Origin of the sequence: Burkholderia sp. AU32262 (assembly GCF_020419985.1) — a bacterium.
Lineage (GTDB): Bacteria > Pseudomonadota > Gammaproteobacteria > Burkholderiales > Burkholderiaceae > Burkholderia > Burkholderia semiarida.
The window spans coordinates 277,625-333,013 of the sequence record NZ_JAIZRS010000005.1 but is presented as its reverse complement, the minus strand read 5'-3'; the positions used below and the strand labels follow the sequence as shown (position 1 = coordinate 333,013).

The 55,389-nt window shown below is 67.4% G+C and carries 55 protein-coding genes and 1 tRNA gene (2 of these 56 only partly in view); 31 read left to right on the top strand and 25 right to left on the bottom strand.

Annotation, left to right across the window (positions count from 1 at the left end):
* Both clpA and LGN10_RS08525 read left to right on the top strand, forming a co-directional pair.
* Positions 1–2,088, top strand: partial view of an ATP-dependent Clp protease ATP-binding subunit ClpA gene (gene clpA / locus LGN10_RS08530; RefSeq protein WP_059576869.1) — the 3' portion only. It extends 213 nt beyond the left edge of the window; only the last 2,088 of its 2,301 coding nucleotides appear in the window; the start codon falls outside the window, past its left edge; its stop codon occupies positions 2,086–2,088.
* 103 nt (positions 2,089–2,191) lie between these two features.
* Positions 2,192–3,571, top strand: a complete 1,380-nt coding sequence (locus tag LGN10_RS08525) for an amino acid permease (RefSeq protein ID WP_226222772.1) — start codon at positions 2,192–2,194, stop codon at positions 3,569–3,571.
* A 31-nt stretch (positions 3,572–3,602) separates the two neighbouring features.
* Here LGN10_RS08525 and dut read toward each other — a convergent pair whose 3' ends face one another.
* The 5 genes from dut to LGN10_RS08500 all read right to left on the bottom strand — a co-directional run bounded on the left by dut (position 3,603) and on the right by LGN10_RS08500 (position 9,818).
* Entirely contained in the window at positions 3,603–4,049 is a 447-nt protein-coding gene (dut, locus tag LGN10_RS08520) for a dUTP diphosphatase (RefSeq protein WP_226222771.1), read from the bottom strand.
* Between the two features lie 54 nt (positions 4,050–4,103).
* The gene (gene coaBC, locus LGN10_RS08515; RefSeq protein ID WP_059576862.1) at positions 4,104–5,315 is read right to left on the bottom strand and encodes a bifunctional phosphopantothenoylcysteine decarboxylase/phosphopantothenate--cysteine ligase CoaBC; all 1,212 of its coding nucleotides are present in this window, start codon (positions 5,313–5,315) and stop codon (positions 4,104–4,106) included.
* Positions 5,316–5,382: 67 nt separating this feature from the next.
* A complete protein-coding gene (lspA, locus tag LGN10_RS08510) occupies positions 5,383–5,883 on the bottom strand; it encodes a signal peptidase II (RefSeq protein WP_099316742.1) in 501 nt (166 codons plus the stop codon).
* Positions 5,884–5,885: 2 nt separating this feature from the next.
* On the bottom strand, positions 5,886–8,723 hold the full coding sequence (gene ileS, locus LGN10_RS08505) for an isoleucine--tRNA ligase (protein WP_226222769.1): 2,838 nt from the start codon (positions 8,721–8,723) through the stop codon (positions 5,886–5,888).
* A 102-nt stretch (positions 8,724–8,825) separates the two neighbouring features.
* Positions 8,826–9,818, bottom strand: coding sequence for a bifunctional riboflavin kinase/FAD synthetase (locus LGN10_RS08500; RefSeq protein ID WP_059576853.1), 993 nt, complete (start codon positions 9,816–9,818; stop codon positions 8,826–8,828).
* Between the two features lie 122 nt (positions 9,819–9,940).
* Between LGN10_RS08500 and purN the strand changes: the two genes are divergently transcribed.
* The 6 genes from purN to nadC all read left to right on the top strand — a co-directional run bounded on the left by purN (position 9,941) and on the right by nadC (position 16,954).
* Positions 9,941–10,603 (top strand): phosphoribosylglycinamide formyltransferase, encoded by a 663-nt coding sequence (purN, locus tag LGN10_RS08495; protein WP_059646210.1) that lies wholly within the window; start codon positions 9,941–9,943, stop codon positions 10,601–10,603.
* Positions 10,600–11,865: an RsmB/NOP family class I SAM-dependent RNA methyltransferase gene (locus LGN10_RS08490; protein ID WP_059646213.1), complete on the top strand. Its 1,266-nt coding sequence runs from the start codon at positions 10,600–10,602 to the stop codon at positions 11,863–11,865. The genes purN and LGN10_RS08490 overlap by 4 nt, the downstream gene beginning before the upstream one ends.
* A gap of 18 nt (positions 11,866–11,883) precedes the next feature.
* Positions 11,884–13,266 carry a mechanosensitive ion channel family protein gene (locus tag LGN10_RS08485; protein WP_124861210.1) on the top strand — a complete coding sequence of 461 codons (1,383 nt, stop codon included), beginning with the start codon at positions 11,884–11,886 and terminating at the stop codon, positions 13,264–13,266.
* Between the two features lie 214 nt (positions 13,267–13,480).
* The gene (locus LGN10_RS08480) at positions 13,481–14,677 is read left to right on the top strand and encodes an acyl-CoA desaturase (protein WP_226222767.1); all 1,197 of its coding nucleotides are present in this window, start codon (positions 13,481–13,483) and stop codon (positions 14,675–14,677) included.
* A gap of 262 nt (positions 14,678–14,939) precedes the next feature.
* Positions 14,940–16,076, top strand: a complete 1,137-nt coding sequence (gene nadA / locus LGN10_RS08475) for a quinolinate synthase NadA (RefSeq protein WP_060966978.1) — start codon at positions 14,940–14,942, stop codon at positions 16,074–16,076.
* Positions 16,073–16,954, top strand: coding sequence for a carboxylating nicotinate-nucleotide diphosphorylase (nadC, locus tag LGN10_RS08470; protein ID WP_226222765.1), 882 nt, complete (start codon positions 16,073–16,075; stop codon positions 16,952–16,954). Before nadA ends, nadC begins: the two co-directional genes overlap by 4 nt.
* 95 nt (positions 16,955–17,049) lie before the next feature.
* Here the strand turns inward: nadC and nadB are convergent, their stop codons facing one another.
* From nadB to radC, 4 genes are all read right to left on the bottom strand, one after another.
* Positions 17,050–18,636: an L-aspartate oxidase gene (nadB, locus tag LGN10_RS08465; RefSeq protein WP_124861212.1), complete on the bottom strand. Its 1,587-nt coding sequence runs from the start codon at positions 18,634–18,636 to the stop codon at positions 17,050–17,052.
* A gap of 159 nt (positions 18,637–18,795) precedes the next feature.
* On the bottom strand, positions 18,796–18,963 hold the full coding sequence (gene rpmG, locus LGN10_RS08460) for a 50S ribosomal protein L33 (protein ID WP_006478046.1): 168 nt from the start codon (positions 18,961–18,963) through the stop codon (positions 18,796–18,798).
* A gap of 17 nt (positions 18,964–18,980) precedes the next feature.
* The gene (gene rpmB / locus LGN10_RS08455) at positions 18,981–19,214 is read right to left on the bottom strand and encodes a 50S ribosomal protein L28 (RefSeq protein WP_004186391.1); all 234 of its coding nucleotides are present in this window, start codon (positions 19,212–19,214) and stop codon (positions 18,981–18,983) included.
* Positions 19,215–19,451: 237 nt separating this feature from the next.
* Positions 19,452–20,225 (bottom strand): RadC family protein, encoded by a 774-nt coding sequence (gene radC, locus LGN10_RS08450; protein WP_059646221.1) that lies wholly within the window; start codon positions 20,223–20,225, stop codon positions 19,452–19,454.
* A gap of 135 nt (positions 20,226–20,360) precedes the next feature.
* On the opposite strand from radC, the gene LGN10_RS08445 reads away from it, so the two are divergent.
* From LGN10_RS08445 to LGN10_RS08415, 7 genes are all read left to right on the top strand, one after another.
* Complete coding sequence (locus tag LGN10_RS08445; RefSeq protein WP_006488950.1) at positions 20,361–20,816, top strand: FKBP-type peptidyl-prolyl cis-trans isomerase; 456 nt, start codon at positions 20,361–20,363, stop codon at positions 20,814–20,816.
* 2 nt (positions 20,817–20,818) lie between these two features.
* Entirely contained in the window at positions 20,819–21,799 is a 981-nt protein-coding gene (gene ispH / locus LGN10_RS08440; protein WP_059576830.1) for a 4-hydroxy-3-methylbut-2-enyl diphosphate reductase, read from the top strand.
* A gap of 268 nt (positions 21,800–22,067) precedes the next feature.
* Positions 22,068–22,712 (top strand): amino acid-binding protein, encoded by a 645-nt coding sequence (locus LGN10_RS08435; RefSeq protein WP_226222763.1) that lies wholly within the window; start codon positions 22,068–22,070, stop codon positions 22,710–22,712.
* 211 nt (positions 22,713–22,923) lie between these two features.
* The gene (locus tag LGN10_RS08430) at positions 22,924–23,874 is read left to right on the top strand and encodes a branched-chain amino acid ABC transporter permease (RefSeq protein ID WP_006478051.1); all 951 of its coding nucleotides are present in this window, start codon (positions 22,924–22,926) and stop codon (positions 23,872–23,874) included.
* A 19-nt stretch (positions 23,875–23,893) separates the two neighbouring features.
* Complete coding sequence (locus LGN10_RS08425; RefSeq protein WP_059576825.1) at positions 23,894–25,063, top strand: ABC transporter permease subunit; 1,170 nt, start codon at positions 23,894–23,896, stop codon at positions 25,061–25,063.
* 23 nt (positions 25,064–25,086) lie between these two features.
* Complete coding sequence (locus LGN10_RS08420) at positions 25,087–25,863, top strand: ABC transporter ATP-binding protein (RefSeq protein ID WP_059576822.1); 777 nt, start codon at positions 25,087–25,089, stop codon at positions 25,861–25,863.
* Entirely contained in the window at positions 25,863–26,579 is a 717-nt protein-coding gene (locus tag LGN10_RS08415) for an ABC transporter ATP-binding protein (RefSeq protein WP_059576820.1), read from the top strand. Before LGN10_RS08420 ends, LGN10_RS08415 begins: the two co-directional genes overlap by 1 nt.
* Before the next feature lie 186 nt (positions 26,580–26,765).
* On the opposite strand, the gene LGN10_RS08410 is transcribed toward LGN10_RS08415, so the two are convergent.
* The 3 genes from LGN10_RS08410 to LGN10_RS08400 form a co-directional block, all read right to left on the bottom strand.
* Positions 26,766–27,221 carry a GNAT family acetyltransferase gene (locus LGN10_RS08410; RefSeq protein WP_226222761.1) on the bottom strand — a complete coding sequence of 152 codons (456 nt, stop codon included), beginning with the start codon at positions 27,219–27,221 and terminating at the stop codon, positions 26,766–26,768.
* 13 nt (positions 27,222–27,234) lie between these two features.
* Positions 27,235–28,419: an acetylornithine transaminase gene (locus LGN10_RS08405; protein ID WP_124861218.1), complete on the bottom strand. Its 1,185-nt coding sequence runs from the start codon at positions 28,417–28,419 to the stop codon at positions 27,235–27,237.
* 295 nt (positions 28,420–28,714) lie between these two features.
* Positions 28,715–29,746, bottom strand: coding sequence for a CDP-6-deoxy-delta-3,4-glucoseen reductase (locus tag LGN10_RS08400; protein ID WP_006478058.1), 1,032 nt, complete (start codon positions 29,744–29,746; stop codon positions 28,715–28,717).
* A 108-nt stretch (positions 29,747–29,854) separates the two neighbouring features.
* Here LGN10_RS08400 and LGN10_RS08395 point away from each other — a divergent pair, with 108 nt between their 5' ends.
* Positions 29,855–30,889 (top strand): NAD-dependent epimerase/dehydratase family protein, encoded by a 1,035-nt coding sequence (locus tag LGN10_RS08395; RefSeq protein ID WP_226222751.1) that lies wholly within the window; start codon positions 29,855–29,857, stop codon positions 30,887–30,889.
* Here the strand turns inward: LGN10_RS08395 and LGN10_RS08390 are convergent.
* Positions 30,872–31,060, bottom strand: coding sequence for a hypothetical protein (locus LGN10_RS08390; protein ID WP_226222749.1), 189 nt, complete (start codon positions 31,058–31,060; stop codon positions 30,872–30,874). The two genes, LGN10_RS08395 and LGN10_RS08390, sit on opposite strands and share 18 nt — an antisense overlap.
* 107 nt (positions 31,061–31,167) lie before the next feature.
* Complete coding sequence (locus tag LGN10_RS08385) at positions 31,168–31,884, bottom strand: 16S rRNA pseudouridine(516) synthase (RefSeq protein ID WP_226222747.1); 717 nt, start codon at positions 31,882–31,884, stop codon at positions 31,168–31,170.
* A 114-nt stretch (positions 31,885–31,998) separates the two neighbouring features.
* Here LGN10_RS08385 and copC point away from each other — a divergent pair, with 114 nt between their 5' ends.
* The 4 genes from copC (at position 31,999) to LGN10_RS08365 (ending at position 34,991) form a co-directional block, all read left to right on the top strand.
* On the top strand, positions 31,999–32,373 hold the full coding sequence (copC, locus tag LGN10_RS08380) for a copper homeostasis periplasmic binding protein CopC (RefSeq protein ID WP_226222738.1): 375 nt from the start codon (positions 31,999–32,001) through the stop codon (positions 32,371–32,373).
* Between the two features lie 66 nt (positions 32,374–32,439).
* A complete protein-coding gene (locus LGN10_RS08375) occupies positions 32,440–32,940 on the top strand; it encodes a DinB family protein (protein WP_059576802.1) in 501 nt (166 codons plus the stop codon).
* 179 nt (positions 32,941–33,119) lie between these two features.
* A complete protein-coding gene (locus LGN10_RS08370; protein WP_226222736.1) occupies positions 33,120–33,893 on the top strand; it encodes an SDR family oxidoreductase in 774 nt (257 codons plus the stop codon).
* Between the two features lie 168 nt (positions 33,894–34,061).
* Entirely contained in the window at positions 34,062–34,991 is a 930-nt protein-coding gene (locus LGN10_RS08365; protein WP_226222734.1) for a LysR family transcriptional regulator, read from the top strand.
* A 73-nt stretch (positions 34,992–35,064) separates the two neighbouring features.
* On the opposite strand, the gene LGN10_RS08360 is transcribed toward LGN10_RS08365, so the two are convergent.
* Positions 35,065–35,952, bottom strand: a complete 888-nt coding sequence (locus tag LGN10_RS08360) for a LysR family transcriptional regulator (RefSeq protein ID WP_089465073.1) — start codon at positions 35,950–35,952, stop codon at positions 35,065–35,067.
* A 106-nt stretch (positions 35,953–36,058) separates the two neighbouring features.
* On the opposite strand from LGN10_RS08360, the gene LGN10_RS08355 reads away from it, so the two are divergent.
* Positions 36,059–36,949: an alpha/beta fold hydrolase gene (locus LGN10_RS08355; RefSeq protein ID WP_226222725.1), complete on the top strand. Its 891-nt coding sequence runs from the start codon at positions 36,059–36,061 to the stop codon at positions 36,947–36,949.
* Positions 36,950–36,979: 30 nt separating this feature from the next.
* On the opposite strand, the gene LGN10_RS08350 is transcribed toward LGN10_RS08355, so the two are convergent.
* Both LGN10_RS08350 and LGN10_RS08345 read right to left on the bottom strand, forming a co-directional pair.
* Positions 36,980–37,879: an SDR family oxidoreductase gene (locus tag LGN10_RS08350; RefSeq protein WP_226222723.1), complete on the bottom strand. Its 900-nt coding sequence runs from the start codon at positions 37,877–37,879 to the stop codon at positions 36,980–36,982.
* Between the two features lie 43 nt (positions 37,880–37,922).
* Entirely contained in the window at positions 37,923–38,660 is a 738-nt protein-coding gene (locus LGN10_RS08345; RefSeq protein ID WP_059576789.1) for an SDR family oxidoreductase, read from the bottom strand.
* Between the two features lie 120 nt (positions 38,661–38,780).
* Here LGN10_RS08345 and LGN10_RS08340 point away from each other — a divergent pair, with 120 nt between their 5' ends.
* Positions 38,781–39,683, top strand: a complete 903-nt coding sequence (locus LGN10_RS08340; protein ID WP_226222721.1) for a LysR family transcriptional regulator — start codon at positions 38,781–38,783, stop codon at positions 39,681–39,683.
* Positions 39,684–39,804: 121 nt separating this feature from the next.
* Here LGN10_RS08340 and LGN10_RS08335 read toward each other — a convergent pair.
* The 3 genes from LGN10_RS08335 to LGN10_RS08325 all read right to left on the bottom strand — a co-directional run bounded on the left by LGN10_RS08335 (position 39,805) and on the right by LGN10_RS08325 (position 42,222).
* A tRNA-Leu gene (locus tag LGN10_RS08335) sits at positions 39,805–39,889 on the bottom strand.
* A 92-nt stretch (positions 39,890–39,981) separates the two neighbouring features.
* Positions 39,982–41,157, bottom strand: a complete 1,176-nt coding sequence (locus tag LGN10_RS08330; RefSeq protein WP_226222719.1) for an ABC transporter substrate-binding protein — start codon at positions 41,155–41,157, stop codon at positions 39,982–39,984.
* 123 nt (positions 41,158–41,280) lie between these two features.
* Positions 41,281–42,222, bottom strand: a complete 942-nt coding sequence (locus LGN10_RS08325) for a CysB family HTH-type transcriptional regulator (RefSeq protein WP_027785173.1) — start codon at positions 42,220–42,222, stop codon at positions 41,281–41,283.
* A 214-nt stretch (positions 42,223–42,436) separates the two neighbouring features.
* Here LGN10_RS08325 and LGN10_RS08320 point away from each other — a divergent pair, with 214 nt between their 5' ends.
* From LGN10_RS08320 to cobA, 6 genes are all read left to right on the top strand, one after another.
* Positions 42,437–44,116 carry a nitrite/sulfite reductase gene (locus LGN10_RS08320; protein WP_059576781.1) on the top strand — a complete coding sequence of 560 codons (1,680 nt, stop codon included), beginning with the start codon at positions 42,437–42,439 and terminating at the stop codon, positions 44,114–44,116.
* A gap of 25 nt (positions 44,117–44,141) precedes the next feature.
* Positions 44,142–44,684, top strand: a complete 543-nt coding sequence (locus LGN10_RS08315; RefSeq protein WP_059576779.1) for a DUF934 domain-containing protein — start codon at positions 44,142–44,144, stop codon at positions 44,682–44,684.
* A complete protein-coding gene (locus tag LGN10_RS08310; RefSeq protein ID WP_226222716.1) occupies positions 44,681–45,433 on the top strand; it encodes a phosphoadenylyl-sulfate reductase in 753 nt (250 codons plus the stop codon). The genes LGN10_RS08315 and LGN10_RS08310 overlap by 4 nt, the downstream gene beginning before the upstream one ends.
* Before the next feature lie 75 nt (positions 45,434–45,508).
* Positions 45,509–46,471 (top strand): sulfate adenylyltransferase subunit CysD, encoded by a 963-nt coding sequence (gene cysD / locus LGN10_RS08305; RefSeq protein ID WP_059576774.1) that lies wholly within the window; start codon positions 45,509–45,511, stop codon positions 46,469–46,471.
* 22 nt (positions 46,472–46,493) lie between these two features.
* Positions 46,494–47,810, top strand: a complete 1,317-nt coding sequence (locus LGN10_RS08300) for a sulfate adenylyltransferase subunit 1 (RefSeq protein ID WP_059576771.1) — start codon at positions 46,494–46,496, stop codon at positions 47,808–47,810.
* Between the two features lie 60 nt (positions 47,811–47,870).
* Positions 47,871–48,620 carry a uroporphyrinogen-III C-methyltransferase gene (cobA, locus tag LGN10_RS08295; protein WP_060966772.1) on the top strand — a complete coding sequence of 250 codons (750 nt, stop codon included), beginning with the start codon at positions 47,871–47,873 and terminating at the stop codon, positions 48,618–48,620.
* Positions 48,621–48,698: 78 nt separating this feature from the next.
* Here cobA and LGN10_RS08290 read toward each other — a convergent pair whose 3' ends face one another.
* The 3 genes from LGN10_RS08290 to lptF are packed head-to-tail and all read right to left on the bottom strand — an operon-like array spanning position 48,699 to position 51,356.
* Entirely contained in the window at positions 48,699–49,082 is a 384-nt protein-coding gene (locus LGN10_RS08290; protein ID WP_226222714.1) for a sirohydrochlorin chelatase, read from the bottom strand.
* 27 nt (positions 49,083–49,109) lie between these two features.
* On the bottom strand, positions 49,110–50,258 hold the full coding sequence (lptG, locus tag LGN10_RS08285) for an LPS export ABC transporter permease LptG (RefSeq protein WP_059576762.1): 1,149 nt from the start codon (positions 50,256–50,258) through the stop codon (positions 49,110–49,112).
* Between the two features lie 3 nt (positions 50,259–50,261).
* Positions 50,262–51,356 (bottom strand): LPS export ABC transporter permease LptF, encoded by a 1,095-nt coding sequence (gene lptF / locus LGN10_RS08280; protein WP_226222712.1) that lies wholly within the window; start codon positions 51,354–51,356, stop codon positions 50,262–50,264.
* Between the two features lie 122 nt (positions 51,357–51,478).
* Here lptF and LGN10_RS08275 point away from each other — a divergent pair, with 122 nt between their 5' ends.
* From LGN10_RS08275 to LGN10_RS08265, 3 genes are read left to right on the top strand one after another with little or no spacing between them, the layout of a single operon-like run.
* On the top strand, positions 51,479–52,990 hold the full coding sequence (locus LGN10_RS08275) for a leucyl aminopeptidase (RefSeq protein ID WP_060010213.1): 1,512 nt from the start codon (positions 51,479–51,481) through the stop codon (positions 52,988–52,990).
* A gap of 34 nt (positions 52,991–53,024) precedes the next feature.
* A complete protein-coding gene (locus LGN10_RS08270) occupies positions 53,025–53,441 on the top strand; it encodes a DNA polymerase III subunit chi (protein WP_006484796.1) in 417 nt (138 codons plus the stop codon).
* A 25-nt stretch (positions 53,442–53,466) separates the two neighbouring features.
* Positions 53,467–54,234 (top strand): DUF2486 family protein, encoded by a 768-nt coding sequence (locus LGN10_RS08265; protein WP_226222710.1) that lies wholly within the window; start codon positions 53,467–53,469, stop codon positions 54,232–54,234.
* A gap of 142 nt (positions 54,235–54,376) precedes the next feature.
* Here LGN10_RS08265 and LGN10_RS08260 read toward each other — a convergent pair whose 3' ends face one another.
* Both LGN10_RS08260 and ilvD read right to left on the bottom strand, forming a co-directional pair.
* On the bottom strand, positions 54,377–54,703 hold the full coding sequence (locus LGN10_RS08260; RefSeq protein ID WP_226222708.1) for a c-type cytochrome: 327 nt from the start codon (positions 54,701–54,703) through the stop codon (positions 54,377–54,379).
* A gap of 126 nt (positions 54,704–54,829) precedes the next feature.
* On the bottom strand, positions 54,830–55,389 hold the final stretch of the coding sequence (ilvD, locus tag LGN10_RS08255; protein ID WP_226222706.1) for a dihydroxy-acid dehydratase. The gene runs 1,114 nt beyond the window's last position; the window shows 560 of its 1,674 coding nt (coding positions 1,115–1,674); its start codon lies off the right edge, out of view; it ends in the stop codon at positions 54,830–54,832.

Sequence of the window (55,389 nt, the reverse complement as noted above, 5' to 3'; positions counted from 1 at the left end):
ACCGACGATGTCGATACCCAGCCGACGCTCGGGTTCCAGCGCGTGATCCAGCGCGCGATCATGCACGTCCAGTCGACGTCGAACGGCAAGAAGGAAGTCACCGGCGCGAACGTGCTGGTCGCGATCTTCGGCGAGAAGGATTCGCACGCCGTCTATTACCTGCAGCAGCAGGGCGTCACGCGTCTCGACGTGGTGAACTTCATTTCGCACGGTATCGCGAAGACGAACAGCGGCGAAGCCGCGAAGTCGACCGACGCGAACGCGGAAAGCGAGGACGCGAACGCGCAGAAGGAAACGCCGCTCGCGCAGTTCACGCAGAACCTGAACCAGATGGCGAAGGACGGCCGCATCGATCCGCTGATCGGCCGCGAGCCGGAGGTCGAGCGCGTCGTGCAGGTGCTGTGCCGTCGCCGCAAGAACAACCCGCTGCTCGTCGGCGAAGCCGGCGTCGGCAAGACCGCGATCGCCGAAGGGCTCGCGTATCGGATCACCCGCGGCGAAGTGCCGGACATCCTCGCGAACGCGCAGGTATATTCGCTCGACATGGGCGCGCTGCTCGCGGGCACCAAGTATCGCGGCGATTTCGAGCAGCGTCTGAAGACGGTGCTGAAGGAGTTGAAGGAGCGGCCGCACGCGATCCTCTTCATCGACGAAATCCATACGCTGATCGGCGCGGGCGCCGCGTCGGGCGGCACGCTCGATGCATCGAACCTGCTGAAGCCGGCGTTGTCTTCGGGCACGCTCAAGTGCATCGGCGCGACGACGTTCACCGAGTACCGCGGCATCTTCGAGAAGGATGCGGCGCTGTCGCGGCGCTTCCAGAAGGTCGACGTGACGGAGCCGAGCGTCGAGCAGACGGTCGCGATCCTGCGCGGGCTGAAGTCGCGCTTCGAGGAGCATCACGGCGTCAAGTACTCGTCGGGTGCGCTGTCGGCCGCGGCCGAGCTGTCGGCACGCTTCATCACCGACCGTCACCTGCCGGACAAGGCGATCGACGTGATCGACGAGGCGGGCGCCGCGCAGCGGATCCTGCCGAAGTCGAAGCAGAAGAAGACGATCGGCAAGGGCGAGATCGAGGAAATCATCTCGAAGATCGCGCGCGTGCCGGCGCAGAGCGTGTCGCAGGACGATCGCAGCAAGCTGCAGACGCTCGATCGCGACTTGAAGAGCGTCGTGTTCGGCCAGGATCCGGCGATCGATGCGCTCGCGGCCTCGATCAAGATGGCGCGCGCGGGCCTCGGCAAGATGGACAAGCCGATCGGCGCGTTCCTGTTCTCCGGCCCGACGGGCGTCGGCAAGACCGAAGTGGCGCGCCAGCTCGCGTTCACGCTCGGCATCGAGCTGATCCGCTTCGACATGTCGGAATACATGGAGCGTCACGCGGTGAGCCGGCTGATCGGCGCGCCGCCGGGCTACGTCGGGTTCGACCAGGGCGGCCTGCTGACCGAAGCCGTCACGAAGAAGCCGCATTGCGTGCTGCTGCTCGACGAAATCGAGAAGGCCCATCCGGACATCTTCAACGTGCTGCTGCAGGTGATGGACCACGGCACGCTGACGGACAACAACGGCCGCAAGGCGGATTTCCGCAACGTCATCATCATCATGACGACGAACGCGGGCGCCGAGTCGATGCAGAAGGCGACGATCGGTTTCACGACGCGTCGCGAAACGGGCGACGAGATGACCGACATCAAGCGCCTGTTCACGCCGGAGTTCCGCAACCGCCTGGATGCGATCATCAGCTTCCGCTCGCTCGATGAGGAAATCATCATGCGTGTGGTCGACAAGTTCCTGATCCAGCTCGAGGAACAGCTGCACGAGAAGAAGGTCGACGCGCTCTTCACCGACGCGTTGCGCAAGCATCTCGCGAAGCACGGCTTCGACCCGCTGATGGGCGCGCGGCCGATGCAGCGGCTGATCCAGGACACGATCCGGCGCGCGCTGGCCGACGAACTGCTGTTCGGCAAGCTCGTCAACGGCGGTCACGTGACGGTCGACGTCGACGAAAGCGACAAGGTGCAGTTGTCGTTCGACAAGCTGGCGAATCCGCCGCACAAGCCGAACGAAGAGACGGTCGAAGTCGAGTAAGCGATCATTCGTTGTTCATGCGAACGGCGCGGGAAGTTCTCCGCGCCGTTTCGTTTTATCCGGCGCCGGCGGCGCGATGGTGGTGCAGGGGAGTGGTAACGCAGTGACACAACAACAACGGTCGTTCGACGATATCGTCGCGCGCGAACAAGGGTTGCGCCACGCGCTGACGTCGGGGCAGATGGCGATGATCGCGATCGGCGGCGCGATCGGCACGGGGCTGTTCCTCGGCAGCGGGTTCGCGATCGGGCTCGCCGGCCCGAGCGTGCTGGTTTCCTATGCGATCGGCGCGCTGATCGCGCTGCTGCTGATGGGCGCGCTCGCGGAAATGACCGTCGCGCATCCGACGGCCGGCTCGTTCGGCGCGTATGCCGAGCATTACGTCGGCCCGCTCGCGGGCTTCCTGGTGCGCTATGCGTACTGGTTCGCGGTCGTGTTCGCGATCGGCACCGAGATCAGCGCGATCGCCGTGTTCATGAAGTACTGGTTCCCGGCCGTGCCCGGCTGGTACTGGGTGATCGGCTTCTCCGCGCTGCTGATCGCGGTGAACCTCGCGAGCGTCACGCTGTACGGGACGGTCGAATACGCGTTCTCGTTGCTGAAGATCGCGGCGATCGTCGTGTTCATCGTGCTCGGCGCGTTTCTCGTGTGGTCGGCGCCGGCCGCATCGGGCGTCGGTTTCGCGAACTACACCGCGCATGGCGGCTTCATGCCGAAGGGGCCTTGGGGTACCTGGGTCGCGGTGATCGTCGCGATTTTCAGCTACATGAGCATCGAAGCGGTCGCGATCGCGGCCGGCGAGGCGCGCGATCCGCAGCACGCGGTCACGCGCGCCTTCCGCTCGACCGTGTTCCGGCTCGTGCTGTTCTACCTGCTGACGCTGTCGCTGATGCTGGCGATCGTGCCGTGGACGCAGGCCGGCACCGACGAAAGCCCGTTCGTGAAGGTGATGGCCGCGACGCACGTGCCGTATGCGGCGGGCGTGATCAACTTCGTGCTGCTGATCGCGGCGCTGTCGGCGATGAACAGCCAGCTCTACGTGACGACGCGGATGATGTTCAGCCTGTCGCGCGCGCGCCTCGCGCCGGCGGTATTCGGCCGGCTGGGCGCGAACGGCGTGCCGCGCGCCGCGCTATGGATCTCGACGAGCGGCGTCGCGGTGGCCGCCGTGCTGGTTGCGCTGGCGCCCGACACCGCGTTCACGGTGATGATGGCGATCGCGATGTTCGGCGCGCTGTTCACGTGGCTGATGATCTTCGTCACGCACCTGCGCTTCCGTTCGAAGTATCGGGGCCCTACGCTCGCGTTCCGGATGTGGGGGCACCCGTTCGGCAGCCTGCTCGGCGCGGCGCTCGTCGCGGCGATCCTGCTGACGACCGCTTTCACACGCGAATTCCGGATGACGATGGTGGTCGGCATCGTATTCGTCGTGCTGCTGACGCTGGCTTACGCGCTGCATTACCGGCATCAACACGCGCGCTGACCGCGCGGCCCCGTTTTTCGTGCTGCGTGGCTCAGTGGCGGCCGGTGCTGCCGAAGCCGCCTTCGCCGCGATCGCTCTCGGCGAATTCGTGGACGATGTTGAACTGCGCCTGCACGACCGGCACGATCACGAGCTGCGCGAGCCGTTCGAACGGGTTCGGCACGAATTCGGTCTGGCCGCGGTTCCACGTCGAGACCATCAACTGACCCTGATAGTCGGAGTCGATCAGGCCGACGAGATTGCCGAGCACGATCCCGTGCTTGTGGCCGAGGCCCGAGCGCGGCAGGATCAGCGCCGCATAGCCGGGATCGGCGAGGTGGATCGCGAGGCCCGTCGGCACGAGCGTGGTTTCGCCCGGCTTCAGCGTGACCGGGGCGTCGAGGCACGCGCGCAGGTCGAGGCCGGCGCTGCCGGTGGTCGCGTAGGCGGGCAGGTAGTCGCGCATGCGCGCGTCGAGAATCTTCAGGTCGAGTTTCATGCGGTCGTCGAATCGGTCGGGAAGGGCGCGGCGGCCAGTGCCGCCGCGCGGGGATCAGATCAGGCGATTGTCGGGCAGGCGCTTCGCGATTTCCGCGACGAGCGCATGCGCGAGTTCGTCCTTGGGCGCGCGCGGCAGGCGCGTGAGGCCGGCGGCCTCGAACAGCACGACTTCGTTGTCGTCGCGGCCGAACGTCAGCGGGCCGAGGTTGCCGACGAGCAGCGGCACGTTCTTGCGCTTGCGCTTCTCGTCGCCGTGCACGTCGAGGTCGCCGCTTTCGGCCGCGAAGCCGACGCAGAACGGCGCATCGGGCAGCGCGGCGACCGACGCGAGGATGTCGGGGTTCTCGACGAACGCGAGCGCCGGCATCTTGCGGTCGGCCGTCTTCTTCATCTTGTGCTCGGCCGGCTGGTCGACGCGCCAGTCGGCGACCGCCGCCACCGCGATGAAGATGTCGGCATCGGCGACCGCCTGCATCACCGCGTCGTACATTTGCTGCGCGGTCTGCACGTCCTGGCGGGTCACGCCCCACGGCGTGTCGAGCGCGACCGGCCCGGCGACGAGATGCACGTCGGCGCCCGCCTGCTGCGCGGCGCGCGCGAGCGCGAAGCCCATCTTGCCGCTGGAGCGGTTCGTCAGGCCGCGGACCGGGTCGAGCGGCTCGAACGTCGGCCCGGCCGTGATCAGCACGCGCCGGTGCGCGAGCACTTTCGGCGCGAAGTGCGCGACGATCGCTTCATAGATCGCCTCGGGTTCGAGCATGCGGCCGTCGCCGACTTCGCCGCATGCCTGCGCGCCCGAGTCCGGGCCGAGCACCGATACGCCGTCCGCGCGCAGTTGCGCGGCGTTGCGTTGCGTGGCCGGGTTCTGCCACATCTGGCGGTTCATCGCGGGCACGACGAGCAGCGGGCAGTCGCGTGCGACGCACAGCGTCGACAGCAGGTCGTCGGCGAACCCGTGCGCGAGCTTCGCGAGGAAATCCGTCGACGCGGGCGCGATCACGATCGCGTCGGCTTCGCGCGACAGGTCGATGTGCGCCATGTTGTTGTCGATGCGCGCGTCCCACTGGCTCGTATAGACGGGCCGCCCCGACAGCGCCTGCATCGTGACGGGTGTGATGAACTGGGTGGCGGCGTCGGTCATCGCGACCTGCACGGTCGCACCGGCCTTCACGAGCAGCCGCGTGAGTTCGGCGATCTTGTAGCAGGCGATGCCGCCCGTCAGGCCGAGAACGAGGTGTTTTCCTGCGAGTTCTGCGTGTGCCAACTCAGGCCTCCTGGGGTCAAACGGAACGGCCGGCGCGAAGCCGGCCGTCGACACGGAGTATGCGCGCTCAGCGCGAGCCGCGCACGCGCCGCAGCTCGTCGTAGACCAGCAGCACCGCGCCCACCGTGATCGCGGAATCGGCGAGGTTGAACGCCGGGAAGTGCCACGCGCCGAGATGGAAATCGAGGAAGTCGATCACGTGACCGTAGACGAGCCGGTCGATCACGTTGCCGAGCGCGCCGCCGAGGATCAGCGCGAGCGACAGGCTGAACAGGCGTTGCTGGCCGTGACGGCGCAGCAGGAAGCAGATCACGAGCGTCGCACCGATGCCGAGCGCGGTGAACGCCCAGCGCTGCCAGCCGCTCGCGGCCGACAGGAAGCCGAACGCGGCGCCGCGGTTGTACACCAGCACGAGATTGAAGAACGACGTCAGCGCATGCTGCGCGCCGTACGCGAACGTTTTCAGGATCGCGATCTTCGACAACTGGTCGAACAGGATCACGATCAGCGAAATGCCGAGCCAGGGCGCGAGCGCGCCGCTGGCCGGTTTCGACAGGGTCTTCGCCATATTTATGCAGCGCTCCGGATTTCGCCGTTTTCAAACAGGTTCGAGAAGCAGCGGCCGCACAGCGTCGGATGATCGGCGTGCGCGCCGACATCTTCGCGGTAGTGCCAGCAGCGTTCGCACTTCTGGTACTTCGACGCGGCCACGTCGACGCTTTCCTGCGCGTCGTCGTCGACCTTGACGACCGTCGCGGCCGACGTGATCAGCACGAACTTCAGATCGTCGCCGAGGCTCGTCAGCGCGTCGTAGCGCGCGCCGCTCGCATGCACGGCCACTTCGGCCTGCAGCGACGAACCGATGCGGTTCGCGGTGCGCGCTTCCTCGAGCGCCTTCGTCACGTTGCCGCGCACGTCGCGCAGCAGCGCCCACTTCTCGATCAGCGCGGCCGCGCCGGCGACTTCCGGATACGCATAGTAGGTCTCCGTGAAGATCGTGTCGCTCGCCGGTTGGAACACCTTCCACGCTTCTTCCGCCGTGAACGACAGGAACGGCGCGAGCACGCGCAGCAGGCCTTGCGTCAGGTGGTACAGCGCCGTTTGCGCGGAACGGCGCGCGCGCGAATCGGCGGCGCTCGTGTACAGGCGATCTTTCAGCACGTCGAGGTAGAAGCCGCCGAGATCCTCCGAGCAGTACGTCTGCAGCTTCGCGACGACCGGGTGGAACTCGTACTTCTCGTAGTGGCCGAGCAGTTCCGTCTGCAGTTGCTGCGAGAACGCGACCGCGTAGCGGTCGATCTCGAGCCATTCGTCGACCGGCACCGCGTGCTGCGCGAAGTCGAAATCCGACAGGTTCGCGAGCAGGAAGCGCAGCGTGTTGCGGATGCGGCGATAGCCTTCCGTCACGCGCTTCAGGATTTCCTCGGAGATCGCGAGCTCGCCCGAGTAGTCGGTCGACGCGATCCACAGGCGGATGATTTCCGCGCCGAGGCGGTTCGCGACTTCATGCGGGTCGATGCCGTTGCCGAGCGACTTGCTCATCTTGCGGCCTTCGCCGTCGACCGTGAAGCCGTGCGTGAGCAGGCCCTTGTACGGCGCGCGGCCGTCGAGCATCGATGCCGTGAGCAGCGACGAGTGGAACCAGCCGCGGTGCTGGTCGGAGCCTTCGAGGTACAGGTCGGCCGGGAACTGCAGCTGATCCTTGTGCGAGCCGCGCAGCACGTGCCAGTGCGTCGTGCCCGAGTCGAACCACACGTCGAGCGTGTCGCGGTTCTTTTCGTACAGGTTCGCGTCGTCGCCGATCAGCTCGCGCGGGTCGAGCGATTGCCATGCTTCGATGCCCGACTGCTCGACGCGCTTCGCGACTTCCTCGAGCAGCTCGAGCGTGCGCGGGTGCAGCTCGCCGGTTTCCTTGTGCACGAAGAACGCCATCGGCACGCCCCACTGGCGCTGGCGCGACAGCGTCCAGTCGGGACGGTTCGCGATCATGCTGAACAGGCGCTGCTTGCCCCACGACGGGTAGAACGCGGTCGCGTCGACGCCTTCGAGCGCCGTCTCGCGCAGCGTCTTGCCGCCGTCGCGCGGCGCCACGTCCATGCCGGCGAACCATTGCGACGTCGCGCGGTAGATGATCGGCGTCTTGTGGCGCCAGCAGTGCATGTAGCTGTGCGTGTACTTCTCGCTGCGCAGCAGCGAGCCGGCCGCGTTCAGCGCGTCGACGATCTTCGGGTTCGCGTCCCAGATCGACAGGCCGCCGAACAGCGGCAGCGACTCGATGTAGCGGCCGTCGCCCATCACCGGGTTGATGATGTCGGAATCGGTCATCCCGTGCGCCTTGCACGACTGGAAGTCCTCGATGCCGTACGCGGGCGACGAGTGCACGACGCCCGTACCCGTATCGGTCGTCACGTAGTCGCCGAGGTAGACGGGCGCGGTGCGCTGGTAGCCGGGGTGGGCCGACGCGAGCGGGTGGTGGAAGCGCAGGTTCGCGAGCTTCACGCCGGGGGCGGTCGCGACGACGCGGCCGGTCAGCTTGAAGTCGGCCATGCAGGCTTCGACGCGCTCCTGCGCGATGATCAGCAGCCCGCGCTCGGTGTCGACCAGCGCGTAGACGATTTCCGGGTGGAGGTTCAGCGCCTGGTTGGCGGGAATCGTCCACGGCGTGGTGGTCCAGATCACGACGCCGCCTTCGGCGCGCGGCAGCGCCGGCAGGCCGAACGCGTGCGCGGTCTTTTCCGGCTCCGCGAACGCGAACATCACGTCGATCGTCGGGTCGGTGCGGTCCTTGTACTCGACCTCCGCTTCCGCGAGCGCCGAGCCGCAGTCGAAGCACCAGTTCACCGGCTTCAGCCCGCGATACACGTAGCCCTTCTCGATGATCTTGCCGAGCGCGCGGATCTCTTCCGCCTCGTTCACGAAGTTCATCGTCTTGTACGGGTTGGCCCAGTCGCCGAGCACGCCCAGGCGCTTGAAGCCGACCTTCTGCTTCTCGATCTGCTCGGTCGCGTACGCGCGCGCCTTGCTCATCACTTCGGCCGCCGGCAGCGACTTGCCGAACTGCTTCTCGATCTGGATTTCGATCGGCATCCCGTGGCAATCCCAGCCCGGCACGTACGGCGCGTCGAAGCCGGCCATGTTGCGCGACTTGACGACGATGTCCTTCAGGATCTTGTTGACCGCGTGGCCGAGGTGGATGTCGCCGTTCGCATACGGCGGGCCGTCGTGCAGGATGAACTTCGGCCGGCCCTTGCTGGCCGCGCGGATCTTGTCGTAGATGCCGCGCTCTTCCCACTCCTTGACCCACTGCGGCTCGCGCTTGGGCAGGTCGCCGCGCATCGGGAACGGCGTGTCGAGCAGGTTGACCGGATACTTCGCCTGCGGTTTCGAATCGGCTTTCTTGTTGCTCATGATGGGATCGCTATCTAAATCGGGGGACGCTCGGGCGTCGTGAATCGGGTAGGCGCGCGAGCAGGCGCGCGAGGGTGCGGCGCCAGGGCGCCGCCGTCCGGATCAGCTAATTCGGTCGGTGGCCGACGTCGCGAAGCCCGTCGCCCGGCTGCCCGGCGCACGGTCGCGCTCGACGAAGTACGCGCGCGCGTTCGCGACGTCCAGCGCGATCGCGCGCGACAGCGCCTCGAGATCGTCGAACTTCGCCTCGTCGCGCAGCTTCTTCAGGAATTCCACACGGATCAGCTTGCCGTACGCGTCGCCGTGCCAGTCGAGCAGGTGGACTTCGAGCAGCACGCGGCCCGAATCGTCGACGGTCGGACGCAGCCCGAGGCTCGCGACGCCCGGCAGCGGCTCGGGGCCGAGGCCGTGCACCTGCACGACGAAGATGCCCGCGAGCGCCGGCCGCTTGTGCGCGATCGGCAGGTTCAGCGTCGGGAAGCCGAGATCGCGGCCGAGCTTCAGCCCGTGCGCGACGTGGCCGCTGATCGCATAGCCGTGGCCGAGCGCCTGTGCGGCCGCGTCGAGATCGCCCGCGGCGAGCGACGCGCGCACGCCGGAGCTGGAAATGCGCGTGCCGTCGCTGCCGGCCACCGTGCCCATCTGCTCGACCTCGAAGCCGTGCTGCTCGCCGGCCGCCTTCAGCGTGTCGAAGGTGCCCGCGCGCTTCGCGCCGTAGCAGAAATCGTCGCCGACCATCATCCAGCGCGTGTGCAGGCCGTTCACCAGCGTGCGCTCGACGAACGCCTGCGGCGACTGGCTCGCGAACGTGTGGTTGAAGTGCTCGACGACGACGCGGTCGACACCGTGCTCGCGCAGCGCCTCGAGCTTGTCGCGCAGCATCGCGATGCGCGGCGGCGCGCCGGCCGGATTGAAGAATTCGCGCGGGTGCGGCTCGAACGTCATCACGCACACGGGCAGGCCGCGCGCGTCCGCCGCCGCGCGCACGCGCGCGAGCAGGGCCTGGTGGCCGCGATGGACACCGTCGAAGTTGCCGATCGTCAGCGCGCACGGGGCGCGGCTCTCGGCGTTGGGCAGGCCGCGGAAGACTTTCACGATAGCGGATGCAGCGTCGGGGAATGAGCGGTGGAATGCCGCAAAGCAGAAGATTATAAACGTTCGGGCGGGCCGACGGCCGAGAAGGCGGGAAACGCGAGGGCGAATGGTAAAATTGGCGGATGAAAAAACTCGTGATCCTGATTTCCGGTCGCGGCAGCAACATGGAGGCCATCGTCCGCGCGTGCGCGCAGGAACGCTGGCCGGCCGAGATTGCCGCCGTGATCGCCAACCGGCCCGATGCGGCCGGACTGGCTTTTGCCGCGTCGCACGGGGCGGCGACGGCGGTGGTCGACCACCGGTCGTTCGACGGCCGCGACAGCTTCGACGCGGCGCTCGCCGCCGAGATCGACCGTTTCTCGCCCGATCTCGTCGTCCTCGCCGGCTTCATGCGCATCCTGACGCCCGCATTCGTCAGACGATACGAAGGCCGGCTGCTCAACATCCATCCGTCGCTGCTGCCGAGCTTCAAGGGCATCCACACGCACCAGCAGGCGCTCGACGCCGGCGTCGCGCTGCATGGCGCGAGCGTGCATTTCGTCATTCCGGAGCTCGACAGCGGCGCGATCGTCGCGCAGGGCGCGGTGCCCGTGCGCGCCGGCGACGACGCGGCCGCGCTCGCGCGGCGTGTGCTGGCGGTCGAGCATGTGCTGTATCCGCGTGCGGTGCGCTGGTTCGTCGAGGGGCGGCTGCGCCTCGAGAACGGCCGCGCAGTGGTGGCGCCCGACGAGGCGCGCTGGATTTTCGCGGATCAACCGCATACCGAAACGAGTGAGGGCGTATGAAGCTGCACGGATTCCTGATCGGCCAGACCGAGACTTTGCTGGCCGAGGTGCTGAAATTCGCCGGCCCCGCCGACGCGACGACGAGCCGGTTCTTCCGTGCGCACCCGAAGCTCGGGCATGCGGAGCGCGGCGTGATCGCCGAGGCCGTGTTCGCGGTGCTGCGCCGGAAGATGGAGTTTTCGCATCTGGCCGAGAGCGGCACCGGCACGCCCGCGCGGCGCCTCACGCTGCTGGGCCTGATGCAGACGGTCGGTCGCAATGCGCTGAAGCCGTTCCTGTCCGACACCGAGTCGGCATGGCTCGAACACGTGTCGAAGATCGATCCGGCGAGCCTGCCGGTGCGCATCCGCACGAACCTGCCCGACTGGATTCACCAGGCGCTGTCGGCCCGTTTCGACGCCGAGGAGCTCGCGCAGCTCGCCGCCGCGCTGAACTACCCGGCGCCGCTCGACCTGCGTGCCAACGCGCAGAAGGCGACCCGCGACCAGGTGATCGACGCGCTGCGCGCGAGCGGCATCGATGCGGGCGCGACGCCGTTCGCGCCGTTCGGCGTGCGCGTGGTCGGCAAGCCGGCGCTGACGCGCCTGAAGCTGTTCGAGGAAGGCGCGATCGAGGTGCAGGACGAAGGCAGCCAGCTGCTGTGCTCGCTGGTCGCGCCGCGGCGCGGCGAAATGGTCGTTGATTTCTGCGCGGGCGCGGGCGGCAAGACGCTCGCGCTCGGTGCGATGATGCGCTCGACGGGGCGCCTCTATGCGTTCGACGTGTCGGAGAAGCGCCTCGCGAAGCTGAAGCCGCGCCTCGCGCGCAGCGGGCTGTCGAACGTCAACCCGGTGCTGATCGACAGCGAGCACGACGCGAAGATCAAGCGGCTCGCCGGCAAGATCGACCGCGTGCTGGTCGACGCGCCGTGCAGCGGCCTCGGCACGCTGCGCCGCAATCCCGACCTGAAGTGGCGCCAGACGCGCACCGCGATCGACGAGCTGACGCCGAAGCAGGCGTCGATCCTCGCGAGCGCCGCGCGCCTCGTGAAGAAGGGCGGCCGGCTCGTCTACGCGACCTGCAGCGTGCTCGATGCCGAGAACGAGCGCATCGTCGAACAGTTCCTCGCCGATCATCCCGAGTTCGTGCTGGTGCCGGCGCAGAAGGTGCTGGCCGACCAGCGCGTCGAACTCGAGACGGGCGACTACCTGTCGCTGTGGCCGCACCGTCACGCGACGGACGGCTTCTTCGCCGCGGTGCTCGAACGCCGCGCCGCGCAGTAACGGCTGGCCGGACGGACGATGGAGAGTCTGCAGAGCCGCCTGCTGTCGCGCCGGCTGGCATCGGTGATTCGCGATTTCCACCAGCCGGTGATGATCTGGCAGGCGGCGATTCTCGTCGGTGCGCTGTGTCTCGCGTGGGTGGCCGCGCGCTTCGTGCACGCTCGGATCGATGCGCGGCGCCGGGCAGCCGGACGCGCGCCGGGCGCGGGCGCGCAAAGCCTGAAGCGTGCGTTGTTTCCGTTGTTCGGCGGCGTGTTCGTCGGCGGCGCGCAGCTCGCGTTCGAGCCGTTCATGTCGACGTCGCTGCTGTCGCTCGCGCTCGTGCCGCTGTTCGGCATCGGGCTGATCTACGTGCTGTTCTTCTTCGCGCGGCGCGTGTTCGCGCGCGACGGCCACACGCACGCGTGGCTGTCGGTCGTCGAGAAGATCGTGTCGACCGTCGTGTGGGCCGCGATGGTGATGACCGTGCTCGGCATCCAGCGCGACGTGCTCGGCTGGCTCGACAGCGTGCAGTTCCGGGTCGCGACCGCGCACCTCACGCTGCTGTCGGTGATCTCGGGCGCGCTGTGGGTGTGCGTGACGCTGATGGTCGCGATGTGGCTCGGCTCGGTGCTCGAGGATCGCCTGTCGCGCGCGAGCACGCTCGACGCGAACCTGAAGGTCGTGCTGTCGCGGGTCGGCCGCGCGCTGCTCGTGTTCGCGGCGATCCTGATCGGGTTGTCGCTCGTCGGCATCGACGTGACGGTGCTCGGCGTGTTCGGCGGCGCGGTGGGCGTCGGCCTCGGGTTCGGGCTGCAGAAGATCGCGAGCAACTACGTGTCGGGCTTCATCATCCTGCTCGACCGCTCGCTGCGGCTCGGCGATGCGATCAGCGTCGGCGGGCTGCAGGGCGTCGTCACGCAGATCCGCACGCGCTACACGGTCGTGCGCGGCCTCGACGGCAACGAGACGCTGATCCCGAACGAGAAGCTGATCACCGACGTCGTGCAGAACCAGTCGTCGTACCTGACGCGCGGCTACGCGAAGGTCGCGGTGCAGGTCGCCTACACGAGCGACGTCGAGCAGGCACTCGCATTGCTCGCCGAAGCCGCGAAGGACGTGCCGCGCGTGCTGGCCGAGCCGGCGCCGACGCCGTACCTCGCGAGTTTCGGCGCGGACGGGATCGACCTGGAGCTGGGCTTCTGGATCGAGGATGCGGCGAAAGGCACGTCGGGCGTGCGCTCGAGCGTGAACCGCAACATCTGGCGGCTGTTCGGCGAGCACGGCATTTCCATTCCTTTTCCGCAGCGCGAAGTGCGCGTGGTCGGGCTGCCGGACGGTTTTCCCGCGGCCGGCGCGGCGGCCGGGCGCGATCCGGCTGCCGCCAACGGTGCGCTGGACGCGCGCGCGCCGGCGGCATAGCGCTCGCGGCCGGTCAATCGTACCGATTTCGCGGTCGAAACCGGATCGCAGACCTTTCCCAGTCCGCCCATGGACCGCGCGGATTGCGTGAGGGCAAGAAAATGTTCATTTTTTACAAAGACTTGGAACGGTTGAAGTAAAATTCTGGTCTACACGCGGTATGCTTTCATTCTTCTGACGCCAACGGGCGTCGCTCTCATCACAGGTAACTGCCTTGTTGAATTCCCTGCTCGATTTTCTTTCCCACGGGCTCCTGCATTTTTCGTGGTGGCAGGTCGCGTTGTTCGCGCTCGCCGTCACGCACGTCACGATCATCGGCGTGACGGTCTACCTGCACCGCTGCCAGGCGCACCGCGCGCTGGAGCTGCATCCGATCGCGAGCCACTTCTTCCGCCTGTGGCTGTGGATGACCACCGGCATGCTGACCGGCCAGTGGGCCGCGATTCACCGCAAGCACCACGCGAAGTGCGAGACCGAGGAAGATCCGCACAGCCCGCAGACGCGCGGCATCTGGAAGGTGTTCCTCGAGGGTGCCGAGCTGTATCGCGCGGAAGCGAAGAACGAAGAGACGATGCGCAAGTTCAGCCGCGGCACGCCGAACGACTGGATCGAACGCAACGTCTACTCGAAGTACCCGATTCTCGGCGTGAGCCTGATGATGGTCATCGACGTCGCGCTGTTCGGCGTGCTCGGCCTGACCGTGTGGGCCGTGCAGATGGTGTGGATTCCGTTCTGGGCGGCGGGCGTCGTCAACGGCTTCGGTCACTTCTGGGGCTATCGCAACTTCAACTCGGCCGACGCGAGCACGAACCTGTTCCCGTGGGGCATCGTGATCGGCGGCGAGGAACTGCACAACAACCACCATACGTTCGCGACGTCGGCGAAGCTGTCGAACAAGTGGTACGAGTTCGACATCGGCTGGATGTACATCCGCATCATGTCGGCATTCGGTCTCGCGAAGGTGAAGAAGGTCGCGCCCACGCCGCGTCTGAACAAGCCTAAGACGGTGCTCGACCAGGAAACGCTGCAGGCCGTGCTGTCGAACCGCTACGAAGTGATGGCTCGCTACGGCAAGGCCGTCAAGCGTGCCTACCGCCAGGAGCTCGCGCACCTGAAGGAACTCGGTTCGAGCGAGAAGTACCAGTTGATGCGCAGCGCGCGCAAGTGGTTCCACAAGGACGCCGACGGCCTCGACGAGCCGCAGAAGAAGCTGCTGCCGGAAATCTTCGCGAACAGCCAGAAGCTGCATACGTACTTCCAGCTGCGCCAGGATCTCGCCGCGATCTGGGACCGTTCGACCGCGTCGCGCGAACAGCTTCTCGCGCAATTACAGGATTGGTGCCATCGCGCAGAACAAAGCGGCATCAAGGCGCTGCAGGAATTCGCGACGCGCCTGCGCCGCTACGCCTGATTCGAAATCGATTAGAATCTCAGGACGTCACAAACCCCGCGTTGGCGGGGTTTTTTCATTTGGGCGGCTCGTTTTTGCAGGATGGCCCAGGCGCCGGAATTGGTGTGAAGTTTGGGCGCCGCGTCAGGGCCGAAAAACCGCTCACACCGACCGCGAAGCATGGGGCCCAGGTATGCGCTAAAGCGCCAACTTGGGCCGACCGCGTAGCATGGGGCCCAAGTAAGCGCTAAAGCGCTAACTTGGGCCGACAGGAGATATGGAGATGCAATCGACGATCAAATCCGTCGAGTACGACCGGCCGGTGTCGGCAGGCACCGTCTGTAGCGTCGGGCAAGCATGGGCCAAGGTGCCCGATGCGCCGTCCGCCGAGGAGCGCGCTGCGCTGAAGGCGCGCATCAAGGCGTTGCTCGCCCGTGAAAAGGCCGTGCTCGTCGCCCACTACTACGTGGATGCCGAACTGCAGGAACTGGCCGACGAAACGGGCGGCTGCGTGGCGGATTCGCTCGAAATGGCTCGCTTCGGCCGCGATCACGACGCGCAGACGCTGGTCGTCGCCGGCGTGCGCTTCATGGGCGAGACCGCGAAGATCCTGAGCCCGAACAAGCGAATCCTGATGCCCGATCTCGACGCGACCTGTTCGCTCGACCTCGGCTGCCCGGTCGACGAATTCTCGGCATTCTGCGATGCGCATCCGGACCGTACCGTGGTCGTCTACGCGAACACCAGCGCGGCCGTGAAGGCGCGCGCGGACTGGATGGTCACGTCGTCGATCGGCCTCGAGATCGTGGCCGACCTGCACGCGCGCGGCGAAAAGATCATCTGGGCGCCGGACCGCCATCTCGGCAGCTATATCCAGAAGAAAACCGGCGCCGACATGCTGCTGTGGCAGGGCTCGTGCCTCGTCCACGACGAGTTCAAGGGCATCGAGCTCGACCTGCTGCGCGCCGAATATCCGGACGCGAAGGTGCTCGTGCATCCGGAATCGCCGGAAAACGTCGTCGCGCAGGCCGACGTCGTCGGCTCGACCACGCAGCTGATCGACGCGGCCGTCAAGTTCGACGCGAAGCGCTTCATCGTCGCGACCGACCTCGGCATCCTGCACAAGATGCAGCTTGCCGCGCCCGGCAAGACTTTCATCGCCGCGCCGACGGCCGGCAACAGCGCGACCTGCAAGAGCTGCGCGCACTGCCCGTGGATGGCGATGAACGGCCTCGCGAACCTCGCCGACGTGCTCGAGCGCGGTCACAACGAGATCTTCGTCGATCCCGCGATCGGCGAACGCGCGCGCTTGCCGATCGACCGGATGCTCGAATTCGCGGCCGCGCACAAGAAGCGCGTGCAGGCGAGCGGCGACCTGCAGCGCGACCAGCAGCTGTTCGCGAACGTGGGGGCCGCATGAGCAACGCCGTCTCCCCGCTGTTCGACGCCGTCCGCGCCCAATACGGGGCGGCATTCGACGAAGCGATCGCGCGCAACGTGGCCGACGCGATCGCCGAGGACGTCGGTGCCGGCGACCAGACCGGGCGGCTCGTGCCGGCCGGCGAGCGCCGCCGTGCGCGGATCATCGTGCGCGAGGAAGCCGTGTTGTGCGGCGTGCCGTGGTTCGAGGCCGTGATCGCGCGGATCGATCCGTCGATCGTCGTGCAATGGCGCTATCGCGAAGGCGACCGGATGATGCCCGATTCGGCCGTGTGCGAACTCGAGGGGCCGGCGCGCGCGTTGCTGACGGCCGAGCGCAACGGGCTGAACTTCCTGCAGCTGCTGTCGGGCGTCGCGACGGCGACGCGCCGTTACGTCGATCGTGTCGAAGGTACGCGCGCGAAGATCCTCGATACGCGCAAGACGCTGCCGGGGCTGCGGCTCGCGCAGAAGTACGCGGTCCGGGTGGGCGGCGGCGAGAACCAGCGTCTCGCGCTGTACGACGGCATCCTGATCAAGGAGAACCACATCGCGGCGGCAGGCGGCGTCGGTGAAGCCCTCGATGCGGCGTTCGCGCTCGAATCGGGCGTGCCGGTGCAGATCGAAGTCGAGACGCTTGCGCAGCTCGACGCGGCACTCGCGCATGGCGCGCAATCGGTGCTGCTCGACAACTTCACGCTGGACATGATGCGCGAAGCGGTACGCGTCGCGGCCGGCAAGGCCGTGCTCGAAGTGTCCGGCGGCGTCAATTTCGATGCGGTGCGCACGTTCGCGGAGACGGGCGTCGATCGCATCTCGATCGGCGCGCTGACGAAGGACGTGCGGGCGACGGACTATTCGATGCGGATCGTCGACTGACCGATTCGCGTCCGATCGGACAAAAAGGCCGTTGGCGCGCAAACGCCAACGGCCTTTTTCTTGTGCGGCCGCAGCCGGGAAGGGCGGCGCGCCGCTCAGCGGCGCGAGCGCGGCGTGAGCACGCTCGGCAGCGCCTTCGGCAGCGTATGCGGCCAGTCGCGGCTGTAGTGCAGCCCGCGGCTTTCGCGGCGCGAGTACGCGCTCTTCACGATCAGCGTTGCCACGTCGACGAGGTTGCGCAGTTCGAGCAGATCGCGCGTCACGCGGAAGTTCGCGTAGTACTCGTGGATTTCGTCGCGCAGCAGCGACAGCCGGTGCTTCGCGCGTTCGAGACGCTTGTCGGTGCGCACGATGCCGACGTAGTTCCACATCAGGCGGCGCAGTTCGTCCCAGTTGTGCGCCACGACGACTTCCTCGTCCGCGTCCGACACGCGGCTTTCGTCCCAGGCGGGCAGCGCGGCCGGCGTGTCGGCGTCGAAGCCGGCGGCCTCGATCGCCCCGGCTGCCGCGCGGCCGATCACGAGACATTCGAGCAGCGAGTTGCTCGCGAGCCGGTTCGCGCCGTGCAGCCCCGTGTACGACGTTTCGCCGACCGCATACAGGCCGGCGAGATCGGTGCGGCCCGCGAGATCGGTGACGACGCCGCCGCACGTATAGTGCGCGGCCGGCACGACGGGGATCGGCTGTTTCGCGATGTCGATGCCGAATTCGAGGCAGCGCGCATGGATCGTCGGGAAGTGCTCGCGCAGGAATGCTTCCGGCTGATGGCTGATGTCGAGATACACGCAGTCGATCCCGCGCTTCTTGATCTCGAAGTCGATCGCGCGTGCGACGATGTCGCGCGGCGCGAGTTCGGCGCGTGGATCGTGCGAGGGCATGAAGCGCGTACCGTCGGGCAGCTTCAGCAGGCCGCCTTCGCCGCGCACGGCTTCCGAAATCAGGAACGATTTCGCGTACGGATGGAACAGGCAGGTGGGGTGGAACTGGATGAATTCCATGTTCGACACGCGGCAGCCGGCACGCCATGCCATCGCGATGCCGTCGCCGGTCGCGGTATCGGGGTTCGTCGTGTACAGGTAGACCTTGCCCGCGCCACCGGTGGCGAGCACCGTGTGCGGCGCCTCGATCGTGATCGTGCGGTCGTTGTCGACGTCGAGCGCATACAGGCCGTGACAGCGGCGGCCGGGCAGCCCGAGCCGGTCCGACGTGATCAGGTCGATCGCGTGGTGGTTTTCGAGGAACGTGATGTTCGGATGCCGGCGCGCCCGCTCCGACAGTGTCGCGAGCACCGCATGGCCGGTCGCATCGGCCGCATGGATGATCCGGCGGTGGCTGTGACCGCCTTCGCGCGTCAGGTGAAAGCCGAGTTCGGCCGCGTCGTCCTTCGTGAACGGCACGCCTTGCGAGATCAGCCATTCGATCGCTTCGCGGCCGTGCTCGACGATGTAGCGCGTCGCGCCTTCGTCGCACAGGCCGCCGCCGGCGACCAGCGTGTCGTCGACGTGGTTCTCGATGCTGTCCGCCGAGTCGAGGACCGCCGCGATGCCGCCCTGCGCGTTATCGCTCGCCCCCTCCATCATCGAACGTTTCGCGATCAGCGCGACACGTCGCGTGCTGGCCAGATTGAGTGCGACCGACAGCCCTGCCAGGCCGCTGCCGACGATCGCCACGTCGAATTTCATGCTGCATCTCCATCGTTACGCTTTTTGATCTTGCGTTCCGTCGGCTGTCGCCGCGGAAAGGGGAGAGCATACCGCGTCGGGGGCCCGCGCGTGCGCAAAACAAAAAGCCCCGCATGTGCGGGGCTTTTCGGTCACCGTCAAGCTGGCAGAAACCGGAGATTACTTGATCTTGGTTTCTTTGTATTCCACATGCTTGCGGACGACGGGATCGAACTTCTTGATCGCCATCTTTTCCGGCATGTTGCGCTTGTTCTTCGTGGTCGTGTAGAAGTGACCCGTACCAGCGGTCGACTCGAGCTTGATCTTGTCGCGGGCGCCTTTTGCCATGATTGTGCTCCTTGGGCTTAGGCTTCGCCGCGTGCGCGCAGGTCAGCGAGCACGGAATCGATGCCGTTCTTGTCGATCAGGCGCAGGCCGGCGTTCGAGACGCGCAGACGCACCCAGCGGTTTTCGCTCTCCACCCAGAACCGGCGGTTTTGCAGGTTCGGCAGGAAGCGGCGCTTCGTCTTGTTGTTGGCGTGGGAAACGTTGTTGCCGCTCATCGGCGCTTTCCCAGTTACTTGGCATACGCGTGCCATGAGAGCACTCCTAATACGCTAAATTCGGGGTTCGATCGCCGGTGAAGGTTCCATCGCACCGCCACGTGATCCATGGCTGCACTCAGAACGCCGTAGCCCTTACAGACAAGGCCCTTCGATGGCTAGAACTGGTTGGAAAAAAGACAGACGGCGATTCTAGCAGAAAAAGTTCAGAAAAATCAAACCTAATTTCGCTTCGCCGTTGCGGCGCCCTGGGACGGGCTGCCGCGCCACAGTCTACAGCCAACCGGCCCGCGCGAACGAGAAAGTATCGCTGACGCCGACGACGACGTGATCGAGCAGCCGCACGTCGACGAGCTCGAGCGCGTCTTTCAGCACGCGCGTCAGGCGGCGGTCTTCCGCGCTCGGCTGCACCGCGCCCGACGGATGGTTGTGCGCGACGATCAGCGCCGCGGCGTTCTGTTGCATCGCGCGGCGCACGATCTCGCGCGGATAGACGGCCATCCGCGTGAGCGAGCCGCGCGCGAGTTCCTCCATGTCGATCATGCGGTTGCGGGCGTCCAGATAGACCGCGACGAATACTTCGTGCGGGAGCGTGCCGATCTTCATTCGCAGGCAATCCTCGACGGCGCCGGGCGAATCGATCTGCATGCCGTCCCGTGCCTTCTCCTCCAGCATGCGCCGGGCGATCTCGGTGACCGCGACCAGCCGCGCGGAGCGCGCGGGGCCGATGCCGGGGTGCGCCTCGAAATCGTCGGCGCCCGCTTCGAGCAATCCGCGCAGCGACTTGTACTGCTTGATCAGATCGCGGGCGATGACGAATACGTCGTGACCGGGCTTGCCGGTGCCGAGCAGCAGCGCGATCAGTTCGTCGTCGGTCAGCGCGGCCGGCCCGCGCTCCAGCAGCCGCTCGCGCGGCCGCTCCGGCCGCCAGTCGCCCGGCCGGCGCCTGCGCCGGTTGATCGGGATGACGCGGGCGGGCGGATCGGCCGGTGCATCGGTGGTGTCGCGGCATTCGGCCGACGGCAGGATGAGGCGGGGTGACAGCATGGTCTGAACTCCATTGGCGGCGGGCGGCGTGCGCGACGTCGTCGCACTTTCCGCCTTGCACGCTCAGGTGACTTACAATATTGGCTTTGCGCCGGGCCATTCGGCCGTAGCGGGCGCCGACCGAACGAGTAATTCATGAGCCTCATCGATCTATCCGAAGTGAAGCCCGGTTCCCACGTCACGTTGCATTACCGGCTGGCACTGGCCGACGGCGCCGACATCGTCAACACCTTCTCGGACAAGCCGGCCACGCTGTTGCTGGGCGCGGGGCAACTGGCGCCGTCGCTGGAACAGATTCTGCTCGGGCTCAGGGTCGGCGACCACTCGACTTTTCAGCTAGCGCCCGATCAGGGGTTCGGCCCCCGCAATCCCGACATGCTTCAGCGCGTGACGCTGTCGACGCTGCGCGAGAACGGGATGGTCGGCGACGATTTCACGCCGGGCGAGCTCATCGAGTTCAACGCACCGGATGGCGGCCGCTACGCGGGGGTGCTGAAGGAAGTCAGCGAGACCTCGGCGCTGTTCGACTTCAATCATCCGCTCGCGGGCCAGGCGCTCACGTTCGAAGTGAAAATCATCGGAATCCTGTAATCATGAGTACCACCGATACGCTGTCCGCGCAGACCGTCGCCGCCGACGCCGAAATCCTGCTGGCCCAGCCGCGCGGTTTCTGCGCGGGCGTCGACCGCGCGATCGAGATCGTCGAGCGCGCCATCGCGATGCACGGTGCGCCGATCTACGTGCGTCACGAAATCGTCCACAACAAGTACGTGGTCGAGGATCTGAAGAAGAAGGGCGCGATCTTCGTCGAGGAGCTCGAGGAAGTGCCGGCCGGCAACACCGTGATCTTCAGTGCGCACGGCGTGTCGAAAGCCGTCCGCGACGAGGCGGACGTGCGCGGGTTGCGCATTTACGACGCAACCTGCCCGCTCGTCACGAAGGTGCACGTCGAAGTGGCGAAGATGCGCCAGGACGGCGTCGACATCGTCATGATCGGGCACAAGGGCCATCCCGAGGTCGAAGGCACGATGGGCCAGGTCGAGCGGGGCATGCATCTCGTCGAAAGCGTCGAGGACGTGCAGAAGCTCGAGCTCGCCGATCCCGAGCGCATCGCGCTCGTCACGCAGACGACGCTGTCCGTCGACGACGCGGCCGAGATCATCGGCGCGCTGAAGGCGAAGTATCCGAAGATCCGCGAGCCGAAGAAGCAGGACATCTGCTACGCGACGCAGAACCGGCAGGATGCGGTGAAGTTCATGGCGCCGCAGTGCGACGTCGTGATCGTGGTCGGCAGTCCGAACAGCTCGAACTCGAGCCGGCTGCGCGAAGTGGCCGAAAAGCGCGGGGTGGCCGCGTACATGGTCGATGCGCCGGATCAGATCGATCCGGCATGGGTTGCCGGCAAGCGCCGCATCGGCGTGACGGCCGGCGCGTCGGCGCCCGAAGTGCTCGCCCAGGCCGTGATCGCGCGGCTGCGCGAGCTCGGCGTGCGCAACGTCCGCGCACTCGAGGGCATCGAGGAAAACGTGTCGTTTCCGCTGCCGCGCGGGTTGAACCTGCCGCCCGCGGCCTGATTGCCGCATCGCACCCTGCGGAATACCGAAGCGCGCCCGTCGGCGCGCTTTTTTTGTGCCTCGAAATTCACATCGCAACCGTTATTCCCAAGCATGGTGCAACCCGGTTGCTCCGGGCGCGCCCAATCGTGTCTCAAAATTGGTTGCAATGCAGGAAAACCCCATCGAATCAGGATTATTGGCGTCCTATAAATGGAGTTACAATGCGCCCGTTTTCAAGCCGGAATGGCTTTGAAACGGGTTTTGGCAAGGCGCGGGAGACCATTCGATGCATGTGAAGTTGGCTTACGCCGTGTCCGTCGCCGCACCGGTTGCAATGTTTGCCGGCTGCAGCAAAAAGAGCGACGGCGGGGCGGCCAGGGAGGCTGCGGTGTACGCGGCACCGGCGGCCACCGGCGTGCGCGTCGCCGGAACCGGACCTGCGGCGCCATCGGCGCGCCGTATCGCGCAACTGGGCAGGGACAAGGAAAACGGGGCACGTTTGACGATCGAGGAAATCAACACGCATGGCCTGGCGATCGGGCCGGCAGCGGGCATGCAGGTTGTAGCGCGGCAAGTGGCGGGTCCACGGATGGCGGACGATCGCGGCGTTGCCGGTAGCGTGCCGAAGCCATTGTCTCCCCTTCAATTCGATTCGACGAAACAGCGCGCTGCCGCGACCGACCGTGTCGCGGCGCGCAGCCTGGTTCGTACGATGGATTCCGATGCAGTCCTGACGAAAGTCGGGCGCGCCTGTCGCAACGCCTTCCCGGGCGACGCGGCGCGGAATCCGATCCGTCCTGGCGCGATGCTTGCATGGCACTGGACGGGCCAAGGCACGGATGCCGGGAAACCGGATGACGGCCGTCTCGGCATGCTGCCCCACGACTTCAAGGAGGCCACGAACACCGTCCTCGACGTCGTGACGATTTAGCGACGGGACTCATGACGGCACCGGAACAGTGCGGTGCCGTTTTTGTATCCGCTCCGGCGGCAGGTCCGGCCGTACAGGCCGGGCGGCGCGCGCCGGGACGATCCACCCTTACCGGTATCGACTAGTACCCGCAGTGCCGCCGAGAAGGCGCGATTCCTCGCTTACCCGCGGGGCGCAACGTCCTCCGGCAGCACGGGCCAAGGAGCTTTAAATGGATATTTTCGTCCAGCAGGTTCTCAACGGGCTGGTGCTCGGCAGTGTGTACGCCATCATCGCGTTGGGATACACGATGGTGTATGGCATTCTCGGCATCATCAACTTCGCGCACGGCGACGTGCTGATGATCGGCGCGATGGTCGCGCTGTCGGCCATCACCGTGCTGCAGAACCACTTTCCCGGACTCGGCAACGTCGCGACACTGACGATCGGCCTGGGCATCGCCGCGGTCGTCTGCGCGTTCGTCGGCTTCACGATCGAGCGCGTCGCGTACCGGCCGCTGCGCCGCGCGCCGCGCCTCGCCCCGCTGATCACCGCGATCGGCGTGTCGATCCTGCTGCAGACGGCCGCGATGATCATCTGGTCGCGCAACCCGCTGCCGTTCCCGCAATTGCTGCCGACCGACCCGATCAACGTGATCAAGGCCACCGACACGACGCCCGGCGCCGTGATCTCGGTCACCGAAATCGTGATCATCGCGGTGGCGTTCATCGTGATGGGCGGCCTGCTGCTGCTCGTGCACAAGACCAAGCTCGGCCGCGCGATGCGCGCGATCGCCGAAAGCCCGAATACGGCAAGCCTGATGGGCGTGAACCCGAACTTCGTGATCTCCGCCACGTTCATGATCGGCTCCGCGCTCGCCGCGCTGGCCGGCGTGATGATCGCGTCCGAATACGGCAACGTGCACTTCTACATGGGCTTCATCCCCGGCATGAAGGCGTTCACGGCCGCGGTGCTCGGCGGGATCGGCAACCTCGGCGGCGCGATGGTCGGCGGCGTGCTGCTCGGCCTGATCGAGCAGCTCGGGGCCGGCTACATCGGCAACCTCACGGGCGGCGTGTTCGGCAGCAACTACCAGGACGTGTTCGCCTTCGTCGTGCTGATCATCGTGCTGGTGTTCCGTCCGTCGGGCCTGCTGGGCGAACGTGTCGCGGACCGCGCGTAACGGAAGGGGAGCAAACAACATGACATCCATTCAACCGATCGAATCGTCGACGTCGCTCGTCGAAGAGCGCAACACCGCCAAGACCGTCGTCATCGGCCTGCTCACTGCCGTCCTCGTGATCGCCGCGCCGATCGTGATCGGCTCGGCCGGCGGCAACTACTGGGTCCGCGTGCTCGACTTCGCAATGCTGTACGTGATGCTCGCGCTGGGCCTGAACGTGGTGGTGGGCTTCGCCGGCCTGCTCGACCTCGGCTACATCGCGTTCTACGCGGTGGGCGCCTATACGGCCGCGCTGCTGAGCTCGCCGCACCTGACCTCGCAGTTCGAGTGGATCGCGGCGCTCGCGCCGAACGGGCTGCACGTGCCGTTCCTGATCATCGTGCCGATCGCGATGGCGCTCGCGGCGACCTTCGGGATCCTGCTCGGTGCGCCGACGCTGCGCCTGCGCGGCGACTACCTGGCGATCGTCACGCTCGGCTTCGGTGAAATCGTCCGGATCTTCATGAACAACCTCGACCGTCCGGTGAACATCACCAACGGCCCGAAGGGGATCACGGGCATCGATCCGGTGCACGTCGGCGGCTTCAACCTGTCGCAGACGCACTCGCTGTTCGGCTTCCAGCTGCCGTCGGTGTACATGTACTACTACCTGTTCGTGCTCTGCTCGCTGCTGGTGATCTGGGTGTGTACGCGTCTGCAGCACTCGCGTATCGGCCGTGCGTGGGCCGCGATCCGCGAAGACGAGATCGCCGCGAAGGCGATGGGCATCAACACCCGTAACGTGAAGCTGCTCGCGTTCGCGATGGGCGCGTCGTTCGGCGGCCTGTCGGGCTCGATGTTCGGCGCGTTCCAGGGTTTCGTGTCGCCCGAGTCGTTCACGTTCTGGGAATCGATCGTCGTGCTCGCCTGCGTGGTGCTGGGCGGCATGGGCCACATCCCGGGCGTGATCCTGGGTGCGGTGCTGCTCGCGATTTTCCCGGAATTCCTGCGCTCGACGATGAGCCCGCTGCAGCATGCGCTGTTCGGTCATGACATCGTCGATACGGAAGTGATCCGTCAGGCGCTGTACGGCCTCGCGATGGTCATCATCATGCTGTACCGCTCGGAAGGCCTGTGGCCCGCGCCGAAGCATGAGGACAAGATCGCGAAACTGGCGAAGCGCAACAGCAAGAAGCCGGTGCGCGCTTAACCTACGGACAAGGGGATAACCACATGAGCGACAAGCAAATCCGACTGTCCGTCTCGGGCGTGAACAAGCGCTTCGGCGGGCTGCAGGCGCTGTCCGACGTCGGCCTGCAGATCAAGGAAGGCGAGATCTACGGGCTGATCGGCCCGAACGGCGCCGGCAAGACCACGTTCTTCAACGTGATCACGGGCCTCTACACGCCGGACTCCGGCGACTTCAAGCTGGACGGCCAGAACTACACGCCGACGGCCGTGCACCAGGTGGCCAAGGCCGGCATCGCGCGCACGTTCCAGAACATCCGCCTGTTCGGCGGGATGACGGCGCTCGAGAACGTGATGGTGGGCCGCCACGTGCGCACCAAGCACGGGCTGCTCGGCGCGGTGTTCCAGACGCCGGCCGAACGCCAGGAAGAGCGCGAGATCAAGGAACGCGCGATCGAGCTGCTCGACTACGTCGGCGTGCTGCAGTACGCCGACTACACGTCGCGCAACCTGTCGTACGGTCACCAGCGTCGTCTGGAAATCGCCCGTGCACTGGCCACCGACCCGAAGCTGCTCGCGCTCGACGAGCCGGCAGCCGGGATGAACGCGACCGAGAAGGTCGAACTCACGCGCCTGCTCGACAAGATCCGCTCGGACGGCCGCACGATTCTGCTGATCGAGCACGACGTGAAGCTCGTGATGGGGCTGTGCAACCGGATGACGGTGCTCGATTACGGCAAGGTGATCGCCGAGGGTCTGCCGCAGGACGTGCAGAAGAATCCGAAGGTGATTGAGGCATATCTCGGCGCAGGGGTGCACTGATGGCAGCGGCAATGTTGAAAATCAAGGGCTTGCAGGTCAACTACGGCGGCATTCAGGCCGTCAAGGGCGTTGACATGGAAGTCCGTCAGGGCGAGCTCGTGACGCTGATCGGTGCGAACGGCGCCGGCAAGACCACGACGATGAAGGCGATCACCGGCCTGAAGCCGTACTCGGCGGGCGACATCGAGTACGACGGCACGTCGATCAAGGGCATTCCGCCGCACGAGCTGCTCAAGCGCGGCCTGGCGATGGTGCCGGAAGGCCGCGGGATCTTCGCGCGGATGTCGATCATCGAGAACATGCAGATGGGCGCGTACCTGCGCAACGACAACGAGCAGATCAAGAAGGACGTCGACCGGATGTTCGGCTTCTTCCCGCGCCTGAAGGAGCGGGCGACGCAGCTCGCGGGCACGCTGTCGGGCGGCGAGCAGCAGATGCTGGCGATGTCGCGCGCGATTCTGTCGAAGCCGAAGCTGCTGCTGCTCGACGAGCCGTCGATGGGTCTGTCGCCGATCATGGTCGAGAAGATCTTCGAAGTGGTGCGCGAGATCTCGAAGGAGGGCATCACGGTGCTGCTGGTCGAGCAGAACGCACGCCTCGCGCTGCAGGCGGCCGACCGCGGCTACGTGATGGATTCGGGCATGGTCACGATGGAAGGCGACGCGAAGCAGATGCTCGACGATCCGAAGGTGCGCGCCGCGTATCTGGGCGAGTAAGCGATCGAATGAACGGGCCCGGCCGCGCACGTCGCAGCCGGGCTGTCGAAAAGCCGTCACGGGAAACCGTGGCGGTTTTTTTTTTCGTGTGGCGGGATTCCGATCGTGCCGACCGACGCGCTCGGCGATCCGCTGCCGGACGCGGGGCCGATCGCGCGCCGAATCGCGCCGCGGCCGGCGGCGGTCTTACGCGGCCGGCAGCGTCTTGCCGAACGAGATGCGCTCCTCGACGCGATAGCCGAGCGCCGCATAGAAGCGGCATGCGTCGCCGTTGCCGGGCAGCACCTGCAGGTTGATCTTCAGGCAGCCGCGCGCGGCGAGCGCGCGTTCCGCATGCGCGATCAGCGCGCGGCCGACGCCGAGCCGGCGCGCGTCGTTCGCGACGCCGAACGAGTAGAGCCAGCCGCGATGTCCGTCGAAACCGGCCATCAGCGTGCCGACGACGCGCCCCCCGCAAGTCGCGACGAAGAACAGTTCCGGCTGCGTCGCGAGCTTCAGCTCGATCGATCGCAGCGGATCGCGGTGCGGCGGCGCGCCGGCTTCGTCGTAATGCGGGAACGCGTCGCGCCATACCGCGAGCACGGCATCGGTGTCGGCGCGTTCGAACGGGCGGATCGCGACAGCATCGGCGGCGGCATCCATCGCGGTGGCCTCCTTACAGCGTGTCGAGGATCGACCGCAGCATCGCCATCATCTGGTCGATCTCTTCGGTCGTCACGTTCAGCGCGGGCATGAAGCGCAGCAGGTTCGGCCGTGCGGCGTTCAGCAGCAGGCCGTCGGGCTGCATGTCGCGCGCCTTCTCGACGATCTGCGGGCCGATGTCCTTGCCGAGCAGCAGCGCGCGCAGCAGGCCTTCGCCGCGTTCGCCCTCGAAGCCGCGTTCCTCCGACAACTCGAGCAGCTTGCGCTTCAGATACTCGCCGCGCGCGCGCACGCCTTCGAGGAAGCCGGGCGCGACGAGCTGCGAGATCACCGAATGGCCGACCGCCGTCATCAGCGGGTTGCCGTTGTACGTGCCGCCCTGGTCGCCGGCCTCGAATACCGCGACGTCGGCCTTCGACAGCAGCGCGCCGAGCGGTGCGCCGCCGCCGATGCCCTTCGCGAGCGTCATGATGTCCGGCTCGATGCCGGACAGCTCGTACGCGAACAGCGTGCCCGCGCGGCCGCAGCCGCTCTGCACTTCGTCGACGATCAGCAGCAGGTTGTGCTGCTTCGTCAGCGCGCGCAGCGCCTGCATGAATTCGCGCGTCGCCGGGATCACGCCGCCTTCGCCCTGGATCGGCTCGAGCATGATGGCGACGGTCTTGTCGGTGATCAGCTTCTCGACCGAGTTGATGTCGTTCAGCTCGGCCTTCGGGAAGCCCGGCACCTGCGGCGCGTAGATCGTGTCCCAGCCCGGCTTGCCGCTGGCCGACATCGTCGCGAGCGTGCGGCCGTGGAAGCTGTGGTCGAACGTGATGATCTCGTACGCGCCGTCCTTGAACTTGCGGCCCCACTTGCGCGCGAGCTTGATCGCGCCTTCGTTCGCCTCGGCGCCGCTGTTCGTGAAGAACACCTTGTCGAACACGCTGTGCTGCGTGAGCAGGCCCGCGAGCTTCGCCATCGGCTCGTTGTAGAACGCCGGCGACGGGTTCAGCAGCTTTTCGGCCTGCGTCTTCAGCGCCTCGACGATGCCGTCGTTGCAGTGGCCGAGGCTGTTGACGGCCCAGCCCTGGATGAAGTCCAGATAGCGCTTGCCCGTGTGATCGTAGAGCCACGAACCCTTGCCGTGCGTAAACACGATGTCGGGGCGGTTCGTGATGTACATCAGCGAGTCGATCGGGTAATCGTTCAGGGGCATGGCAGCAGACTCCAGCGGGCGTTGAAAGGGAAACGGGCAATAAAAAAGCCACGGAAGGCCGTGGCTGGTGGGTCGAACAGCTTGTGCGTAACCGGTGAAGCGGAGGAGGGTTACGCGCGAGTCCGTGACGAGCCGGCGGCATCCGGGCGGAGCGGCGAGCGGCGACGTCGGAGAGCGGACAGGAAGCGGTTCATGTGCGCAAGCATAAGGCATCCCGCGCCCCACTGTAAACCGCCGCGATGCCACGGATGTGACACGGGCGGCGCGCAGCGGGGCGCGTTCAGGCGCCCGGCGCTCAGACCGGATGCGCGAGATCGGCGGCGCTCGTGAACGAGTCCGCGTAGAACTCGTCGGCCGGCAGCGCGTGGTGCTGCGTGAAATCGCGCTGCGCGGATTCGACCATCACGGGCGCGCCGCACGCGTACACCTGGTGGCCGGACAGATCGGGCAGGTCCTCGATCACCGCGCGATGGACGAAGCCCGTGCGGCCGGTCCACTGGTCGGCGTCGTCCGGTTCGGAGAGGACCGGCACGTACTTGAAGTTCGGGATCTCGCGCGCCCATTGCTCGGCGAGCTCGGCGAGGTAGATGTCCTTCTTGCGGCGCGCGCCCCAGTAGAGCGTCATCGGGCGCGTGATGCCCGAATGCTTCACGTGCTCGATGATCGCCTTGATCGGCGCGAAGCCGGTGCCCGACGCGAGCAGCACGATCGGCTTGTCGGAATCCTCGCGCAGGAAGAACGTGCCGAGCGGGCCTTCGAAGCGCAGGATGTCGCGCTCCTTCATCGCGCCGAACACGTGGTCGGTGAACTTGCCGCCCGGCATGTGGCGGATGTGCAGCTCGATCGGGCCTTCCTCGTGCGGCGCGTTCGCCATCGAGTAGCTGCGGCGCGAGCCGTCCTTCAGGATGAACTCGACGTACTGGCCCGCGAGGTACTGCAGGCGTTCGTTGGCAGGCAACTGCAGCTTCACGACCATCACGTCGTCCGCCTTGCGTTCGAGCGCGGCGATGCGGCACGGCAGCTTCTTGACCTGCACGCCGTCGACGCCGGCGATTTCACGCACGTCGATCTCGAGATCGCATTGCGCCTTCGAGCAGCACAGCAGCGCGAGGCCGCGCGTGCGTTCGTCGTTGGACAGCGCCGACGCGGCGTGCGGGCCCTGTTCGATCTGGCCCGACACGATCTGGCCCTTGCAGGAACCGCACGCGCCGTTCTTGCAGCCGTACGGCAGGTGGACGTTCTGGCGCAGCGCGGCCGCCAGCACGGTTTCGTCCGACTCGACCTGGAATTGCCGGCCGCTTTGCTTGAGAGTGACGTTGAATGCCATAGAACCAAACTAGAACAAAATGGGGGGACCGTGCATGTCGCGCACGGCAGCTACAATGCAAAACCGTTGCGCGTCGCGCAACGGCGGCTACTGAATCTCGCAACCAACATGATCGCGACACGAATCCTGCGCCGGCCGCGCGTATTGATCGTCGGCTGCGGCGACGTCGGCATGCGCTGCGTCGCGCAATGGCGTGACGCGCGCCCCGACCTGCGCATCCTCGCGCTGACGAGTCACCCGGCTCGCCGCAGCGAATTGCGCGCCGCGGGCGCGACGCCGATCGTCGGCGATCTCGATCGCCCGGCGACGCTCCGTCGCCTCGCGGGCGTCGCCCGCACGATCCTGCATCTCGCGCCGCCGCCATCCGACGGCCGCGACGACCGGCGCATGCGTGCGCTGATCGCCGCAACGTCCATGCCCGCGCGTCGGCCGTCTCCGACGGCACCGGCGGTCGGCCGGCTCCGACGGCTGCGCACCGCGGCGCGACAGGCCGGCGCGCCCGTTCGGGCAGCGCGTATTGTACCCGACGGTCTTCGCGCGCCGAGGCTCGTCTATGCCAGCACGACGGGCGTCTACGGCGACTGCGGCGGCGCGCGCATCGACGAAACGCACCCGCTGCGCCCCGCGAACCCGCGCGCGTTCCGGCGCGTGTCGGCCGAGCGGCAACTGCGTGCGGCGACGGTGCGCGGCGTGCTGTCCGCGCGCATCGTGCGCATTCCGGGCATCTACGCGGCGAACCGCCTGCCGGTTGCGCGGCTCGAGCGCGGCACGCCGGCGCTCGAGCCGGCCGACGACGTCTACACGAACCACATCCACGCGGACGATCTCGCGGCGATCCTGCGTCGTGCGGCCGAGCGCGGCAAGCCGGCGCGCGTCGTGCACGCGTCGGACGACACCGAACTGCGGATGGGAGAGTATTTCGACCGGGTCGCGCAGGCGCTGGGTCTGCCGAGGCCGCCGCGCGTGAGCCGCGCGGACGCCGAACGCCTGCTCGAGCCGACGCTGCTGTCCTTCATGCGCGAGTCGCGGCGCCTGTCCAACGCACGGCTCAAGGCCGAATTGTGCGTGACGTTGCGCTATCCGACCGTAGACGATTTCCTTCAAACGCTCGCGCCGGGCAGCGCGTCAGGTGAGCGCCGGTAACGCCTCGATCAGCAGGAAGCACAGCAGCGCACCGATCAGCGCGCCGATCAGGTTCGGGTGATATTTGTGCTTCAGATGCATCGTGGCCAGCAGCCCGCCGATCACGATGACGCCGATGACCGCGAACGCGATCATCACGGACGACAGTTCGAAAGAATGGTCGATGTTCATGATGTCTCCCCCTGCATCGCCGCTCTTGCAGCTTGTGATTTCAGTATAGCGGGGGGAACCTGCGGCCGAGAGGCGGCCGGACACCGAACGGTCGTGCGGATTTTCCCTTACAGGGTTTCGACGGGATTGCGCAGCGCGGAAAGGTCGGCTTCGTCGAGCCAGCGCCATGCGCCGGGCGCGAGATCGGCCGGCAGCGTGAAGCCGCCGATGCTTTCGCGGTGCAGCAATTCGACGCGGTTGCTCGCTGCCGCGACCATCCGCTTGACCTGGTGGTACTTGCCTTCGAGGACGGTCAGCGCGAGCGTGTGCGGGGTGCGGGCGTCGGCGGCGACGGCCGCGATCGGCTTCGGCTCGCCATGCAGTTGCACACCGGTGCGCAGCGCGTGCAGTTGCGTGTCGTCGAGCGGGTGGCGCACGGTCGCGACGTAGGTCTTCGGCACCTTCCGCTTCGGCGACGTGTACGCGTGCACGAACTGGCCGTCGTCGGACAGCAGCAGCAGGCCGGTCGTGTCCTGGTCGAGCCGCCCGACGCACTGCACGCCGCGCGCGAGGAGCGGCGCCGGCAGCAGGCTGAACACGCTCGCATGGTGCTGCGGATCGCGCGAACACTCGTAGCCGGCCGGCTTGTTGAGCGCGAGATACGCGCGCGCATGGAACGGCCATGCGGCCTCGTCGACCTCGAACACGAGGCCGTCGGTGTCGAAGGTGGCGTCCGGGTCGGTCGCGGCGGCGCCCGCGACGGCGACGCGGCCCGCCTCGATCAGGCCGCGGCACTGGCGGCGCGAGCCGAAGCCCTGGGTGTAGAGAATGCTTTCGAGATCCATAGCGCGCGCATTCTATCAAGCGGCGGCGTAGGGCCGGCATGAACGCGCATGCGCTGGTAAGCTGCCGGAACGCCGCACGGTGCGCGGCGCCCGCCCATTCTTCACGGATAGTCCATGCGTTTCGATTCATTCCCGTTCGGCCGCCACGCGGCCGCCGTCATCGTCGCAGCAACCGTTTCGTCGGCCGCGTTCGCGCACGCGCATCTCGCGAAGAGCGACCCGGCGTCGGGCGCGATGCTGGCTGCCGCACCGGCCGCCGTCACGATCGACTTCACCGAGCCGCTGGAGCCGGCATTCAGCTCGATCGTCGTCGTCGACGCCGACGGCAAGACGGTGTCGAACGGCCACGCGCGCATCGACGCGTCGAACCGCAAGCGCATGACGGTGCCGCTCGCGGCGCTCGCCACGGGCGCGTACACGGTGAAGTGGGTGGCCGTCGCGACCGACGGGCATCGCACGCAGGGCGCGTACGGCTTCGGCGTGAAGTGACGCAACGGCGGCGGCAGGCCTGTGCCAGGGTTGCTGCCCGCCTCTATCCGACAGGGAGTCTTCCGCATGAATCCGACGACGCTCGACGCACTCGCCGATTTCCCCCGTCAACTCGAAGCGCATTTCGCGGCCGTGCCCGACGGCTATGCGCGCTGGACGCCCGACGACTGGGCCGGCATACCGAGCGAGCATTTCTCGCCGCTCGGGCAGCTCTGCCACGTGCGCGACATCGAGATCGACGGCTATCACGTGCGGCTGCGGCGCATGCTCGACGAAGACCGGCCGCTGCTCGTGTCGATCGACGGCGACGCGCTCGCGGTTCAGCGGCGCTACGACGACGCGTATGCGTCCGACGTGCTCGCGGCGATCCGCGACGCACGGCGCGAGACGCTGGCGCTGCTGTCGCGCCTCACGCCCGAACAGTTCGAGCGTACCGGCGAATTCGACGGCTACGGCTCGCTGACCGTGCGTGGGCTCGTCCATTACCTGTGCAGTCACGACCAGCAGCATCTGGCCGGCATGCAGTGGCTGCTCGGCAAGATCGACGCGGCGCTGTACGCGCGCTGAGCCGGCCGGCGGCCGCGCGATCGACAGCGGAATCCGGCGTCGCCGTCGGTGCGGAAGACCTCCTTGCGCGGCTTCGACTGGATCGATTTTCTGGATAATCCATCCAGCCGCGGCCGGCTGATCGGCGGGGCGCGTGTGCCTACACTCCTAGCTTCGTTCAACGAAAAAAGGAGTCAACCGTGGCAACTCATACGCTCGCAGACAAGGTCGTCCTGATCGCAGGCGGTGCAAAGAATCTCGGCGGCCTGATCGCCCGGGACCTGGCGGGCCACGGCGCGAAGGCGGTGGCGATTCACTACAACAGCGTGGCGTCGCAGGCGCAGGCCGAGGAAACGGCCGCCGCGGTGCGCGCGGCCGGCGCGGAGGCCGCGACGTTCCAGGCGGACCTGACGACGGCGGCCGCGGTCGAGAAGTTGTTCGCCGACGCGAAGCAGCGCTTCGGCAAGATCGACATCGCGATCAACACGGTCGGCAAGGTGCTGAAGAAGCCGTTCACCGAGATCAGCGAAGCCGAGTACGACGAGATGTTCGCGGTCAACAGCAAGTCGGCGTTCTTCTTCATCAAGGAAGCCGGGCAGCATCTCGAGGATCACGGCAAGCTCGTCACGCTCGTGACGTCGCTGCTCGGCGCGTTCACGCCGTTCTATGCGGCATACGAAGGATCGAAGGCGCCGGTCGAGCACTTCACGCGCGCGGCGTCGAAGGAGTACGGCGCACGCGGCATTTCGGTGACGGCCGTCGGGCCGGGGCCGATGGACACGCCGTTCTTCTATCCGGCCGAAGGTGCCGACGCGGTCGCGTATCACAAGACGGCCGCCGCGCTGTCGCCGTTCAGCAAGACGGGGCTGACCGACATCGAGGACGTCGTGCCGTTCATCCGCCATCTCGTGACCGACGGCTGGTGGATCACGGGCCAGACGATCCTGATCAACGGCGGCTACACGACCAAGTAACCGGGGGCCGCTTGCGGCCGCGCGGCGCACCGCACTGGCGCGTTTGCGTGGACAATGGACGGGCGCGCAGCCACGAGGCCGCGCGCCCGTTTTCTCTGTGCCGCCGAAGCCGGCCGCGATGCGCGGCGAGCCGGCGGCGACCGTCGTTCGAACCCGGGTTTCCCGCCGATGGACAAGCTGGATCAGGTCAGGATCTTCCTGCAGGTTGCCGAGATGGGCAGCTTCATCAAGGCCGCGCATGCGCTCGACGTGCCGCGCGCGACCGTGTCGGCGGCCGTCCTGCAGCTCGAGACGGCGCTCGGCACACGGCTGCTGCACCGCACGACACGCCAGGTGCAGTTGACTGCCGACGGCGCGCTGCTGGTCGAACGCGGCCGGCGCCTGCTCGCGGAAGCCGACGACCTCGACCGCCTGTTCCGGCGCCGCGACCGCGACGTGGTCGGGCGGCTGAACGTCGACGTGCCGAGCCGGATCGCGCGCCGCGTCGTGGCGCCCGCGCTGCCGTTGCTGTTTCGCCGCCACCCGAAGCTGCAATTGTCGCTCGGCTCGACGGACCGCGCGATCGATCTCGTGCAGGAGGGCGTCGATTGCGCGATCCGCGTCGGGCGGCTCGCGGACAGCAGCCTCGTCGTGCGGCCGCTCGGGCAGTTCACGCTGATCAACTGCGCGAGCCCCGACTACCTGCGCGAATGCGGCGTGCCCGAGCATCCGGATGCGCTCGCGCGCGGGCACTGGGCGATCGGCTATGCGTCGCCGACGACGGGGCGCGAGCTCGGCTGGGAATACTGCGCCAACGGGCAGCGGCACGTGCTGACGCTGCCGAGCCGCGTGATCGTCAACAACGCAGAAACCTATATCGCGAGCTGTATCGCCGGAATGGGGCTGATCCAGATTCCGCGCTTCGACGTCGAGCATCTGCTGGCAAGCGGCGCGCTCGTCGACGTGATGCCCGGCCATCGCGCCGAGCCGATGGACGTGTCGGCCGTGTATCCGCACCGGCGGCACCGCTCCCGGCGGCTCAACGCGTTCGTCGAGTGGTTCGGGGAGTTGATGGCCGATGCATTGAACGGCGCGGGCGCGAGCGGCAGCGGCGATTGAAGGCGACAACGCGCGGGTTTCCGCGGGCCGTGCCGCCGTTCGTCGGCCCGTGAGACGAGCGCGCCGCGGGCGCTCAGGCGGCGAACTGCCGTGTGCGCCCGGTCGCCCGTACCGCGTCGATCAACGCGGCGCCGACGCCCGCGGGCTTCGATGCGAACGCGTAAAAGCGCGCGGCCGGCAGCGCCGGCAGGCCGTCTTGCGGCCCGCACGCGCGCAGGCCGTCGCGCAACTGGCTGCGCGCGAGCGCCGTGACCGCGAAGCCGGCGAGCGCGGCCGACATGCAGCCGGCCATGCTCGCGCTTTCGAACAGCACCCGAAACGGCCGTAGCGCCGCCGCGAGCGCGGACACCGCGGCTTCCCGGTACACGCACGGCTCCGGAAACAGCGCGAGCGGCACGCGTTCCTCGGCGTCGAGCGCCGTATCGGCCGCGAACGCCCACACGAGCGGCTCTTCCCACAGCAGCTCGCCGGGCGTGTCGACCTGTCGGCATTGCTTGCCGAACACGACGTCGAGCCGGCCGAGCGATTGCTCCCGCAGCAGCGACGCGGTGATGCCGACCTTCAGTTCGATCGAGGTGTGCGGATGGCCGTCGCGGAACGTGCGCAGCACCTGCGGCAGCCACGTGCAAGCGAAATCCTCGGACGCCCCGACCCGCAGCGGCCCGTGCGCCGGCGCGCCGCGCAGCCGGGCGCGCACTTCGCGCTCCATGTCGACGATGTTGCGCGCGTACGCGTACAGCGTCTCGCCGGCCGGCGTCAGCGCGATCCGGCGGGTCGTGCGCGCGAGCAGCACGGTGCCGGCCGCCTGTTCGAGCCGCTTGATGTGGCCGCTGACGGCGGACGGCGTCAGCGCGAGGCGCTCCGCGGCCGGCGCGAACCCGCGGCTGTCGACGACTTCGAGAAACGTGCGCAGCAACGCGATGTCGAGCGCGGTCGAGGCGGGCGAGGGCGACGGTTCCATGGATCGATTCGACGCAATATATGAGTAATGAATGATGATACTCCGCGAATCGTGATGAAAGGCCGGCCTACCATCGTATGTTCAAGCCCCTCTGGCGGAGTACACGATGACGACCTATGCGCATGCGACGACCGCGTCGCTCGACATTGCCTATCTCGAATGGAACCCGCGCGGCGAACGCGTGGCCGTGCTGCTGCATGGCTGGCCGGACAGCCCGGTCGGCTGGGAGCCGGTGGCATCGGCGCTCGCCGCGCGCGGCTATCGCGTGCTGGCGCCCGCATTGCGCGGCTTCGCGCCGACGCGCTTTCGCGACGCGTCCGTGCCGCGCAGCGGCCAGCTCGCGGCGCTCGGGCGCGACCTGCTCGAATTCGTCGATGCGCTCGGTATCGAGCGGCCCGTGCTGGTCGGGCACGACTGGGGCGCCCGCGCGGCCGCGAACGCGTGCGGGCTGCAAGACGGTGTTGCATCCCAGCTCGTGATGCTGTCGGTCGGGTACGGCACCAACGATCCCGCTCAGCCGCTGTCGCTGCAGCAGGCGCGCAACTACTGGTATCACTGGTTCATGGCGACGCCGCGCGGCGAGCAGGCGCTGCGCGACGACCGCCGCGCGTTCGCGCGCCTGATGTGGGATACCTGGTCGCCGCCGGGCTGGTATCGCGACAGCGATTTCGACGCAGCGGCCGTCGCATTCGACGGGCCCGACTGGATCGACGTCGTGCTGCATTCGTATCGGCAGCGCTGGGGCTTCGCGCCGGGCACGCCGGCCTATGCCGACGACGACGCGCGGCTGAACCCGGCGCCCGTGCTGGCGGTCCCGACGCTCGTGCTGCACGGCGGCGCGGACGCCTGCAATCATCCGGACAGCTCGGCCGGCCGCGAGCGGTTCTTCGCCGGGCGCTACGCGCGGCACGTGCTGGACGGCGTGGGGCACTTTCCGCAGCGGGAGGCGCCGGCGGCGGTCGCGGACGCGATTCTCGGGTTCTGCGAGGCGGGTTGACGCGCGCCGGCCGGCCCGGCGCGCGAAGGATCAGCCGCCGACGCGCGGCGCGAGCAGGTCGGCGAGCCCGATGTTCCTGAACATTTCGCGGCGAATGCGATCGCCGACGCGGAACACTTCCTCGGCGCCGTCCTGCGACGGATCGACGAACACGCGGTAGGGGCGCTTGCCGGCCGGCGCCGCGACGAGCTCGGCAATCGCCGTGGCGACGGCGCCGGCGTCGGCGTCCGCCGGCTCGAGCGCGGCGAGGCCCGTCAATGCCTGGTCGGCGACGCCCGCGTACGGCCCGCTGTCGTAGGCGGCCTGCACGGCGGTATCGGCCGGCTTGCCGGCATGGAGGAAGTGATTCGTGCCGCGGGTGAACGCGCCCGGCACGACGATCGACGTTTCGATGCCCCAGCGGGCGAGTTCGGCCGCGTAGGACACCGCGAGCGAGTCCATCGCGGCTTTCGCGGCGAAGTAGGGCGCGAGGAACGGCGGCGTGCCGCCGCGCGCCGACGAGGACGACACCCACACGAGCAGGCCGCGGCCTTGACGGCGGAGGTGCGGCAGCGCCGCGCGGTTCACGCGCTGGGTCGACACGACGTTGACGTCGTAGAGCTGCGCGAGCTGTTCGGGCGTGAAGGCTTCGGCCGGCCCGAACACCATGTGGCCCGCGTTGTGGACGACGACGTCGAGACGGCCGTGGTCGGCGATCACGCGCTCGATTGCGGCATCGACCGATGCGTCGTCGCCGACGTCGAGTTCGATGGTGCGCAGATCGACGCCGTGTTCTTGCGCATAGGCGGCGACGGCGGCGGCGCGCGGCGCGTTGCGCCCGGCGAGCTCGCGCATCGACGCGTAGACCGTGTGACCGGCGCGGGCGAGCGCCTGGGCCGTCAGCAAGCCGAAGCCGCTGGACGCGCCGGTGACGAGGACGACTTCCTTCATGAGCGATCTCCTGGCGAAAAGACGAATGGCCGCGAGCGGTCGGTCAGCACATGCCGCCGTTGGCGCGCAGGATCTGGCCGTTGATCCACGCGCCGTCGGGGCCGGCGAGGAATGCAACGACGCGCGCGATGTCGTCGGGCTGGCCGAGCCGCTCGAGCGGGTTCAGCTTCGCGAGCCGATCGACGAGTTCGGGACTCTTGCCCTGCAGAAACAACTCGGTCGCGACGGGCCCCGGCGCGACGGCGTTCACGCGGACGCCGCGCCCGCGCATTTCCTGCGCCAGCACCTGCGTGAGGCTTTCGACCGCCGCCTTGCTGGCGACGTACACGCCGTAAGTCGGCATGCGCATGCCGATCACGCTGGTCGACAGGTTGATGATGCGTCCACCGTCGCGCACCCGCCTGGCCGCTTCGCGGCAGACGTTGAACGTGCCTTTCACGTTGATCGCGAACGTTTCGTCGAACAGCGCATCGTCGCAGTCGGCGATGGCCGCCAGCTTCATCACGCCCGCGGAATTGACTACCACGTCCAGGCCGCCGAATGCGTCGTGGGCGGCGTCGAACAGCGCGGCCACGGCCGCCGGGTCGGCGACGTTCGCCTGCACCGCGACGGCATGGCCGCCGTCGGCGACGATCGCGTCGACCACTTCGCGGGCCGGGCCGGCGCTGCCGGCATAGTTGACGACGACCCGGAAGCCGTCCCGGGCGAGCTGGCGGGCGATTTCCGCGCCGATGCCGCGCGACGAACCCGTGACGAGGGCGACCTGTTCCGATGTGCTCATGTCCTGCTCCTGGTGAATGGGTGAATGCCGTTCGATCCGGCGACAGGACTACTGTAGGCTTCCTCGATCAATAAAAATAATGAATAATGATCAGTCGATGAATGACTGAAAGTATGTCTCATGGGATTCGACAGCAGGTTGCTCAGTGGTATCGGCGTGCTCTCTGCGGTGATCGAGGCCGGCACCTTCGCGCGGGCGGGCGAGGCGATGGGGCTGACGCAACCGGCGGTGAGCCGCGCGGTCGCGCGGCTGGAAGAGCGGGTCGGCATCCGGATCTTCAACCGGACGGCGCGCGCGATCACGCTGACCGACGAAGGGCGACGCTTTTACGAGGCGGTCGCGCCGCTGCTGGCCGGTATCGAGGAGGCGGCGCTCGACGCCGGCCAGTCGAAGGCGCGCGTGAGGGGGCGGCTGCGGGTCAACGTGGACGGCACGTTCGGCCACTACGTGCTGGCGCCGCGGATGGCGGAATTTCTCGACCGCTTTCCCGATCTGTCGGTCGAGATCAGCGTGCGGGACCGGATGGGCGACCTCGTCGCCGACGGCTTCGACGTGGCCGTGCGCTTCGGCATCCCGGAGCCGTCGTCATATCGAGCGCGACTGCTGCTCGAGACGCGCGTGCTGACCTGCGCGTCAGCGGCCTACGTCGCGCGTCACGGCGAGCCGCGGCACCCTCGGGATCTCGCGGACGGTCACCGGTGCGTGCTGATCCGCGATCCGGTGACGGGGCGACCGTACGAATGGGAATTTCATCGCGGCAAGGAAGTCGTGCCGGTCGACGCCGCCGGCAGGCTGATGGTCAACGATACGGGCGGGCTGCTCGGCGCGTGCATCGGCGGCGTCGGCATTGCGCAACTGCTCGAGCTCTATGCGCGGGACATGCTCGCCGACGGGCGGTTGGTCCTGCTATTGCCGGAATGGACCGACGAGACCTTCCCGCTTTACGCGTATCACCACGCGTCGAACCTCGTCGCCGCGAAGGTGAGGGTGTTTCTCGACTTCGTCCGCGAGTTGACGGGCTGAGGACGGCAGGCCGCTGTCGGTCACTCGATGCGGTGAGGAACGCGCGGCCAAAACAAAAAACCCGCGAAGCGGCGAGCTTGCGCGGGTTTCGACAGTGGCAGCGCGGGATGCTGCGAAAGACTGGTGCCCAGGGCCGGAATCGAACCGGCACGCCTTGCGGCGGGGGATTTTGAGTCCCCTGCGTCTACCAATTTCACCACCTGGGCTTGATCCTGGCCGCGCATGGTCGTACGCGGCGAAACGCGAATTATGGCGGAAAACCGAATGCCCGGCAAGCTGCCCGGCATCCGCACGCAAGTCACTGGCTCAGGTAGACGAAGCGGCCCTGCTTCACGACGCCCATCACGCTCGCGCGCTGATCGAGCCCGACGTGATCCTTGTCGTTCGTATTGACGACGCCGTTCGGCACGACGAGTTCGTGCGCGCGTTCGAGCTCGCGGCGCAGCGCCGTGCGGAACGCGGGCGTGCCGGGCTGCGCGGCTTTCAACGCACGGCCGACCGCATCGGCCAGGCGCGGGTACACGCCCGCCGCGTCGCCCGCGAACTGCGTGACCGTGCCGGCGCCGTACTTCGCCTCGTACGCGTCGACGAACGCGAGCGCGGCCTGGCGAGCCGGATGGTCGGCCGGCAGCGTGCGCGCGACGACGACCGGCTGGGTCGGGAACAGCGTCCCGTCGACGTCCTTGCCGCCCAGCTTGATGAATTCCGGCGTCGCGATCCCGTGGGTCTGGTAGACGGGGCCCTTGTAGCCGCGCTCGATCAGCGTGCGCTGCGGCAGCACGGCCGGCGTGCCCGAGCCCGCGATCAGGATCGCATCGGGCTTCGCCGCGATGAGCTTCAGCGCTTGGCCCGTGACGCTCGCGTCGGTGCGGTTGAAGCGCTCGGTCGCGACCACCCGAATCTTGCGCAGCTCCGCGAAGCGCGTGAATTCGTTGAGCCAGCTGTCGCCGTAGCTGTCCGCGAAGCCGATGAAGCCGACCGTCTTCACGCCGTGGTTGGCCATGTAGCGCGTCATCACGTCGGCCATCGCGCGGTCGCCCTGCGCCATCTTGAATGCCCAGGTCCGCGCGCCTTCCTGCGGCTCGACGATCGCGCCGGAGCCGACCAGCGTGATCATCGGCGTCTGCGCGGCGGCCACCGCGTCGAGCGCCGCGAGCGCGGCCGGCGTGATGTTCGGCCCGACCACGACGTCGACGTGATCCTCGTCGACCAGCTTGCGGATGTTGCGCACCGCGTTGCCCGGGTCGGACGCGTCGTCGAGCACCGTGACCTGCACGGGCTGCCCGGCGATCGTCTTCGGCCACATCAGGATCGCGTTCTTGCTCGTGATGCCGATCGCGGCGGCCGGGCCGGTGGACGACAGGTCGACGCCGACCTTCAGGTCGGCATGCGCGGCCGCGCAGGCCAGCACGAGGGCGGCGCCGGCGGCGCGGCGCAACGAGGCGGAAAGCCGTGGCAGGGCGGGAAGCGTCATGCGGGAATCTCCGTCGGGCAGCAAAAAGGGGCGCGATATGCGCCCCCTGTGTTTATACACGCGGGCTCGAGAAAACGCCGGGCCGCCCCGGGTTCTGCCGAGCCCCTCGGGGCCTGGGCGCGCTTACAGCTCGTACGATTCGGATTCGCCCTTGAGCGCCTGTTCGATCAGCTTGCGGTTCAGCGTCGGCGACAGCAGCTCGACCAGCGTATACACATAGCTGCGCAGGTAGGCGCCCTGCTTGAGCGCGACGCGCGTCACGTTGCTGCCGAACAGGTGGCCGACCGGAATCAGCCGCAGGCCGCGGTCGCGCTCGGGATTGAACGCGATGTCGGCCATGATGCCGACGCCGAGTCCGAGCTCGACATAGGTCTTGATCACGTCGGCGTCGATCGCCTCGAGCACGATGTCCGGCGACAGCCCGCGCAGCGCGAACGCATGGTTGATCTTCTTGCGGCCCGCGAACGCGTCGTCGTACGTGATCAGCGGGTACTGGGCGAGATCGTCCAGCGTGACCGGCTTGCGTTCGAGCAACGGGTGGTCGGCCGGCACGACGGCCGCGTGATGCCACTGGAAGCAGGGTAGCGACACGAGCTCCTTGTAGTCGGAGATCGCCTCGGTCGCGATCGCGAGATCGGCCTGGTCGTGAATCACCATCTCGGCCACCTGCGTCGGGCTGCCCTGCAGGATCGACAGGTGGACCTTCGGGAAGCGCTTCTTGAATTCGGCGATCGCGGCCGGCAGCGAGTAGCGGGCCTGCGTGTGGGTGGCCGCGATGGTCAGGTTGCCCTGATCCTGCGCCGCATAATCCTTCCCGACCCTTTTCAGGCTTTCCACTTCCTGCAGGATCCGCTCGACCGATGCAAGGATGATCCGCCCCGGCTCGGTGAGCGAGCGCACGCGCTTGCCGTGCCGCGTGAAGATCTCGACGCCCAGCTCGTCCTCGAGCTCGATGATCGCCTTCGATACCCCCGGCTGCGACGTGTAGAGCGCCTTGGCGGCCTCGGTGAGGTTGAAATTCTGCCGGACGGCCTCGCGCACGAAGCGAAATTGGTGCAGGTTCATTTATAACCCTTCCGCATATCAACAGAATTTTTTAGTCGTTTGAAATATAAGGGGAGTTTATTACGATTCACCGGAGTTTTTCAAATATGGATATCTGTTTTCGTCATTAGCAATCCAGCCGGCAGCGGTTGGCGGCGGTGACGACGGAACGGAGATTCGGGCGCGACGTGGCTAGGACGTCGCGCGGTCACCACGAAAACCCTGGGGTCCCCGAATGTATCAGTACGACCAATACGACCAGACGATCGTCGACGAACGCGTCGCGCAGTACCGCGATCAGGTGCGCCGCCGGCTGTCGGGCGAGTTGAGCGAAGACGAGTTCCGTCCGCTGCGTCTGCAGAACGGCCTGTACATGCAGCGCCACGCGTACATGCACCGCATCGCGATTCCGTACGGCAACCTGCGCAGCGACCAGCTGCGGATGCTCGCGCGCATCGCCCGCGAGCACGACCGCGGCTACGGCCACTTCTCGACGCGCTCGAACATTCAGTTCAACTGGATCCAGCTCGAGGACACGCCCGAGATCCTCGCGAAGCTCGCGTCGGTGCAGATGCATGGCATCCAGACGTCGGGCAACTGCATCCGCAACATCACGGCCGACCAGTTCGCCGGCGTCGCGCAGGACGAAGAGATCGATCCGCGCCCGTGGGCCGAGATCCTGCGCCAGTGGTCGACGTTCCATCCCGAATTCGCGTGGCTGCCGCGCAAGTTCAAGATCGCGGTGTCGGGTTCGAAGCATGACCGCGCGGCCGTGCAGATCCACGACCTCGGCGTGTACCTGAAGAAGAACGCGCAGGGCGAGGTGGTCGCGAGCATTCTCGCGGGCGGCGGCCTCGGCCGTACGCCGATCGTCGGCGCGGTGATCAAGGAAGACCTGCCGTGGCAGCACCTGCTCACCTACTGCGAAGCCGTGCTGCGCGTGTACAACCGCTACGGCCGCCGCGACAACCTGTACAAGGCGCGGATCAAGATCCTCGTGAAGGCGCTGTCGCCGGCGAAGTTCGCGCAGCAGGTCGAGGAGGAGTGGCAGCACCTGAAGGACGGCCCGTCGACGCTTACGCAGGCCGAACTCGACCGCGTGTCGCAGTACTTCCAGCCGCCCGTCTACGAGAAGCTGGCCGACACCGACGCGTCGTTCGAACAGCACCTGCTCGAGAACAAGGCGTTCGCGCGCTGGGTCGAGCGTAACGTCGCGCCGCACAAGGTGCCGGGCTATGCGGCCGTCACGCTGTCGCTGAAGGATCACCGCGTGGCGCCGGGCGACGCGACCGACGCGCAGATGGATCTGGTCGCCGACTGGGCCGACGCGTACTCGTTCGGCGAGCTGCGCGTGTCGCACGAGCAGAACCTGATTCTCGCGAACGTGAAGAAGCGCGACCTGTTCGCGCTGTGGGAAAAGGCGAAGGCGGCCGGTTTCGCGACGCCGAACATCGGCCTGCTGACCGACATCATCGCGTGCCCGGGCGGCGACTTCTGCTCGCTCGCGAACGCGAAGTCGATCCCGATCGCGCTGGCGATCCAGCAGCGTTTCGACGATCTCGACTACGTGTACGACCTCGGCGACCTGTCGCTGAACATTTCCGGTTGCATGAACTCGTGCGGTCACCACCACGTCGGCAACATCGGTATTCTCGGCGTCGACAAGGACGGCGCCGAGTGGTACCAGGTGTCGCTCGGCGGCGAGCAGGGCACGGGCCGCAACGGCGCGCGCCTCGGCCGCGTGATCGGGCCGTCGTTCTCGGCGGAAGAAGTGCCCGACGTGATCGCGAAGCTGATCGATACGTTCGTCGAGGCACGCATCGACGGCGAGCGCTTCGTCGATACGTACGATCGCATCGGCATCGCGCCGTTCAAGGAGCGCGTGTATGCGGCGCGCCAGGCAGTGAACGCGTAACCAACCGGGTAGAAGGAATTTGCAGATGGCTTCGATTATCAAGAACCGCGCAGTGATCGACGACGCATGGCAGGTCGTGCGCGCGGCGGAAGACGGTACGCTGCCCGCGGTCGACGCATTGCCGGCCGGCAAGGTGCTGGTGCCGTTCGCGTTGTGGCAGGCCGAGCGCGCGGCGCTCGTCGCCGCGAAGACGAAGGACGAACTCGGCGTGTGGCTCGCGCCGGATAGCGAACCGGCCGATCTCGTGGCCGACTTCGGCGCGATCTCGCTGATCGCCGTCGACTTCCCGCGCTTCGCGGACGGCCGCGGCTACAGCATCGCGCGCCTGCTGCGCGAGCGGCATGGCTGGACCGGCGAGCTGCGCGCGATCGGCGACGTGCTGCGCGACCAGTTGCTGTACATGTCGCGTTGCGGCTTCGACGCATTCGCGGTGCGGGCCGACAAGGACATCCACGACGCGCTGAACGCGTTCACGGAATTCACGCAGCGTTACCAGGGCGCGTTCGACGAGCCGGCGCCGCTGTTCCGCCGCCGCGCGGCTGCGGCCGACACCAAGGTGAGCGCATGAGCACCGCGACCGCCACCGCGCTGACGCCGGAACTCGCCGCGAAGGTCGAGCGTCTCGACGCGCTGCTCGTGCGCATCGGCGAGCGTCACGACAAGGTGAAGTTCGCGAGCAGCCTCGCCGCGGAAGACATGCTGCTCACGCACGCGATCCTGTCGAAGGGCGTGCCGATCGGCATCTTCTCGCTGAACACGGGCCGCCTGCACGCGGAAACGCTCGGCATGATCGATCGCGTGCGCGAGCGCTACGGCTACGAGATCGAGCAGTTCCATCCGCGGCAGGACGCGGTCGACCAGTATGTGGCCGAGCACGGCCTGAACGCGTTCTACGAGAGCGTCGAGCTGCGCAAGTCGTGCTGCCATATCCGCAAGGTCGAGCCGCTGAACCGCGCGCTGGCCGACGTCGGCGCGTGGGTGACGGGCCAGCGTCGCGAGCAGTCGGTCACGCGCGCGGAGCTGCACGAGGAAGAACAGGACGAAGCGCGCGGGATCGCGAAGTACAACCCGCTCGCCGACTGGACGGAAGCCGACGTATGGGCGTACCTTGACGCGTTCGACGTGCCGGTCAACCCGCTGCATGCGCGCGGCTACCCGAGCATCGGGTGCGAGCCGTGCACGCGCGCGATCCGTCCCGGCGAGGACAGCCGCGCGGGCCGCTGGTGGTGGGAGTCGCGCGACACGAAGGAGTGCGGGCTGCACGTCACGACGATCACGCCGATTCCCGCGAATGCCGACGCCGGCGCCGCGCACTGAAAGCCGACAAGAAACCGAATATTGCGCCGCCCGCGACAGCGGGCGGCACGAACCCAGAAGAGAAGGACTGAAATCATGAGCACGACGCTCGAGCAATCCGCCTTTGCCCCGCCCGCCGGCGCCGACAGCCGCATGGGCCACCTCGACTGGCTCGAAGCCGAGTCGATCCACATCCTGCGCGAACTCGTGGCCGAATGCAGCAAGCCGGCGCTGTTGTTCTCGGGCGGCAAGGATTCGGTCGTCGTGCTGCATCTGGCGCTGAAGGCGTTCGGCCTCGGCGCGAACCGCAAGACGACGCTGCCGTTCCCGCTCGTGCATATCGACACGGGCCACAACTACGAGGAAGTGATCGACTTCCGCGATCGCCGTGCGCAGGAGCTCGGCGCCGAGCTCGTGGTCGGTCACGTCGAGGATTCGATCAAGCGCGGCACGGTCGTGCTGCGCCGCGAGACCGATTCGCGCAATGCCGCGCAGGCCGTCACGCTGCTCGAGACGATCGAGCAGCACGGTTACACGGCGCTGATCGGCGGCGCGCGCCGCGACGAAGAGAAGGCGCGCGCGAAGGAGCGCATCTTCTCGTTCCGCGACGAATTCGGCCAGTGGGATCCGAAAGCGCAGCGCCCGGAACTGTGGAGCCTGTACAACGCGCGCCTGCACAAGGGCGAGCATCTGCGCGTGTTCCCGATCTCGAACTGGACCGAGCTCGACGTGTGGCAGTACATCGCGCGCGAAAACCTCGAACTGCCGTCGATCTACTACGCGCACCAGCGCGAGATCGTGCGCCGCAACGGGCTGCTCGTGCCGGTCACGCCGCTCACGCCGATGCGTGACGGCGAGACGAGCGAGCTCGCGCAGGTGCGCTTCCGCACGGTCGGCGACATCAGCTGCACGTGCCCGGTCGAGAGCGACGCGGACGACGTCGAGAAGATCATCGCCGAGACGGCGGTGACCGAGATCACCGAGCGCGGCGCGACCCGGATGGACGACCAGGCGTCCGAAGCCGCGATGGAACAGCGCAAGAAGCAAGGTTATTTCTGAAGCACACGAGGACATTCACATCATGAGCATCATCGAGAACACCGAAGACCTCGGCGTGCTGCGTTTCATCACCGCGGGCAGCGTCGACGACGGCAAGAGCACGCTGATCGGCCGCCTGCTGTACGACAGCAAGGCCGTGCTGTCCGACCAGCTGTCCGCGCTGTCGCGCGCGAAGAACAAGCGCACGGTCGGCGACGAGCTCGACCTCGCGCTGCTGACCGATGGCCTCGAAGCCGAGCGCGAGCAGGGCATCACGATCGACGTCGCGTACCGCTACTTCGCGACCGCGAAGCGCAAGTTCATCATCGCCGACACGCCGGGGCACGAGCAGTACACGCGCAACATGGTCACGGGCGCGTCGACCGCGCACGCGGCGATCATCCTGATCGACGCGACGCGCGTGACGATCGAGAACGGCGTCGCCGATTTGCTGCCGCAGACCAAGCGCCACAGCGCGATCGTCAAGCTGCTCGGGCTGCAGCACGTGATCGTCGCGATCAACAAGATGGACCTCGTCGACTACAGCGAGGCGCGCTTCAACGAGATCCGCGATGCGTACGTCGCGCTCGCGAAGCAGCTCGGCCTGACCGACGTGCGCTTCGTGCCGGTGTCGGCGCTCAAGGGCGACAACATCGTCGGCGCGAGCGAGCGCATGCCGTGGTACGCGGGCGAGCCGCTCCTCGACGTGCTCGAGTCGCTGCCGGTCGAGACGCAGGCGCATGACGCGCTGCGCTTCCCGGTGCAGTGGGTCGCACGCCAGGACGGCAGCTCGGCCGACGATTTCCGCGGCTACATGGGCCGGATCGAGTCGGGCGAAGTGAAGGTCGGCGATACGATCGTCGTGCTGCCGTCGAACCGCACCGCGACGGTCGCCGAGATCATCGCACCGGTGCCGGGCGGCACCGCGGCCGTGCCGCATGCATTCGCGGGGCAGACGGTGACGATTCGCGTCGAGGAAGACGTCGACGTGTCGCGCGGCGACATGTTCGTCACGACCGCCGAGCCGGTCGAGCCGGCGAAGAAGCTCGAGGCCGACCTGTGCTGGTTCGACGAGGCGCCGCTGTCGCCGCAGCGCAAGTACCTGCTGAAGCAGACCACCAGCACGGTGTTCGCGAAGATCGGCGCGGTCAAGCAGGTGCTCGACGTGCATACGCTGTCGCACGCGACCGACCGTCAGGAACTGAAGATGAACGACATCGGCCGCGTGGCGCTGACGCTGCAGAAGCCGATCGTTTGCGACACGTACGATGCGCACCCCGGTACGGGCGCGTTCGTGCTGATCGACGAGGCGACGCATCACACGGTCGCCGCCGGCATGATCCGCGCGTTCTCGGCGTAATCGTCAATCTGCGCGGCGGCGAACCGGCCGCCGCGGCAGGACCCTAGCGAAGCGACAAACATGGGCAAGGTGTATCTGATCGGAGCAGGACCGGGCGCGGCGGACCTCATCACGGTGCGCGGCATGCGGCTGCTCGAGCAGGCCGACGTCGTGCTGCACGACGCGCTCGTCGAGCCCGCGATGCTCGACCATGCGCCGAACGCGCGGAAGATCGCGGTCGGCAAGCGTTGCGGGCAGCGCTCGACCGCGCAGCATTTCATCAACAAGCAGATCGTCGATGCGGCGCGCGAGCACGCATGTGTCGTGCGGCTGAAGGGCGGCGACCCGATGCTGTTCGGTCGCGCGGAAGAGGAAATGCGTGCGCTGGAAGCGGCCGGCATCGACTACGAGGTCGTGCCGGGCATTACCGCGGCGCTGGCCGGCGCGGCGACGCTGAAGCGATCGCTCACGCTGCGCGGCGTGTCGCGCAGCGTCGCGTTCGCGACGCACAGCCGCGCACCGGGCAGCGACGAGATCCGCGAAGCCGCGCGCGCCGATTCGATCGTCTACTACATGGGCCGCGACAGCGCACCCGGCATCGCGCAGGCGCTGATCGACGCCGGCCGTGCGCCGGCGACGCCCGTGGCGATCGTCGAGGCATGCAGCACCGCGCGCGAACGCACGCTGACGCTGACGCTCGCGCGGATGGCGGCCGGCGACGCGCAGGCGTGGCTCGATCCCGCGGAGCCGAGCCTGCTGATGATCGGCGACGCCTTCGCCGAACGCGCAGGACAGGCGCAGGCGGCCGGCCCGGTGCGCAATGCCGCCTGAGCGCGGCTCGAGCGCGGTACCAAACGAAAAAAGCGCCGCCGGCGCTTTTTTCTTTGGCTACGGTGAATGCGTGGGCTGCTACGCGTCGCCGCTGATCTGGTCGACGCAATAGCGCGCGACCGCGTCGAGCACGCCGTCGTCTTCGCCGACGGCCGTCGCGCAGCGGATGTCGACGCCCGGATGCGCGGCGCGGCATGCGTCGACGAGTTGCGGCAGATCGCGGCGCACATGGCCGCCCTGGCCGAAAAAGACCGGCACCACGGTGATGCGCGTGCAGCCGGCCGCAGCTTGCGCGGCCACGGCCTCACCGAGCGACGGCGTCATCAGTTCGAGGAACGCGAGCGACACCTGCGTGGCGGGGGAGCCGGCGCCGCGCAGCCGCGCGGCGAGCCGCTCGAACGGCTCGGCCCAGCGCGGATCGCGGGCGCCGTGGCCGAACAGGACGATACCGTGCGAATGCATGTCGAAGCCTCCGTCGCGACGCGGCGCTCAGTGCCGGTCGACCCACTTGAGCGCGAACAGGCCGAGCGCGAGATAGATGAGGCCCGGCGTCGCGGCGGTCAGCGGCGCGGGCCACGTGTTCAGCGTGCCGATGTGCGAGAACAGCGTGTTGAGCAGCTGGAAGCTCATGCCGAGCATGATGCCGCCGAACACCTTCACGCCGACCACGCCGGCCCGCGTGTGCAGGTACGCGAACGGCAGCGACAGCACGAGCATCACGAACACCGCGAACGGATACAGCAGCTTGCGCCACAGCGCGATGTCGTAGCGCTGCGTGTCCTGCTGGTTCTCGCGCAAGTGCTGGATGTAGCGGAACAGGTTGATGATCGACATGCGCTCCGGCGACACGAGCAGCACCGACAGGATCTGCGGCGTCAGGTCGGACCGCAGCCGGTATTCGGGCAGCGACACCTGCTGCGACCGGTACACGGGGTTCAGCGCATCGGCCGGCTGGCCGCTGACCGGCTTGATCGGCGTCAGCTCGGTTTCGGTCACGCCCGTCAGCAGCCAGTGGCCGGGCGGCTCGTAGCGGCCGGTCTGCGCGATCCGCACGTTCTGCAGCTGGAATTTCGAATCGAATTCGTAGATGCGCACGTTGCTGATCGTCGAATCGGGCGACAGGCTGCCGACGTTGACGAAGCGCGTGACCTGCTCGCCGTTCTCGCGGGCCGCGAGCGTGTCCTTCACCCACACGCCCGACTGGAAGTTCGACGACACCGACGCGCCGAGCGCCTGCAGCCGCACGCGCTCGGACAATTGATCCGCGTACGGCCCGACGAATTCGCCGATCAGGTAGGTGACGATCACGAGCGGCACGCCGATCTTCAGCAGCGAGCGCAGCGCCTGGTTGGTCGCGAGGCCCGACACGCGGAAGATCGTGAATTCCGAGTTCGCGGCCATCTGCGCGAACACGTAGATCGCGCTGATCAGCGCGGCGACCGGGATGATCTCGTAGAAGCGCGACGGCGTCTGCAGCGCGACGCGCAGCACCGCGTAGCCGAACTTGTAGTTGCCGTGCCCGACCGAGTTCAGCTCGCTGATCAGGTCGAAGAAGAAGAACAGGCCGGAGAACGCGAACAGGATGAAGATGAACGTGACGTAGATCTGTCGCGCGAAGTATTTTTCATAGAGCCGCATCGATCATGCTCCCGAGCGGCCGAACAGCGCGCGTGTCAACAGCGGACGATTGCGCACGCGCAACCAGAAAATGAATGCGACGATCGCCGCGACGAGCGCGTGCAGCCCGACGAGACCGACGCCGAACGACATCTTGCCCTGCTCGATCTGCGCCTGCACGACGTTCAGCAGGTTCGAGTACGTGAGGTAGATCAGCACGGCCATCACGAGATTGATCGTGCGGCTGCGACGCGGGTTCTGGTACGAGAGCGGGATGCCGAGCACCATCAGGTTGATCGCGATCAGCGGCAGCCCCGCGCGCCACGCGAATTCCGCGAGGTTGTCGCGCGTCGGGTTGCGCAGCAGGTCGGGCGTGGGCGTGCTGTTGGTGGTCTGCACGTTGACGACCGGCTTGCTCGTGATCTTCACGCCGTAGCGCTCGAACTCCATGATCTTGAAGTTCGGCTGGCCGGGCGTGCCGTCGTAGCGGCGGCCGTCCTCGAGGACGACGAAACGATCGCCGTCCTTCGAGGTTTCCGTGTGGCCCGTCTGCGACACGACCACGTTGAGCTTGCCGTTTTCCGTCGACGTGACGAATACGTTCTGCACCTTGCTCTGGTCGGGCGACATCTTCTCGATGAAGAACACGCGATGATTCGCGGCCGATTCGCGGAACTGGCCGGGCGCGAGCAGCGAGATCTCGTCGCGCTGCTGGAAGCGCGCCTTGATCATCTTGCTCTGCTGGTTCGACCACGGCCAGCCGACGAACGCGAAGAAGGTGATCAGCAGGATGATCGGCGTGGCGAACACGCCGATCGGCTTGATGAGGCGCGTAAGGCTCACGCCCGACGCGAGCCACACCACCATTTCGGAGTCCCGGTACCACCGGGTCAGCACGAACAGGATGGACACGAACAGCGTGACGACGAGCATCACGGCGAGGTAGCCGATTACGGTCAGGCCGATCAGCACGAGCACGTCGCGCGGATCGATTTCGCCGGACGCGGCGTAGCCGACGATGCGAATCATCATCGTCGTGAGCATGATCGTGAGCAGCACCATGAACACGGCGCCAGCCGTATACGCAAGCTCGCGCTGGAGGGAGCGTTCGAAGATCATTCTTGATGAGAAGAGGGCGGGAGGCTGCGCACGCGTGGTGGAGCGCTCGCGCCGCCACGGGAAAAATAGCGGATAATTGCGGCTTTCATCCTTAGCCCAGATTTTATCCGGGGACAAGCGCGATGGACTTTAGCATAAAAGGCTGTGATTGGAGCAAAGGCGAGGCCAAGGGGTTCCTGACCGGGAAGTCCGACTGCATCGTGCTCGGCATCTTCGAGGCGCAGACCCTGTCGGGCGCGGCGCTCGACATCGACACGGCCACCAAGGGATTGATCTCGCGCGTGGTGAAGGCCGGCGACATGGACGGCAAGCGCGGCAAGACGCTGTTCCTGCACGAAGTATCGGGCATCGGCGCGTCGCGCGTGCTGCTCGTCGGGCTCGGCAAGCAGGATGCTTTCAATCAGAAAGCCTATAACGACGCGGTCACCGCCGCGTGGCGCGCGCTGTTGGCGACCAAGGTCGTCCAGGTCACGTTCTCGCTCGCGCAGCTGCCGGTCGACGAGCGCAGCTCCGACTGGGGCGTGCGCGCCGCGATCCTCGCGCTGCGCAACGAGACCTACCGCTTCACGCAGATGAAGAGCAAGCCGGAACCGGCGTCGCACACGCTCAAGCGCGTCGTGTTCAGCGTCGACCCGGCGGACGAGAAGGCCGCGAAGGTCGCGATCAAGCAGGCCGTCGCGCTCGCGAACGGGATGGATCTCACCCGCGATCTCGGCAACCTGCCGGGCAACGTCTGCACGCCGACCTATCTCGGCAACACCGCGAAGAAGATCGCGAAGGATTGGGGCCTGAAGGCCGAAGTCCTCGGGCTCAAGCAGATCCAGGCGCTGAAGATGGGGTCGTTCCTGTCGGTCGCGCGCGCGTCGGTCGAGCCGCCGCAGTTCATCGTGCTGCACTACCAGGGCGCCGCCGCGAAGGCCGCGCCGGTCGTGCTGGTCGGCAAGGGCATCACGTTCGACACGGGCGGCATCTCGCTGAAGCCGGGCGAGGGCATGGACGAGATGAAGTACGACATGTGCGGCGCGGGCTCGGTGCTCGGCACGATCCGCGCGGTCGCCGAGATGGGCCTGAAGATCAACGTCGTCGCGATCGTGCCGACCTGCGAGAACATGCCGGGCGGCAACGCGACGAAGCCGGGCGACATCGTCACCAGCATGAAGGGGCTGACGATCGAGGTGCTGAACACCGACGCCGAAGGCCGCCTGATCCTGTGCGACGCGCTCACGTATGCCGAGCGCTTCAAGCCGGCCGCCGTGATCGACGTCGCGACGCTGACGGGCGCGTGCGTGATCGCGCTCGGCGCCCACAACAGCGGGCTGTTCTCGACGAACGACGCGCTCGCGGGCGAACTGCTCGACGCGTCGCGCGAGGCGAACGACCCGGCATGGCGCATGCCGCTCGACGACGAGTACCAGGAGCAGCTGAAGTCGAATTTCGCGGATCTCGCGAACATCGGCGGGCGTCCGGCCGGCGCGGTGACCGCGGCGTGCTTCCTGTCGCGCTTCACGGAGAGCTATCCGTGGGCCCACCTCGACATCGCGGGCACCGCATGGAAGGGCGGTGCCGCGAAGGGCGCGACGGGCCGTCCGGTGCCGCTGCTCGCGCAGTTCCTGATCGATCGCGCCGGCCAGTGATGGCGGTACCGACGACGCAGCGGGTGCGCGGGCAATGACGCGGATCGATTTCCACTCGAACGTCGGCGATTCGCTCGCGTATGCGTGCCGGCTGCTGCGCAAGGCCTATCAGGCCGGGCAGCCGGTCGTCGTGCTCGCCGAGCCCGCGCGCCTGCGCGCGCTCGACGAGCGGCTCTGGACGTTCTCGCCGCTCGATTTCATCCCGCATTGCGGTGTCGACAGCGAGCACGCAGCCGGCACGCCGATCGTGCTGGCCGCCGATCTCGATCGCGCGCCGCATCACCACGTGCTGCTGAACCTCGGCGCGACCGTGCCCGCGCAGTTCGCCCGCTTCGAGCGCCTGCTCGAAGTGGTCGGCAACGCGCCGGACGAGCTGGCCGCGGGCCGCGACCGCTACCGGTTCTACCGCGACCGCGGCTACGCGCTGAACAATTACAAGCAGGGCGGCTAGCCGCAACCGTCGACGGAGTGTTCCCGTGACAGAAGCCGATTCATCCTCGATCCCGACGCTGACCGACGTGCTGGTGCCGGGCAAGCCGGCGCCGGCTCGCTCGTCCGCATCGGCCGCCGTGTCCGCGTCGGCCGTACCCCTGCCGCACGACAGCGCGGCGATTCCGGTGCTCACCGACGTGATCGTCCCCGGCGCAGGCGCCGCGCCGGCTCCCCCGAAAACCGAAGCCGACCCCGAATCCGTCGTCGTCGAACCCGTGCCGACGCCGCACGTCCCGGCTGTCGAGTTGCAGGGAGACGTGGTGACGCCTGCGGATGCGGGCGAGACCGATGCGCCGGCCGAACCGGGCGCCGCCGGGCACGTGGTTGCCGAAGAGGCGGCGGCGATGACGGCGCCGCTGCGCTCGTCGCTGGTCGATGACGAGTTGCCGCAGCACACGTTCGCCGTGATTGCGCGCGAGGCGGCCGTGCACGCGCCCGAGGCGGCAGTGCCGGACGCGGGCCCGTCGGGCACCGCACCGCTGCCGGACGCACCCGCCGCGGCCGCGCTCACGCCCGAGGATGCGCAGCACATCGCCGAACGGCTGCGCCATCGCCTGACGAACTATCTGACCGGGGCGGGGCGCGAGGCCATCGAAGCGCGTTGTCGCGATGCGCTGCATGAACATTCGGCCTGGCTGGTCGGCCAGGTCACGCGCGAAGTCGCACTTGCACTGGAAACCGAGGTGATGGACTGGGTGCGCGATGCGGTCGATGAAGAAATCGCCCGCCGTCGCGCCGGGCATGCCGGCTGAACGGCCATCGTTCGCGACGGTGAAAAAGAGGGAGCGGCTGGGTAAGGGCCTGCGAAGCCGGCGGTGAGGCGCCGGTCCGCCGGTCAGGGCGGCCCGCCTGCGACGCCCTGCACGGCATGGGCACGCCGCGCGGGTATCCGCGTCAGCGTACCGACAACACCCACTGGGCAAGCGTGTGTGCTTCGGCGCTCGTCAGTTGCGTATTGGCGGGCATCGGCACGCTGCCCCATACACCGACGCTGCCTTTCACGATCGATTGCGCCAGATAATCGACGGCGTCGCCGCGCGCCGCGTACTTGCCGGCGATGTCGTGGAACGACGGCCCCATCAGCGGCTTGCCGACGGCATGGCAGGCCATGCAGTTCTTGCGTTGCGCCAGCGCGAGCCCGCTGGCCTGGTCGGCACGGGCCGCCGCCGCGCTGCCGGTCAGCAGCGTGGCGAGCAGCACGCGCAATATCGTCTGTTTCATGCGGTTCTCCGCCGGCGGGGACGGCCGGCTTCATGGTCCGCGCATTATAGAAGCAAAGGGGAAGCACGTTTTGCGCGTTCCCCGGCCGCCCCGTTTATCGGGGTCGTATGCGATGCGCGCCCCGTATCAGCCTGTGACCGCGCCCTGGTTCGCCGGCCGGGCGAGCGCCGCGAATTTCGCGAGCACCCCGCGCGTATAGCGCGGCGCCGGCGGTTGCCATGCGGCGCGACGGCGCGCGAGTTCCGCATCGTCGACGTTCAGTTGCAGCAGCAGCCGGTGCGCGTCGATCGTGATCGAATCGCCTTCCTGCACCAGTGCGATCGTGCCGCCGACGAATGCCTCCGGCGCGACGTGGCCGACCACCATGCCCCAGGTGCCGCCCGAGAAGCGGCCGTCCGTGATGAAGCCGACCGATTCGCCGAGCCCCTTGCCGATGATCGCGGAGGTCGGCGCGAGCATTTCCGGCATGCCCGGGCCGCCTTGCGGGCCGAGGTAGCGCAGCACGAGGATGTCGCCCGCGCGGATCCGGTCGCCGAGGATCGCGTCCATCGCGCTCTGCTCGTCGTCGAACACGCGCGCCGGGCCCGTGATCACCGGGTTCTTCAGGCCGGTGATCTTCGCGACCGCGCCGTCTTCCGCGAGATTGCCCTTCAGGATCGCCAGATGGCCTTCCTTGTACAGTGCAC

What these genes read in the sequence shown, in the direction of transcription:
- LGN10_RS08350 (WP_226222723.1), bottom strand. Translation starts at nt 37,879, where the DNA reads ATGAAGGAAGTCGTCCTCGTCACCGGCGCGTCCAGCGGCTTCGGCTTG.
- LGN10_RS08320 (WP_059576781.1), top strand. Translation starts at nt 42,437, where the DNA reads ATGTATCAGTACGACCAATACGACCAGACGATCGTCGACGAACGCGTC.
- nadA (WP_060966978.1), top strand. Translation starts at nt 14,940, where the DNA reads ATGCAATCGACGATCAAATCCGTCGAGTACGACCGGCCGGTGTCGGCA.
- LGN10_RS08385 (WP_226222747.1), bottom strand. Translation starts at nt 31,884, where the DNA reads ATGGATCTCGAAAGCATTCTCTACACCCAGGGCTTCGGCTCGCGCCGC.
- cysD (WP_059576774.1), top strand. Translation starts at nt 45,509, where the DNA reads ATGAGCACGACGCTCGAGCAATCCGCCTTTGCCCCGCCCGCCGGCGCC.
- ispH (WP_059576830.1), top strand. Translation starts at nt 20,819, where the DNA reads ATGAGTACCACCGATACGCTGTCCGCGCAGACCGTCGCCGCCGACGCC.
- cobA (WP_060966772.1), top strand. Translation starts at nt 47,871, where the DNA reads ATGGGCAAGGTGTATCTGATCGGAGCAGGACCGGGCGCGGCGGACCTC.
- LGN10_RS08410 (WP_226222761.1), bottom strand. Translation starts at nt 27,221, where the DNA reads ATGGATGCCGCCGCCGATGCTGTCGCGATCCGCCCGTTCGAACGCGCC.
- LGN10_RS08325 (WP_027785173.1), bottom strand. Translation starts at nt 42,222, where the DNA reads ATGAACCTGCACCAATTTCGCTTCGTGCGCGAGGCCGTCCGGCAGAAT.
- dut (WP_226222771.1), bottom strand. Translation starts at nt 4,049, where the DNA reads ATGAAACTCGACCTGAAGATTCTCGACGCGCGCATGCGCGACTACCTG.
- LGN10_RS08425 (WP_059576825.1), top strand. Translation starts at nt 23,894, where the DNA reads ATGACATCCATTCAACCGATCGAATCGTCGACGTCGCTCGTCGAAGAG.
- LGN10_RS08430 (WP_006478051.1), top strand. Translation starts at nt 22,924, where the DNA reads ATGGATATTTTCGTCCAGCAGGTTCTCAACGGGCTGGTGCTCGGCAGT.
- LGN10_RS08485 (WP_124861210.1), top strand. Translation starts at nt 11,884, where the DNA reads ATGGAGAGTCTGCAGAGCCGCCTGCTGTCGCGCCGGCTGGCATCGGTG.
- LGN10_RS08360 (WP_089465073.1), bottom strand. Translation starts at nt 35,952, where the DNA reads ATGGAACCGTCGCCCTCGCCCGCCTCGACCGCGCTCGACATCGCGTTG.
- LGN10_RS08355 (WP_226222725.1), top strand. Translation starts at nt 36,059, where the DNA reads ATGACGACCTATGCGCATGCGACGACCGCGTCGCTCGACATTGCCTAT.
- LGN10_RS08415 (WP_059576820.1), top strand. Translation starts at nt 25,863, where the DNA reads ATGGCAGCGGCAATGTTGAAAATCAAGGGCTTGCAGGTCAACTACGGC.
- LGN10_RS08435 (WP_226222763.1), top strand. Translation starts at nt 22,068, where the DNA reads ATGCATGTGAAGTTGGCTTACGCCGTGTCCGTCGCCGCACCGGTTGCA.
- LGN10_RS08310 (WP_226222716.1), top strand. Translation starts at nt 44,681, where the DNA reads ATGAGCACCGCGACCGCCACCGCGCTGACGCCGGAACTCGCCGCGAAG.
- LGN10_RS08375 (WP_059576802.1), top strand. Translation starts at nt 32,440, where the DNA reads ATGAATCCGACGACGCTCGACGCACTCGCCGATTTCCCCCGTCAACTC.
- LGN10_RS08315 (WP_059576779.1), top strand. Translation starts at nt 44,142, where the DNA reads ATGGCTTCGATTATCAAGAACCGCGCAGTGATCGACGACGCATGGCAG.
- LGN10_RS08445 (WP_006488950.1), top strand. Translation starts at nt 20,361, where the DNA reads ATGAGCCTCATCGATCTATCCGAAGTGAAGCCCGGTTCCCACGTCACG.
- LGN10_RS08290 (WP_226222714.1), bottom strand. Translation starts at nt 49,082, where the DNA reads ATGCATTCGCACGGTATCGTCCTGTTCGGCCACGGCGCCCGCGATCCG.
- LGN10_RS08395 (WP_226222751.1), top strand. Translation starts at nt 29,855, where the DNA reads ATGATCGCGACACGAATCCTGCGCCGGCCGCGCGTATTGATCGTCGGC.
- LGN10_RS08270 (WP_006484796.1), top strand. Translation starts at nt 53,025, where the DNA reads ATGACGCGGATCGATTTCCACTCGAACGTCGGCGATTCGCTCGCGTAT.
- nadC (WP_226222765.1), top strand. Translation starts at nt 16,073, where the DNA reads ATGAGCAACGCCGTCTCCCCGCTGTTCGACGCCGTCCGCGCCCAATAC.
- LGN10_RS08260 (WP_226222708.1), bottom strand. Translation starts at nt 54,703, where the DNA reads ATGAAACAGACGATATTGCGCGTGCTGCTCGCCACGCTGCTGACCGGC.
- lptG (WP_059576762.1), bottom strand. Translation starts at nt 50,258, where the DNA reads ATGCGGCTCTATGAAAAATACTTCGCGCGACAGATCTACGTCACGTTC.
- LGN10_RS08345 (WP_059576789.1), bottom strand. Translation starts at nt 38,660, where the DNA reads ATGAGCACATCGGAACAGGTCGCCCTCGTCACGGGTTCGTCGCGCGGC.
- lptF (WP_226222712.1), bottom strand. Translation starts at nt 51,356, where the DNA reads ATGATCTTCGAACGCTCCCTCCAGCGCGAGCTTGCGTATACGGCTGGC.
- LGN10_RS08490 (WP_059646213.1), top strand. Translation starts at nt 10,600, where the DNA reads ATGAAGCTGCACGGATTCCTGATCGGCCAGACCGAGACTTTGCTGGCC.
- rpmB (WP_004186391.1), bottom strand. Translation starts at nt 19,214, where the DNA reads ATGGCACGCGTATGCCAAGTAACTGGGAAAGCGCCGATGAGCGGCAAC.
- LGN10_RS08340 (WP_226222721.1), top strand. Translation starts at nt 38,781, where the DNA reads ATGGGATTCGACAGCAGGTTGCTCAGTGGTATCGGCGTGCTCTCTGCG.
- ileS (WP_226222769.1), bottom strand. Translation starts at nt 8,723, where the DNA reads ATGAGCAACAAGAAAGCCGATTCGAAACCGCAGGCGAAGTATCCGGTC.
- purN (WP_059646210.1), top strand. Translation starts at nt 9,941, where the DNA reads ATGAAAAAACTCGTGATCCTGATTTCCGGTCGCGGCAGCAACATGGAG.
- lspA (WP_099316742.1), bottom strand. Translation starts at nt 5,883, where the DNA reads ATGGCGAAGACCCTGTCGAAACCGGCCAGCGGCGCGCTCGCGCCCTGG.
- rpmG (WP_006478046.1), bottom strand. Translation starts at nt 18,963, where the DNA reads ATGGCAAAAGGCGCCCGCGACAAGATCAAGCTCGAGTCGACCGCTGGT.
- nadB (WP_124861212.1), bottom strand. Translation starts at nt 18,636, where the DNA reads ATGAAATTCGACGTGGCGATCGTCGGCAGCGGCCTGGCAGGGCTGTCG.
- copC (WP_226222738.1), top strand. Translation starts at nt 31,999, where the DNA reads ATGCGTTTCGATTCATTCCCGTTCGGCCGCCACGCGGCCGCCGTCATC.
- LGN10_RS08300 (WP_059576771.1), top strand. Translation starts at nt 46,494, where the DNA reads ATGAGCATCATCGAGAACACCGAAGACCTCGGCGTGCTGCGTTTCATC.
- radC (WP_059646221.1), bottom strand. Translation starts at nt 20,225, where the DNA reads ATGCTGTCACCCCGCCTCATCCTGCCGTCGGCCGAATGCCGCGACACC.
- LGN10_RS08330 (WP_226222719.1), bottom strand. Translation starts at nt 41,157, where the DNA reads ATGACGCTTCCCGCCCTGCCACGGCTTTCCGCCTCGTTGCGCCGCGCC.
- LGN10_RS08420 (WP_059576822.1), top strand. Translation starts at nt 25,087, where the DNA reads ATGAGCGACAAGCAAATCCGACTGTCCGTCTCGGGCGTGAACAAGCGC.
- LGN10_RS08365 (WP_226222734.1), top strand. Translation starts at nt 34,062, where the DNA reads ATGGACAAGCTGGATCAGGTCAGGATCTTCCTGCAGGTTGCCGAGATG.
- LGN10_RS08390 (WP_226222749.1), bottom strand. Translation starts at nt 31,060, where the DNA reads ATGAACATCGACCATTCTTTCGAACTGTCGTCCGTGATGATCGCGTTC.
- LGN10_RS08405 (WP_124861218.1), bottom strand. Translation starts at nt 28,419, where the DNA reads ATGCCCCTGAACGATTACCCGATCGACTCGCTGATGTACATCACGAAC.
- LGN10_RS08275 (WP_060010213.1), top strand. Translation starts at nt 51,479, where the DNA reads ATGGACTTTAGCATAAAAGGCTGTGATTGGAGCAAAGGCGAGGCCAAG.
- LGN10_RS08400 (WP_006478058.1), bottom strand. Translation starts at nt 29,746, where the DNA reads ATGGCATTCAACGTCACTCTCAAGCAAAGCGGCCGGCAATTCCAGGTC.